Below are 48,537 nucleotides of genomic sequence, written 5' to 3'. Positions count from 1 at the left end.
TCAATTACGATTTTTTGTGCGCTTACGAGCGACGGTACACAGTAAAAAATATGCCAGCCGTCACATCTCATCGAACGAATCGACGGATTTAACTCCTTTAAGGCTACAGTTGCACTGCTCTCATACAAAAACAATTACCTGCCGTTGTGGAAAACGTTTATATAACTCATTTGCTACTGGCACACAGTTATCACCAAAAGATGCGATAAATACGATTTTATTACGCTGTGAGACACGCTCCAGAAAGAGCGCGTAAACACGTATGATAAACATATATAGTTCTTTTACGACTCCCATTTCAACACCTCTTGACAATTAAAGACGATCTCTAGAGACCGTCTTTAATGGCTTATTTATTATAAAAAGAAACAGTTTCTTTTGTCACTCTGTACTGATAATCTAGACCTTCAAAAAAGTAAGATTTATCCTTGCTATCAAAAAGCGTTTGGCTCTTCGTAATGTCAAGTGCTTCAACAGAAACATACTCTTTCGTTTCAATTTGAATAGAAGTAATTAGGTCTGCCTCGTCATAATGATATTTTAATTGACCGTCATAGAGTGAAATCACCTTATCTTCTGGAATATCTTTTGAGTTCATTTCAGTGATCACATCGGTTTTATTACGACCAAGATAGGCGGTAAAGTACTCAATCGAAGTAGCAATTTGACCATTGAAATAGTCAACAAAATCGGTCTTTTCAACATTATCTTGAACAATACTATCTGATTTATATTGAAAATTACCTTTTTCAACATAGTATTTACCGTCTTCAAACGAAATTTCAACAATTTTATCACTTTGACGTTTAACAGCTAGTTGCTGACCGATAATGACTTTTGTTGATGCTTTTGTTTTTAAAGTTTCATCGGTGTACAGTTCCACATTATTTTTGTTGAAACGGGCATTCTCAGAGACGTTTTCCCAAACGAGTTTGACTGGTGTCTTCGTTTTAGCGTCTTCCTCTGTTTTGACACTAGAAAAAAACATGCTTGCTAAGCTTTTGTTTGAAGCTATTGCAATCCCACTCGTGATAATAACAAAAGCAAGTAAGACGAGAATAACAGGTGTCCAAAGACTCCCTTTTTTCTGTAATTTTTCATAAGTCGCTTGATTTCGTACGAGGCGCGAGTCTTTATCCGCTGGATTTTGAACTTCCAATGGTATATAGGGACGTTTCTGTTTCGCTTTACATTCTTGTTGATATGCCGTTTTTTCGGCTGGTTTTAAACCGTTGAACCATTTAACATAGGCATCATACTCTTTTGCTACCTCTGCGGCAGGTCCATCCATCCGCAATTCGCCATAATGCATCCATACAATCCGATCACAAAGCGATTTAACTTGTGCTAATGAATGCGACACAAAGAAGATTGTTTTTCCTTGTGCTTTAAAGTCCATGATTTTATCGACACATTTTTGATAGAAGGTTTTATCACCCACACTCAATGCCTCATCAATCACTAAAATATCAGGATCGATATGAACCGCAATCGCAAAACCTAGTCGTGATTTCATCCCGCTTGAATAGCTTTTAACCGGTTGATTAATAAAGTCCCCTAAATCTGAAAACGCGATGATTTCAGGCATTAATTGATTAATTTTTTTCATGCTATAGCCAAGCATTAAACATTTCATACGAATGTTTTCAACACCCGTCAGTGGGCCTTTAAGGCCTGCTCCGATTGCAATCATCGATACTTCACCATTGATTTCAATTTCACCTTTTGTCGCTGGTGAGATACCTGCAATCACACTTGAAACGGTGGACTTACCTGATCCGTTCACACCGATTAAGCCAACTGTTTCACCTTCATGAACATCGAATGAAATATGACGTAAGGCCCAAAAATGTTGGGGTTTCTTTCGTTTGTCAACGAGTGCTTTAATACGATCCGACTTATTTTGATACAAATCATATTCTTTAGACACATCTTTGACGGATACTTTAATTGTCATAATGCATATACCTCTCTCTTAAACATAGTCAATAAAGTTTTCTTTGAATTTATCGTGTAACACACTACCTGCTACTAATAAGAACAGTGTAATCGCCCAAAAATAAATACCTAATGCAGGTGATTCCCAAAACCACGCGCGCGATAAGAAAACATCTCTAAAACCATCGACTAAATATAACATTGGATTTAGCTTAAATACATTTTGAATAGTTTCAGGCATACGATCAATGCTCCAGATTGCACCTGACACATAAAATAGCAGACGCATGACTGATTGAATGATAAATTGCATATCGCGAAACAGTACGGTTAGAGTTGATGTAAACAATGTTAAAGCATACAGAAAAACCATCATGCAAATAAAGTAGTAAATAAACTGTATCCACATAACAGTTGGAAAAACGCCTTTATTAAATAATAATACTAGGGCTACAGCTAACATCACAACATATCCTGTTAAACCAGAGGCAATATTAATCGATGGTAAGATATTAAGAGGGAATTTCATTTTACTAACGAGTTGCACCTTGTTCACAATTACCTTACTGCCACGTGTAATCACTTGGCTAATAAAGAGCCAGGTGACCATTCCTAATACAAGCCAAACAAAGAATGGCACACCACCTGAATCGCCTCGTGAGCCTTTTAAAGCCACACCGAAGATTAGATAGTACGTTCCGACTTGAATAAGTGGATTAATAATTTCCCACAACAACCCTAAATAGTGACTTTGATAACTTGCTCGGTCTTCATAACGGGCAATTCTAAAAATCATTCCTAAATGAGTAAACTGATCTCTTATCGTTCTAAATGTAACTTTCAAGCATACACACTTCTTTCTCTCGTTTTAATTCACTAATTAGCAGCCGCCTAATTTTGCTCTTATGTATTTTAACATAAAATAATTAACAACGGTAACATTTACCGGTTACACGTGTTGTCTTATTAATTGGGGCTAATTTCCAACGAGTTTAGTTTGCAATAACTTTAATAAATTCACGTAAATAATCAGGCAGATCTGGCGGACGTCGACTTGACACAATATGACCATCAACGACAACAGGCTCATCATGCCAAATCGCGCCGGCATTTGTCATATCGTCCTTAATACCAGGTGTACTTGTGACGTTAACCCCTTGTAAAATATTGGCTGAGATGAGTACCCAGCCCGCGTGACAAATTTGACCGATTGGTTTTTTAGCCTCATCAAATTCACGTGTTAATCGTAAAACATCCTCAAAGCGACGCAATTTATCAGGTGACCAACCACCAGGTACTAACAAGGCATCATAATCCGCACTGTTAACATCCGCAAACGCAGCATCTGATACAGCAGGCACACCATATTTACCTATGTATGTTTTGTTTTTTTCTTCAGCAATTAAATGGACTTCTGCCCCTTCTTCTCTTAACCGTAATATCGGATACCACAGTTCTAAATCTTCAAAGTCGGTGCTTACAAATGACAATATTTTTTTACCTTTAAGTTTCATTAGTTATTTAACCTCCTATAATTTATAATCCCTCTAAATTATAGCATATTCTCGCACGATTACGGTAATACAACAAAAAAAGCATGCCCTTTTTGGCATGCTCGAAACTGAAGATAAACGCTAGTCTAGATTGTGCCGACTCGCTCACTCGGGATTACGCATCATTAGTACGCGCACCGTCGCTACCAGTTATCTGAATGTTGACAGCTTCTACTTATCCTTAGTAGGCCGATTATCTTTTTCACGACGGCTAATTTGGTTGCAATGACTTTACCGGTTGAATCACTCGTACACGAATACTGCCAGCGATACTACTTAAGTCGCTAATTAATTGATTACAGTGCGTTAACGTACTTGTTTTATCTAAATCAATTAAAGTATAAGCAATTTTGCCGCGGCTGCGATTGATCATATCACCGATGTTCAACTGATGCTCTGCTAATTTAGTCGTAAATTGACCGACCATGTTCGGAACATTTTGATGGGCAATCGCAATCCGAATCGTCTCGCGATAAGGTAATTCAACCCGCGGAAAATTAACGGAATTACGGATGTTGCCTGTCTCTAAAAAGTGACTCAACTCTTTGGCTGCCATTATGGCACAGTTTTCTTCCGCCTCTATCGTAGAAGCACCTAAATGTGGTAAAATCCGCACGCCTGCTTGTCCAAATAAATGTTCATCGGCAAAATCCGCCACATAATGTGCCAGCTGTCCGTTTTTCAGGGCAGCAACGACAGCTGTCGTTTGAACCAATTCCCCACGAGCAAAATTGAGCAAGACAGCACCTGGCTTAATTGCCTTTATGCTGTCTGCATTGATCATTTCAGCGGTAGAATCCAACAACGGCACATGTAAGGTAACGTAATCACTCATCGCAAGCAATTGTTTCAATTCATCGACACGTTCAACCTCACGCGACACTTGCCACGCGGCCTCGACTGAAACATAAGGATCATAGATAACGACCTTCATCCCTAACGCAATCGCATCGTTCGCAATCAGGCGGCCGATATGGCCGAGTCCGACGATTCCTAACGTTTTGCCGTAAATTTCGGTGCCAACAAATCGTTTTTTACCTGCTTCAACACGGGTAGCGATATCCTCATTCGGTAATTGCTCAACCCAATTTGCACCATCAATCATTGGGCGGGCAATCGTGAGTAGGTTAGCTAACACAAGCTCTTTCACGGCATTAGCGTTTGCACCTGGTGTGTTCATCACAACGATGCCTGCATCATCACAGCGCTCAAGCGGGATGTTATTGACACCGGCACCGGCTCGCGCAATGGCAAGTACACTGTCAGGGAGTATTTCTTCCTGTAGATTATAGCTTCGTAATAAAATGGCATCGCTCGGTGTTTGATCATTTAGACGATATTTTGTCGGCGAGAGCAACCCTAAACCTTGTGGGGCAATTTCATTATAGGTCTTAATGTTATATGTGTGAGTCATCCGCGCGACACCTCCATCAATTGATTTTTTTTTTGCGAACACGCTCATAAAGTCAATCAAAGCATCGACTCCTGCGAGCGGCATCGCATTGTAAAGACTGGCACGCATCCCCCCCACTGATCGATGTCCTTCTAAATTGACTAAACCGGCGGCAGCTGCTTCTTGCGTAAATTGCTTATCTAGCGTTGGTGAGGCTGTCAAGAAGGGAATATTAGTTAACGAGCGACTCGTTGGTGCGACTGGTGATGTATAAAAATCAGATTCATCGATGAAGCGATACAAACGTTCTGCTTTGGCGCGGTTACGCTCTTCCATTAAGGCTACCCCACCTTCTGCTTCAAGCCATTCCAACACGAGTTTGGCCATATAAATCGCAAATGTTGGCGGGGTATTATACATTGAATTTGCGGTTGCATACGTGTCGTAACTTAACATCGTGGGTAATAATGGTTGTGTTTGAATTAAATCATCACGAACAATCACGATTGTGACACCGGCCGGGCCGATATTTTTTTGTGCTCCAGCATAAATGAGCCCAAAGTCCGTCACATTATACGTACTAGAAAGAATGTTCGATGACATATCGGCAACTAAGATGGTTTTATCATTCATCCGCGGTAATTCTAAAAAGGCTGTGCCCTCTATCGTATTGTTCGTCGTGATGTGGACGTAATCATAAGTATCTTCCACTATGTTGACCTGTGGTAGTTCGCTATAATTCACATCAGCCGATGAGGCCAACACAGTTACTTCGACGTGTTTTTTCGCTTCAGCAATCGCTTTTTGGGACCACGACCCCGAGTCAATATAAGCAACACGGTTTGTATGTGCTAAATTGAGCGGAACCATTGAGAACTGTAAACTTGCCCCACCTTGTACAAATAAAACTTTATAATTATCAGGAATCGCCATTAAGCGTCGTAAGCTTGCCTCGGCATCTGCTAAAATCTGTTCAAATAATGCTGAGCGATGGCTTAATTCCATCACAGACATCCCTGACTGTTGATAATTCAAAAAATGCGCGTGTGCTTCTTTTAAAACAGCTTGTGGCATCACCGCCGGTCCTGCTGAAAAATTATAAATCGGATGTGTCATCGTAACACCTCTTTCTTTGTATTTTTAACATAAACCTAGTATATATTTAAATAACTAACTTTACAATGTTCGTATTTACCTCAAACCTTTTAATAGTAATTTTGTTTCCGTTTTCCCTTTAATTAAAATGAAATACGCTCTTATCATTTAATTTAGAGTGTCATACAGCCGATATTTATTTGAAAATAATATCTGAATTTTCATAAAATCGTGCTAAAAACGGCCCTTTACAGCATTTGTTCAAATTGACAAACCAAAAGACCCGACGATAAATTCGTCGGGTCCCCGTTTGTAGACAAAATCTAAAAAGACGTCATTTCTTCTTTAATTGTTGCTTTTTCACTTATCGTTACCGATGCCTATTTATACGTCACTATTTGCTAGGCGACACCTTTATTTCTGATAAATAATAGCTTCATATGGTCGTAGCCCTTGCAAGTTAGCGAAGTCAGGTGTTTGCTCATAATTACCTAACAAAGTTTCGAACGGGCCTTCAACAGCCAACGAAGGGCGTTCAGTCACTGCCGTATCACTCATATTAGCAATAACTAACAGTGTCGCAGTAGCTGTCGTCCTTGTATAGACAAAGAGGGCTCTGTCTGCCGGCAACAACAGTTCAAATTTACCCTCACGGAAAACGGGCTCACTTTTACGCAACGCAATGAGGCGTTGATAGTAATGATAAATCGAGTTTTGTTGATTCAATGCAGCCGCGACATTGATTTCTTGATAGCGCGGATTGACGTTTAACCACGGTGTACCCGTTGTAAAGCCAGCATGTGTGCTCGCATCCCATTGCATCGGTGTACGCGCATGGTCACGGGCTTTAAGATGAACAGCAGTCATAAATTCCTCTGCTGATAACAACTGTCGTTGCTCAACCAAATCACGGTAGGCATTATGTATCTCGACGTCATCGTAGTCACGCAATTCAAACTGATTGTTGACCATGCCAATTTCTTCACCTTGATAAATAAACGGCGTCCCTTTTAAGCCGTGAAGTACCGTTGCAAAGGCAGTTGCACTCGCTTCGCGATAAGTCGTATCATTGCCCCAACGCGAAACAACACGGGCTTGGTCATGATTTTCAAAGTAGAGTGTGTTCCAACCGTTATCATTCAGCCCATCTTGCCATAAGGCCAAATCTTGTTTCAGCGCGACCAGGTCGAACGGTTTAACAGCCCACTTTCCGAGTTGCTCCGTCGGTTGTGTATCAATATCCATATGTGAAAAAGTGAAAATCATATTTAATTCCGCCCGCTTTGGATCGGTAAACAGTTTCGCAGCTTCGACATCAGAACCGTTGCCTTCACCGACCGTCATCGCCCCAAACGGTTGTAACACTTCACGATGCATCTCTCTTAAATACTCATGCAAGCGCGGACCATTGGAATGATATTCACCGACAACGTAGTGTTCATCACTATCATAAGACGGAAAAGTCTGGTCTTTTGAAATTGAGCCAATCACATCCATCCGCCAACCATCAACCCCTTTTGCCATCCAAAAACGCATTAAATCATAAATTTCTTCACGTAATTGCGGGTTTTCCCAATTGAGATCGGGTTGTTCTTTCAAGAAATAATGAAGGTAATATTGTTCAGTCACATCGTCCCATTGCCAAGCACTACCCGAAAACATTGAGCCCCAATTATTCGGTGGCGAGCCATCCGCTTGTGCATCTTTCCATATATAGTAATCACGATATGGATTATCCTTCGCTTTTTTGCTCTCAAGAAACCAACGGTGTTGATCCGAAGAATGATTGGCAACTAAGTCCATAATAATTTTCAAACCACGGGCATGGGCCTCATCGATCAGCTGATACATATCGGCATTCGTTCCAAACCGTGGATCAATCATGCGATAATCACTAACATCATAGCCGTTATCTTTTTGTGGCGACATAAAAATCGGACTCAACCACAGGGCATCTACACCTAACTTAGCCAAATAGTCTAACTTTTGAATGACCCCTTGTAAATCACCAAAGCCATCACCGTTGCTATCTTTAAAACTACGGGGGTAAATTTGATACACCACGGCATCCTTCCACCATTCCATCGAATTCCCTCCTTTAAATTGTATCGAACGTATAAACACTCTGATATTGTTTCGTTTCGCCTGCCTCGATCACAATATTACCAAAGTCGGGGTGATGAATCGCATCAGGTAACATTTGTGGTTCAATCGCCAAACCGAGTTGTGAACACATCGGTCGTGTGTCATTCACCACATAGGCTTCGTTCATTCCAGTCGTCGAAAACAGCACAACCGCAGCCGCTGTCGTCGCGATTTGCAGGCGACGACCACTGCTATCATCCGTAACAGTTACCGCAGAAGGTGCCTGTGGTTGCAGCAAAAAGGGCGTGTCTAAACCAGCCGCTTCTGCCTGACAAAATTGCGTAATTGTTTGACCTGAACGAAAATCAAAGGCCGTTCCGGCAACTGGCAACAAACGGCCAGTCGGACATTTCGTCTCATCGACTTCGGCCATCTTATCAGCCGCAACCTTTACCTGATGTTCACTCACGGTCGCCTTCAAGCCACCACTCAAATTAAAATAACTATGATTGGTCGGATTAAATAATGTGCGTGTGTCGCTGTGTCCCGTTGTCGTAATCGTCATTCGGTTATCGGCTTGCAATTCATACGTTACTCGCATCGTCAACGTTCCCGGATAACCTTGATCACCCGCTGGCAGAACGATACACATAGTGACGGCTGAATCAGTCACACTTTCAATCACCCACACACGATGACTAACATTATTTATGCCACCATGAATATGCTGATTGCCTTCGTTTTGACTTAATTGAATAGTGTCCCAGCGACCATCGCGAATACGACCGGCCACGCGTCCAATCGTTGCCCCAAAGTAAGGCGAGTCGTTAACATAGCTCGCCAAATCGCCAAACCCTAACACGACGTTTTCTAATACGCCATGGCGGTCTGGCACATCTAGCGCTAACAAGGTCGCACCATAATTCATCACCGCGAGACGTAGCCCTTGTGCATTCGTCAGTTCGACTTTTTCGACCAATTCACCGGCGACTGTGCCAAAAGCTGAACGTTGCATCGCACTCATAACTGAGCCGCTTCCCATACTGATTTAACCGTCGCTAATTTGAGACCTGCTGTGCTGGCAAAAATATGATTGGCTGGCGCCAGTTCAGTCTCATCTCCTACAGCAATCGACACCATCTTGGCCGCGTTAATCGCTTCAACACCGGCAAGGGCATCTTCGACACCGACACAGTCACTTGGCGCTACGTTTAACTGGGCAGCAGCAGTAAGGTAAATATCCGGTGCCGGTTTACCTGCGGCTAACTGAGCAGGATCAACAATCGTATCAAAGCGCTCACTTAACCCTAACTTACTCAGAATAAATGGCCCGTTGCGACTAGCTGATGCCAGTGCCACCGACAAACCTGCAGCTGCAATCTCATCTAAGAATGCTACAATTCCTGGTAAAATATCGTTAGCATCTAAACGGCTAATTAACTGTAAGTAGTTGTCGTTCTTACGCTCGGCAAACTGGTCTAATTGAACTTGACTATAAAGACCAGTTTTACCACCGTGCGCTAAAATACGCGCTAACGATTCGGTGCGACTAATGCCCTTTAACTGCTCGTTGAATTGTCCATCAATTGTAATCCCTAACTCCGTCGCTAGCTGTTGCCACGCCACAAAGTGAAAACGGGCTGTATCAGCAATCACGCCATCTAAATCAAAAATAACGGCTTTCATCTTTACGCCTCCTTTGTTAAAGCGACAGTTTGTTCGTCCACTTTAATTGTAATTGACTCACCTGAAATGAGCGTCACCTTTGTACCAGTCTCATCGACACTAATAAGTAACAGACGGCCACGGAAGTTAATATGGAAGCTATAATTATCCCATTTTTGCGGAAGAAAGGCCTTAAATGACAGTTCATCATTGCTGACACGCATGCCCGCAAACCCTTGGACAATCGCTAACCAACTCCCTGTCATCGAAGTGATGTGTAAGCCATCTTCTGTATCGTTGTTGTAGTTATCTAGATCAAGGCGAGCGGTGCGTTCATACATTTCAACCGCCTTATCCTCATAGCGGATTTCCGCTGCTAAAATTGCATGCACACTTGGCGATAAACTTGACTCATGTACGGTTAACGGCTCATAGAAATCAAAGTTTTGTTGTTTTTGGGCGCGCGTGAATCGTTCAGGGAAGTAGTAGATACCTTGCAAAACATCGGCTTGTTTAATATAAGGCGAACGTAAAATGCGGTCCCATGACCAGTTTTGATTTAGCGGTAACGCCGTTGGATCAAGCTCAGCTACCGGTGTCAAATCCTTATCTAAGAACGTATCATGTTGTAAAAAGATCCCTTCTGTTTCATCTGTTGGCAAATACATTTTAGCTGCAATGTCGCCCCACTGTTTTAATTCAGCCACCGATATGTTCAAGGCTGCTCGCTTTGCTTGACTCAGTTTCGGTAACGTTTCAATCGCGTAGTTCAAGGTCCATTGTGCCATGAAATTGGTGTACCAGTTATTGTTGACGTTGTTTTCGTATTCATTCGGACCTGTGACACCGTGAATCATATACGTATCATTTCGTTTTGAGTAATGCACGCGGTCGGCCCAGAAGCGCGCGACTTCAACAATCACATCAATACCTTTGTCGAGTAAGTACGTTTCATCGCCAGTATAGTTCGCATGGTTATAAATAGCGTACACCATCGAGCCGTTACGATGAATTTCTTCAAAGGTAATTTCCCATTCGTTATGACATTCCACACCCGTAAAAGTTACCATCGGATAAAGTGCACCCGCAAGCCCTTGTTGACGAGCATTATGTTGTGCCTGTGGCAATTGTTGGTGACGGTAAGCAAGGAGGTTTTCAGTTACCTCAGGCGCTGCTAATGCCAAGTAAAACGGAATTGCAAACGCTTCGGTATCCCAGTAAGTGGCACCACCATATTTTTCGCCCGTAAAACCTTTTGGCCCGATGTTGAGGCGTGAATCTTCGCCGTAATAAGTCGCGAATAATTGGAAGATATTAAAACGAATGCCCTGTTGTGCTGATGCATCGCCTCCGATAACAACGTCAGCCAGTTCCCAGCGTTGATGCCATAAGCGTTCATGTGCCGCTTTTGTATCGTCATATGACTGTGGTGCTAACGCAGTCACTAACCGTTCAATTTCAGTCTTAATCGCTGTGACGGTTTCAAAATCACGTGATGTTACAACGAGCACTCGTTTGCCAATCGTTGCAACCGCGGCTTCAGCTAAGTTTGCTTCATACGCAACTGCAACAGCCGCGGCTTTAACGGCTGGTGTTAATGCCTCAAATCCGGTTTGGCTATGAGTCATTTTAAATCCCACAGTAAAACGTGGAATATTAAAATCGTTCGCTATCGTACGGCCAATCAATAAGCAGGACTCACTCGTCGCTTCTTTTTCAACCACTTCCCAAAACTTATCATCATAGTTGGCATCTTCATTGCTGACATCCGCATCAATCGCAGAAACGACTTTAACACTAGCAGGTGCACCCTTATTTTCAAAGCTGACTTGAACCTCGCATAATTCTTTTGTCGCAATGCTCACAAACCGCTCAACCGTAATCTTAACGCGTTTTTCGCCTTTATGAACAACAAATGAACGGGTCAGAACACCATTGTACATATCTAATGCTTGTTCATAGTCGCTTACCTCATCAACGTATAAGTCGACTTCCTCACCATCAATGAAAAACTGCATTTTTAAAAAGTTAACCGTATTAATGACTTTACCAAAATAATCGGGGTAACCATTCTTCCACCAACCAACGCGTGTTTTATCTGGGTACCATACACCAGCTAAGTAGATACCTTCGTGTTTGTCACCTGAATAGGTCTCTTCGAACATGCCACGCATGCCCATATAACCATTACCGATACTCGTTAAACTCTCTTGCAGACGTTTCTCTGCTTTATTTAAGGTCGTTGTTGTTACCTTCCAACTATCAATAATTGTTTGTGTCTCTGTCATTTTAATTCCTCCTATGGTTACGGTCCGAAATAAACCGTTTTCATTTCTATGATTCCATAATACTACGCAAACGTTTGCACTGTCAATTGTTTACTTACCCTCCTTTAATCTAAAAACATCTTTTAAAATCCGCTTGACATTTGTAAGCGATAACAATTATACTTTAAGCAAACGTTTGCATAAGCGTTACTAAGGAGGAATTTCAATGAAACAATTACTATCTTTTGAGTTTTGGCAAAAGTTCGGCAAAACCTTACTGGTTGTTGTCGCCGTTATGCCAGCAGCTGGTTTAATGATCAGCCTCGGTAAAATCTTCGCCATGTTCGACATTACCTTTTTCACTCGTGTTGGCGCTGTCACCGAACAAATCGGTTGGGGCATCATTACCAACTTAGCCATTTTATTCGCAATTGCGATTGGTGGCTCTTGGGCCAAAGAAAAAGCCGGCGGTGCCTTTGCCGCGCTAATCGCCTTTATTCTTATTAATACGATCACAGGCGCAATCTTCGGTGTTTCTTCCGACATGTTAACAACGGACGGAGCAACAACGACGACCTTATTCGGCACTAAGATTTTAGTGAACGGTTACTTTACTTCTATTCTAGGTGCACCCGCCTTAAACATGGGTGTATTCGTCGGTATCATTGCCGGCTTCCTCGGTGGTAACTTATACAATAAGTATTACAACTACCGCAAACTGCCAGATGCCCTTGCTTTTTTCAACGGCAAACGCTTCGTACCGTTCATGGTTATCTTCTGGTCAATTATTATTGCCTTAATTATGGCAATTGTTTGGCCATTCATCCAAACAGGCATTAACAAGTTTGGGATTTGGATTGCGATGTCATCTGCCTCGGCACCCTTTATCGCACCATTTATTTACGGAACACTCGAACGTCTGTTGCTACCCTTTGGTTTACACCACATGTTAACGATTCCGATTAACTACACGTCATTGGGCGGTACCTATACCATTATGTCAGGCGCCAATGCCGGGCAACAAGTATTCGGGCAAGATCCTTTATGGCTCGCTTGGGCAAGTGATTTATCTCAGTTCAAAAGCATTGGTGATATGGCGTCATATAACAATTTAGTTGATACTATCACTCCCGCCCGTTTTAAAGTCGGACAAATGATTGGTGCGACAGGAACATTAATGGGGATTGCATTAGCAATGTATCGTCGTGTTGATAGCGACAAACGCAAGAAATACAAATCAGTGTTCTTCTCTGCTGCAATTGCTGTCTTTTTAACTGGGGTTACGGAGCCACTTGAATTTATGTTCATGTTCTGCGCACCATTACTGTATGTAGTGTATGCCTTCATCCAAGGCTTAAGCTTCGGTTTAGCAGATATCATTTCACTGCGGTTACATTCCTTTGGTAACCTTGAGTTATTAACACGTTTACCACTTTCACTCAAAGCCGGCTTAGGACTTGATATTATTAATTACATCATCTCATGTATTGTCTTCTTCGCCATCGCTTACTTCGTGGCCTACTTCTTAATCGGCCGTTTTAAATTTGCGACACCAGGTCGTTTAGGCAACTACATCGATGATATTCCTAGTGATGATTCAGCTGAGACATCAGCTAGTAAAATTGCAACAGCTGATAAGCAAGTGCAAGGCATCATCGCTTGTCTCGGTGGCGCCGATAACATTATTGACGTCGATGCCTGTATGACTCGTCTGCGCGTCAGTGTAAAAGACGCCAACATTGTCGGTGATGAAGCTGAATGGAAAATGCTTGGCGCCTTAGGTTTAGTGAAAAAAGACACTGGTATCCAAGCGATATACGGACCAAAAGCAGATGTTTTAAAATCCGATATTAACGATACGTTAGGTTTATAAGATGAACTGTTTAACCTTAAATAGTCATAGTTTAATGGGCGAGTACGCTCGATTCAAGTTGCTACCTTAGCAGACTTCATTGCAGCCGAAGCAATTGATGTGATTGCCTTACAAGAGGTTAACCAAACGATGACCGCCGCACCATTAAAATCTAACGACCGTTACCTAGCTGTGACAAGAACGCAACTACGGGCTGATAACTTCGCGGTCGAGCTTATTGCTGCCTTGGCAGAACGCGAACTCAATTATTATTTCAGCTGGCTCCCTTGCCATATCGGTTACGATCGTTACGACGAAGGTGTTGCAATGCTAACCAAAACAGCACCGATTGCTACCAAAACGATACACTTCTCAGAAACGAGCGCTTATGATGATTACCATACACGCCAGGCGGTTGGTGTCCAGCTTGCCAACAACGATTGGTTCTTCAGCATTCATAGTGGTTGGTGGCAAAGTGACGGTTCCGAATTCAGCTATCAATGGCAGAAACTGACATCCGCATTGGCTACGCTGGCTGGTCGGCAGTTTTTACTCGGCGACTTTAATAATCCAGCCCACCTTCCAAAGCAAGGCTATGCGCGTATTTTAGCTGACGGCTGGTATGATACGTACAACCTCGCGACTCATAAAGATGACGGTGTGACAGTTAGTGGCGCAATTGATGGTTGGCGTGAGAACCAGGCTAACGACAAGCGGATTGACTTTATCTTTTGCAATCAAAAAGTTGACGTCTACGAAGCGCGTAGCGTCTTTAACGGACGCAACGAACCTGTTATCTCTGATCATTATGGGGTCTATGTTCGCATAAAAAACTAATAAAAAACCAGTTACAACGATTAACACAATCGCTGTAACTGGTTTTTTTATTGCTTGCAAATCGCATATTCAGCGCACAACTAACTTATGTGGCACAATGATTTTCGATACGAGCGCATCCTTTGACTCAATGTATTTCATCATTAACACAACGGCCTCAATCCCCAGTTGTTTCGCATGAATATCAATCGAACTAAAGGCCGGGCTACTCATCTGTGAAAAGAGCGAGTTATTAAAGCTGACGATTTGTCGTGTCGTGTGCGTACTGCCGTTAATCGCTTGTTGAACCATCAAACCAATGATGTCATCTGAGGTGACGAAGGCGCTCACTTGCGGATGTTCTTTTAGCCAGGCATCAAAACTTGCTCGCCCATCGGCTAACAAGCCCTCAGCGACGTTAAACGTATATTCATTTGTAAGTCCAGCCAGACGCAATGCTCGGCGAAAGCCTGTAAAACGATCGAGATTGAATAACTGTTCTTCATTGTTATACACAAAGGCGATTTGGTCATGTCCAGCCGCAATTAAATGTTCCGTCGCATCTTTCGCTGCTAAAATATTATCATTATCAACATAAGGCGTTTCATTTTCATACACAACTGGTTTCCCGACTACGGTATAGCCGATTTTTTGCTCATGTAAATAATCAACGACAGGATCATTCATCTTTGAATAAAGCAAGATGAAATTTTGAATCCGACCGCGTTTGACCATCGTCGCGACATTTTCAACCAATTCCTCATTTGTATCACCAGTCGCAATCGTCACCATATACTGGCGTTCATTGCATTCTTGATTAATACCACGTAAGATTTCCATAAAAAAAGGATTTTGAAAAATTGCCGGCCCGGCCACCGGTAAAATCACGCCAATTGTATTACTCGTTTTGTTCGCTAAATTGCGGGCCGCATAGTTGGGTTCATAACCGAGTTCTTTCATTGCGTTAAAAACGAGCTGTTTTGTTTCATCACTAATGACTTTGTTATGATGCATCGCTCGCGAAGCAGTTGATGTTGAAACACCTGCTAACGCTGCAACGTCTTTAATTGTTACCATCGTCTTAGCCCCATTCATTATAATCTACTACTAGTATACAATAAAGCGGCGCTAATCGCTTGCAAAGTGGTACTTAATATTTAACAATTCCATCTGGGTATTTCATCGCGTATTCTTCATATGTTAAGCCGCTGTCAAATACTTTTTTGGCCAACGATTGGCCGATGTAGCGAAAATGCCATGATTCATATTCGTAACCGGTAATCGCGTCTTTGCCTTCGGGAAAACGTAAAATATAGCCATATTTATAAGACTCTTTTGCGAGCCACTTGCCTTCGGCCGTTGTTTCAAACCCTTGTTCGGCTGCAAATTCTCCCGCCGCATTGCTAATATCGATCGCCAAGCCGCTTTGATGTTCACTGGTGCCTGGCAACGCACTATATGTTAAGGCCTTTTCTTTACCATCTTGTTGCACGTAACCATCAAATATACTAACCTGAGTATCATACGAACGGAAGGCTGAAACGCCTGATAAATGGATAGCTTGTTTCTTCGCTGCAGCAAACATCGTTTCTAGATGAGTTGCCGCTTCTTGCCGTAACATACTACGCTCAACCACTTGCTCACCAAACACAAACGGTACATCAGGATGGACCAAATCGGTCGGCGTATAACCATCAGGAAACTTATTATGCTTATTCACGAGTGCATTAATACGCTCTGGCTCTTTTATCGTCACTACACCTTCTGTATTAAGGACAACTGTCGCTTCGACCTTCTTTTTTTTCGGTTGAATCGGTTGTGCTTTTCTCCTCAGATACTGCGACATTATTTGTTGTTGGTTTGGCGGTCTCTGTCTTAGCTGCTGAACAACCGCCCAACGCTAATAAAAGCAGTGTTGTTCCTACAATGATACGTTTTTCTGTTTTCAACGTAAAAATCCTCCTTGAAATAGCAACAATCGTTACTTTTCATTTCGTACAGTTGTACTTTATCTATTTTAAACACTTTCACCCTTTTTTTCCATTAATTATCTAAAAAAAAGACCTTTTTTAACATAATTCACCTCAGAAACGTTTAAGACAAAAAACAGGATGGCTAATTGCCATCCTGCTTGTTAAACCCCATTAATTACTTCGGCTTGACGTAATTAACCCCGTTTGCCTTCGGTCCTTCAGCCTTACCGATTAAACCAGCAAGCGCAAAAATCGTTAGGACATACGGTAAAATTTGCATAATAATCGTTGGCCAATGGCTGAAGAATGGCAATGAACCACCAATAACAGCGAGCGACTGAGCGAAACCAAAGAATAAACCAGCACCTAAGGCGCCGAGTGGGTTCCACTTCCCGAAGATTAACGCAGCTAACGCCATAAAACCTTGACCAGCAATCGTTGTCGCATTGAAGTTATTAGTAAATGACTGTGCGTATATTGCACCACCAATCCCACCTAACATTCCTGACATAATGACTGCCATATAACGCATACGATTGACTTTAATCCCCATTGTATCCGCCGCTAATGGGTTTTCACCAACTGAGCGTAAACGGAGACCAAAAACAGTTTTGTTCAAAACAAACCAGATTACAATCGCAACAATAATCGCGATGTATGAATAGTATGAGATACGTTGAAAGAAGATTTCACCGATAATTGGAATATCTTTTAATAATGGGATATTACTATAATCGACATTTTGAGAAATCGTTTCTGTTTGGCCTTTGCCATAAATAATTTTAGTTAAAAAGACAGTTAAACCGAGGGCCAAGAAGTTCAACGCCGTACCGCTGATAATATGGTCCGCTCTAAACGTAATCGTTGCAACCGCATGAAAGAGGGCAAATACACCACTACAAACCATCGCAAATAAAGTCGCAATTAACGTTGTCCATACACCAAATGTATCAGCAAACGTTAAGTTAAAAACAATCCCTGAAAAGGCACCCATAATCATTAAGCCTTCTAGCCCGATGTTGACGACACCAGCACGTTCTGACAACAAACCACCTAACGATGTAAAAATAAGCGGCGCTGCCATTAATAAAGTTGACGAAACAATTAATGATAATGTATCCATCGTTTAGCGCCCTCCTTTCTTAGACAGTTTTTCCATTGCCCATTGGATGATATAGCTTGCAGCTACAAAGAAAATAATGAGCGCAATCACAATATTAACCAATTCATTCGGAATACCGGCCTCAACTGAAATCGTTGTTTTACCGATGTTTAAGGCCGCAAATAGGAATGAAGAAAAGAGAATCCCAATTGGAGATAATGCTCCTAGTAAGGCAACCGCAATCCCATCAAACCCAATGCCGGATACTGATCCTTGCGTGAAGGCAAAACCAAAGGTACCGAGACCTTCCATCGCGCCTGCCATCCCTGCCAAAAAGCCAGAAATAAGCATTGCTAATATAATATTACGACGCACATTCATACCAGCGTAATGCGCCGCATTTTCGTTGTAACCAATCGCTTCAAATTCATAACCGGTTGTCGTTTTCTTCATAAAGATCCAGATAATAACAACGAAGACAAGCGAGATAATTAAGCCCCAATGCAAGGTTGAAAACTGGGTAATATCTTCTAAAAACGGCGATTTTAATGATGCCGTCTCTTTAATCACGTCAGTTTGATCTTTACCATCTGAGAAAACACCATGAATCAGCCAGTTAAACACATAAAGCGCGATGTAGTTCATCATAATCGTGATGATAACTTCATTAACTTTTAGATAAGCTTTTAGTAAACCGGGTACAAACGCCCATAAGGCACCACACAGACCACCAATTAAAATAGCAAGTGGCAAGTGGATGAACTTAGGTAAATCAAACAACGTACCTGCCCAAACAGCACCAATCCAACCCATTAACAGTTGACCTTGTGCCCCAATATTGAACATGTTCATTTTGTAGGCAACGGCAATCGCTAGACCAACTAAAATATAGGGTGTCGTTAAACGCAGGGTTTCGCCTAAGTAATAACTATTACCAAAGGCGCCGTACGCTAACGCACTGTACCCCGCAATTGGATCATAGCCAAATGCTAGCATGATGATTGCGCCAATGAGTAAGCCAAGTACAATCGAAGAGACTGAAATAATTAAGCCTTGCCACCGATTAGTCATGCATTCCCACCTCGCTCATCTTTTTATGTCCCGCCATATATAAGCCGAGTTCTTGTTCGTTCGTTTCGTTTGCATTCAGCACCGCGACGATTTCTCCTTCATAAATAACCGCAATTCGGTCACTCACATTTAAAATTTCTTCGAGTTCATAAGACATTAGCATAACTGCCCGTCCTAAATCTCGTTGCTCAATGAGGCGCTTATGAATAAATTCAATCGCACCGACATCGAGTCCACGCGTTGGTTGCGCTGCAATTAACAACTTAGGCGATCGTGTAATTTCACGGGCAATGATAGCCTTCTGTTGATTACCACCCGATAATTTACCAGCTGGTACATGTTCACTGCTTGTACGCACGTCATATTCTGCAATTAGACGATTTGCAAACTGATCAATTTCTTTTTGATTAAGAAATCCATGCTTGCTTAATGGTGTTTTGTAATACGTTTGGAGTGCTATATTGTTAGCTAGAGACATTTCCAACACAAGTCCGTGTTTATGACGGTCTTCTGGAATATGACCTAGACCTTTTTCCGTAATTTGACGAGGTTTTAAATTGTGTATCTTTTCCCCCGATAATTGAATACTGCCCTTTTTCACCTTGCGCAAGCCAGTAATCGCTTCAATCAATTCAGTTTGTCCATTGCCATCGATGCCTGCGATGCCTAAAACTTCGCCGGCCTTCACTTCGAGACTTAAATGTGATACTTTCTCAATCTTATGTTTTTCCTCGGTAACAACCAAATCATTAATTGCTAATACGACTTCCTGCGGATTTGCTGCTTTTTTTGCGGTTGAGAACAACACCGTACGACCGACCATCATATTTGCTAAGTTCTGAGGTGACGTATCTGAGACGTTAACGGTACCAATCCCTTCACCTTTACGAATAACTGTCACGCGATCACAAACGGTCATAATTTCTTTTAATTTATGTGTAATTAAAATAATTGACTTACCTTCTTTAACAAGACGCTTCATAATCGCCATTAAATCAATGATTTCTTGCGGTGTTAAGACGGCGGTCGGTTCATCAAAAATCAAAATATCGGCGCCACGGTATAACGTTTTTAAAATTTCAACCCGTTGTTGCATTCCAACACCAATTTGATCGATGCGCTTATACGGATCAATTTGCAAGCCATATTTATCTGATAAAGCAACAATTTCAGCAATTGCTTCTTTTTTCTTAATTAAACCTAAACGTGACGGTTCATGTCCTAAAATGATATTTTCGGCCACAGTAAATTTATCAATGAGCATAAAATGTTGATGCACCATTCCGATACCAAGATCATTTGCTTTATTCGGACTTGAGATCCGTTCTGTTTTACCTTTGACTTTAATTTCACCGCCATCGAGTTCATACAAACCAAATAAGACGTTCATTAACGTCGATTTACCTGCGCCATTTTCGCCTAATAACGCATGAATTTCACCAGGTTTAACCTGTAAATTTATGTTGTTATTTGCTACAAAGTCGCCAAACTGTTTGCGAATATTTAACATCTCAACCACATATTCCAAAAAGGCGTCCTCCTACATTCAATTTTTTAATTAAAAAAGCTGGACATCGAAATGACCAGCCATTACTCATATCATTACTTGTTTTGTTTACCTATGGTTTTTCTGGCACTTTAATATCGCCAGCTGTAATTTTTTCTTTGTATTCTTTTACTTTGTCTAACACTTTTGCGTCAATGTTATCTGTTGAATCTGCAATCCCAACAGCATCATCTTCTAAGCCGTAAACAGTTGTTTTTCCACCAGGGAATTTACCATCTTTAGCTAATTTAGATGTTTCTTGGACTGCGATATCCACACGTTTGATTTGTGACGCTAAAGCAACATTGTATGTTTTGTCACCTGTTTTAACTTCACCTTGATCGGCTTGGTCACGGTCAACACCCATGAACCAAATTTCACGTGATGGATCTTCTTTTTTCAAGTTACGCGCTTCAGTGAAAGCACCGTTACCTGATGCACCAGCTGCAGAAAGAATAATATCTGCATCGTCATTGTACATTGTTGCTGCAATTTGTTGTCCTTTATCAGCTGCGACAAATGAACCAACATATTTCACATCAACTTTAGCTTTAGGGTTTGATTCCTTAACACCAGCAGTGAAACCAGCTTCGAAACGACCGACAACTTCACCTTCCATACCGCCGATAAAGCCAACATGGTTTGTTTTAGTTGTTAATCCGGCAATTACGCCCATTAAGTATGCACCTTCGTTATCCGCAAAACGAATACTTGCAATGTTATCAACGCCTTCTACCACGTCATCAATCAATGCGAAATGTGCCTCTTTTTGTTGTTTAGCTGTTTCAGTTACGGCTTTTGTTAATTGGAAACCAACACCGAAAACAAGGTCGAAATTACTACGAACAGCGCTGTTTAAGTTTGTTTTGTAATCTGCTTCATTGGCAGATTGGAAGTAGTCATAGCCTGACTTACCTTTTTCTAAGCCATTATCTTTCCCAAACTGTTTCATACCTTCCCAAGCTGATTGGTTAAATGAACGATCATCTACCCCACCTTGGTCAGTTACCATTGCAACTGTAAATTTGTCATCTTTTTTGTCCTCAGCTTTTTTCGTTTCTTTATTACCACATGCTGCTAAAAATGAAGATAAAACGACAACCATAATTAATACAACTGCTAACGAGCGTTTTTTCATCAGTTGTTCCTCCCCTTAATCCTTTTTTGTAAAAACACGATTGTTGTAATTGCTTACACAATATAACTTACGTGTTTAGTTTACTCTATAGAATATATCATGTTAAAGCTAATAAATAAACAGAAAATTAGTTTTTTTTGAAATGATTAAATTTTCTGACTATTGACCGTTAAAAAAACTCACAAATAACAAGTGGTTTAAAATGCCACCGTTTATTTGTGATTCTTTTTTTAGATTGTTTCAATCGCTTCAAGGAATACATCACTAATATGCTCCGCAATTTGAATACGACGTGTAATGAGCGGCTCATCATCATCACTACCGATTGGCAACGGGAACTGATACAATGTTGGGTCTTCATCATCTAATTTAATATAATAGTTATCGCCAGTACCTGCAGGTTCACTTCCAATACAAATATAATTCAAGTGTACTAAATCAATGCCCGGAAATTCTTCCATTGTTTCTTCAATAATATACTGTGGTTCAAAAAATTCAATCGCTGTTTCACCACTGTAGTTTTCATTGGTGGTTTCAACATTCCAACGCAATTCCAAGTTGATAATCGGATAGTCCCCGATCAGCTCACGATACCATTTCGGCAATTTAACGGGTAGTTCTTTCGCTAACATTTTCAATTCTTCTTTTGAGGCTTTACGACCCGTTAACTTGACCTCTGCATCATCTGCTGCTTCGAAAAATTTTTCTATAGCATTTCCTAATTTAGGCTGCAATTATCTCTCACTCTTTTCAATTGATTTTATAATTAAGAAGCGACTTCTTACTCTCTCTATAACACAAATTGTGTATTCATCTCTATTATAATATGTTTTGTCTGCTTTTAAAAGGGTTTCCTTTAAACTGATAGCGATCAAGATGACTTTCCATCTTTAAGTAGGAGTAAACCGTGGAACACTTGCAAATCATCATCGCATTCTTCACAAAAACTCTTTTCTTCCTCGCACCAGAAGGCCGCCTGCTGTTCTTTCACCTGATGATACGGGTATGTTGTGGCTAACCTCTCAAACGCTGACTGATAGGCCGTAAGTGCGAGCGATTCAGTCGCTAACTGTCGTTCTGAGATGATGTCTTCTCGCCAATCTTCAAAGAACCACCACGGCTCATTAAAACTTTCTGTTTCGATAACAGTCCAATGCATCGGTGTCACACCCTTTCGTACAAAGTTAATTATTTGAGCAAGGCTACTACTTCTATAGTAAGGTTCCTTCTCCCATATTTCAATTAAAACGTGTTAAACTAATAAAAAAAGGAGTGATTACCATCGCATCGCGACACAGTTGTCGTATTCAAGCATTCGGTACCGTCCAGGGGGTTGGCTTTCGTTATGGTACCTTATTTTTAGCGAAAAAGCTAGATATTACAGGAACGGTTGAAAACTTACCCGATGAAAGTGTCTTAATACTGGCCCAAGGTTCTGAAGATGCTTTACTCACCTTTATTGCGCGCTTAGAAAAAGGACCGACGCGAGCAGCAAACGTCACTCATTTAGTAATCAGTTGGGAAAACGGCTCAGTTTCTACAACCGATTTCACCATCATCTAATTAAAAAAGCTAACGACCTTTCCGCACGTTTGCGTGATTGGACGTTAGCTTTTTGTTAACTCTTTTTAAGGTTTTGTTTTTTTTGCTGTTTTTTTTTCGAGCGGTTTGAATAACTTCTTCTTCCATTAACGGTAAACTAATGGTAACAGTCGTTCCGATGCCCACTTCACTCGTTGCAGTTATCTCTCCACGATAGCTAACGACCAATTGTTTTGCAATCGCTAATCCAAGTCCGTTACCACCCACTTCACGCGTTCGTGCTTTATCGACACGATAAAAACGATTAAACACTTTATCAACTTCGGTTGGGTCGATGCCGACTCCATAATCAATCACATTAATGACTGCTTTATTAGCGACCTCTGTCAAGGTGATTTTAATCTCCTTGCGTTCGCTCGAATATTTTACGGCATTGTCAAACAGGATAATTAAGATTTGTTCCAGATGATTCCGTAAAATGAGCGAGCGTAATACCAAATGTGGATTATGTTCATACGTGATTTCAAAGCCCTCATGCAAAATTTCAAAATTGCGCTTTACTTGTTCCACAGCCTCATTTAAATTAGTAATTTGTAACTCAGCTGTATTTGATACTTGTTCAGCACGTGATAAATCAAGCATTTCCTGCACTAACTTTTTCATCCGTTTCACCTCAAACAGCGAGGCATTGAGTGATTCTTCTAACACGGACGGATCATCCTTGCCCCAGCGATTGAGAAGGTTCAGGTGCCCTTCAATGATTTGAACAGGTGTTCGCAGCTCATGCGAGGCATCTTCGACAAAGTGTTTTTGTTGTTCATAGGTAACTTCCATCCGATGCATCATATCATTATAAATCATCAATAGTTCACTAATTTCATCCTCGGCATCAATGTTTTTCACCCGCGCCTTAAAACCACTTTCACGACTGTTAATCATCGAGCGTGCTAAATCTTTAATTGGCTGTAGTAAATGCAACGCCATTACATAACCTAGTAAGGCACTAAAGATTAAGGCGATAAAATCTAAGATAAGCAAGGTCCAAAACAAGTATTTCATCAATGAATTGACGCTCGTTAACGGATTAATCACCTGCACATAGCCAATAATATCGGCATTATTTTGCAATATCGGTTTATAACCTACAATCATGCGACTGCCTTTAATCGTTTTTTCACTGACCGTTAAAGCCTCAACTTTTTCGAGTGGAATATCGTATTTTTCTTCACCACCGTATTGCGCCGGATACCATGTACTGCCATCCGCCTTCAATATACGGACAATGAGGCCTCGATTATAAATATTTTCATTGAGGCTCTCATTATCAATCGGAAACTCTGTTGCACTCACATCGAGCCACTTTTTTCCGACCAGTGAAAAAGCAACATTATTCAAGGCTGTTTGCACCTTTGTTTTTTCTTCATTTAATAACATCGTCGCAACGCCTTGATAGATGGCGACCGCAAAAACAGAGAACGTTAAAAAAAATCGCGACGCTTGTACCGAGCATCCACTTATATTTTAAAGACCTGTTTTTAACATTGAGCATTTTATGAACTCTCATGTACGCATCACATAACCTGTTCCGCGCACGGTTTGGATATAACTTTCTTCACCCGGACGATCGATTTTATTACGCAGATAGCGGATGTAAACATCAACAACATTCGTTTCAACTTCTGTTTCATAGCCCCAAACCTTATTAAGTAAGACTTCTCGTGTTAAGACGATGTTAATATTACCCATTAATGTTAACAACAAATCGTATTCACGTTTCGTTAAATCGATGACTTCGTCACCCACTAACACAATCCGACTCTCTTTTTCAACCGTTAAATCACGGTAAGTAAAGGTCGTTTGTTTTTTAGTCGTTTCCGTATGTTCAACTCGACGCAACAACGAGCGAAGGCGCGCTAATAGTTCTTCAATCGCAAACGGCTTCACGATGTAATCATCGGCCCCGTGGTCAAGACCTGACACGCGGTCCATCACACTATCACGTGCGGTTAGCATAATAATCGGTGTCTGTTTACCATTTTGGCGAATGCGACGGCAAATTTCAATGCCATTTAAACTCGGTAACATTAAATCAAGTAAGATGGCATCCCACTCGCTGGTTAGCGCCAACTCTAAGCCTTCTCGTCCATCGTTAGCAATTGTCACTTTATAATTTTCATGTTGTAATTCAAGTTCAACAAAACGTGCTAAGTTTTTTTCATCTTCGATTAATAGTATATTACTCATGTTCGAACCTCCACCTTCAATTTATCCTATGTCTTGTTATTATAGCGATAATTAGCCGTTATTTAAAGTTTAAAGGTTTTTTGCAACAAAAAACAGGTGAAAACAGAAAACTGCTTTTACCTGTCGACCTGCGACGGAATACGGTCGCTCTCATTTTTCTTCCAAGTCGGGCGCTTCTAACGGTTAAAATCACTTTTAATCTATCCAGTTCTTTTAACCAGAAGGCTTCAACTTTCAGATAAACGCTTGCGATGGAATATAGTCGCGCTCATTTTTCTTCCAAGTCGAGCGCTTCTAACAGTTAAAATCACTTTTAATCTTATAAACATCATAAGAACCGAGTACTTTAACCTTGCCACCAAGCAAACCAATTTCACTTAAGGCATTGGCCAATAGGCGGTTGTCTGCTCCGACATCCAAATCAATGTGAAAAAAGTATTGACCGAGGCGTGTTTTAGTTGGACGTGATTCAATTTTGCTCATATTGATATTGCGCCAAGCAAAGGTTGAAAGCATACTATGTAACGTTCCCGAGTCATTATCTGGCAACTTCAACAAAATCGTTGTTTTCGTTTCAATTGCGTCAGCTTCATTCGGAATAACGGTGTCACTCATCGCGATAAAACGCGTCTCATTTTGGCTATTGCCTTGGGCGTTCGGGCATACAACGTTCAGTTGATAATGCTCCGCTGCAAACAACGGTGCAATTGCTAATATATTTTCATCTGGATGCTGTGCGACATACTCAGCCGCAAAAGCTGTACTCGAAACGGCCACCCGTTCAATATACGGAAAATGATTCGTTAAATAATCATGACACTGCGCCAACCCTTGCGGATGCGACAACACCTTCGTTGCCTGATGCCAATCATGTTTACCATCTTGATTAATCATGATGTTTTGTGAAATCGGCAAAATATACTCACCTCGAATTAGCGGCACATCATTTTGATATAAATAATCCAATGTAACGTTTACGGTTCCTTCAATCGCATTTTCAAATGGGACGAGACAGGCATCAACTTGTTTTGCAACAACTGCATCAAGGCATTCTGAAATAGTTGCAAATGCGGTATGCTGCTCTGTGGGAAATGCACGATGGACTGCCTGAAACGAAAAAGTTCCAATCGGTCCTAAATAGCCAATATTCACTCAATTCACTCTCCTTAAATAAAAAGCAAAGTCAAAAATGACTTTGCTTTGATTATTTCCTTGCTTAATCCATGAACTCGAATTCAAATTCAATAATACGAACTAAATCGCCATCTTTAGCGCCACGGTCACGCAACGCTTGATCGACACCAAGCGAACGTAATTGACGTGTGAAACGTGTCACTGACACTTCACGATCGAAGTTTGTCATTGCGAACAGACGCTCAATTTCAGAGCCACTTAAGACCCAAACAGCATCTGATCCACGCGTGATTTCAAAGTCTGGTGAATCAGCCTTATGTTTGTACATCACGACTTGTTCTTCAGTCGGTTCATTGTTCATTGGGAAGTACTCTGTTGTTTCTAATTTGTTAGCAATTTCTAATAACAGATTGTTTAAACCTGTTTTAGTTAAAGCCGAAATCGGGAAGACAGGATACAAACTATCAATTTGTTTTTTGAATGTTTCTAAGTTTTCTTCTGCACCAGGCATATCCATTTTATTGGCTACAATAATTTGGGGACGCTCTAACAAGCGGAAGTTGTATTGTGATAATTCATCGTTGATTTTGTTGAAGTCATCGAACGGATCGCGACCTTCAGTTCCTGCCATATCGATAACATGCACAATAACACGCGTACGTTCGATGTGTTTCAAGAACTGGTGGCCTAAACCAACACCCAATGAAGCACCTTCAATTAAACCAGGTAAGTCGGCCATTGCGAAACTACGATGATCGGGTGTATCAACCATTCCGAGGTTTGGTGTCAGCGTTGTAAAGTGATAATCGGCAATCTTAGGGCGCGCTGATGTAACAACCGATAATAATGTTGATTTCCCAACACTTGGAAAACCTACTAAACCAACATCGGCAAGCACTTTTAATTCAAGTTCTAAGTTACGTTCTTCGCCTGGTTCACCGTTTTCACTAATTTCTGGTGCTGGGTTGGCAGGTGTCGCAAAACGACGATTACCACGGCCATGACGACCCCCTTTAGCAACAACAGCACGTTGACCGTGTGTCACTAAATCGGCAATTAATTCGCCAGTATCGGCATCTTTAACGATTGTACCTGGTGGAACTGGTACAACATAATCAGGGGCACCATGTCCGTGCATCCCTTTACTCATCCCGTTTTCACCTGGGTTTCCTTTAAAGTGACGCTTGTAACGAAAATCAACAAGGGTTCTTAAGCCTTCTTCAACTTCGAAAACGACTGATCCACCTTTACCACCATCGCCACCGGCAGGTCCACCATTCGCTACAAACTTTTCACGACGGAAAGCAACCATACCATCGCCACCATCGCCACCTTTTACATATATCTTAACTCCATCTACAAACATCATATTCGGTTTCCTCAATTCTTTACTTCATTACTTATCATTATATCTTAAGTCCTGCGATAAGTAAAACAACGATTCTTCAAAATCAGCCTTATTTAACTGTTTATTGCTTCGTTGCTTGAATTAAGCTACCAATTGGGGCCGATTCTCCCGCTTCGAGGAGGTCGACAATCCGACTTCCGACAATGACACCATCACAATGAGGCAATAGCGCCTTGACTTGTTCTGTTGAGGCAATGCCAAATCCTGCCATTACAGGTACCGTTGTCTTTGTTCTCAACTCCGCCAAAAAGTCATAAATGGCCGGATTAAAGGCCCGTCTTTCACCGGTGACACCTTTAACTGTCACCGCATAAATAAAACCACGCGCTTTTTTTAACATTTGCGTTAAGCGTTCGCCAGTTGATGTTGCTGTTACTAACGTAATCAATAAGACATCATGCGCTTCGAGCAATTGCCGTAACTGATGACTCTCTTCAAACGGCATATCGGGTACAATCACGCCCGACACGCCATTTCGTTGACATTGCTGGGCAAACGATTCATAACCAATCGCAAAGAGCGGATTTAAGTAAGTCATTAAGACGATTGGTGCCGGTTTAGCCGTTATCGTTCCAATCGTCGTTAGTAAGCCTTGCAAAGTAACACCTGCGCGTAATGCCTTCAAACCTGCGGCTTGAATGACAGGTCCATCTGCTACGGGGTCAGTAAAAGGAACACCGATTTCAACAATTGTCGCCCCTTGAGCAACCAGTGTTTGATAGTCTTTGACTAATGTTTGGTTGCCCATCATGTAAGCGATAAAGGCTTTGTTTGTCGTTGCTAATGTCGTCTCAATTGCATTCATCAGTGGTTCCTCCTTTTTCAAACCGTTCTTTTAGCTGGGCGACATCTTTATCACCACGACCAGATACGGTGATTACCATGATTTCTTCCGGTGACATATCGGCGGCGATTTTTAGCGCGAGCGCAATTGCATGGGCGCTTTCAAGTGCTGGAATAATCCCTTCTTGGCGACACATCACACTAAAGGCAGCAACCGCCTCGTCATCGGTGACCGCATGGTACTCGGCCCGCTTCAAATCATGCAACAAACTATGCTCAGGCCCTACACCAGGATAATCCAACCCGGCCGAAATCGAGAAAACTTCGCTCACTTGACCGGCCTGATCTTGCAATAAGTACATGAGTGAGCCATGCAGTGCGCCCACACTGCCTTTCGTTAAGGTCGCTGCATGTTTGCCTGTTTCAATACCCGACCCACCCGCTTCGGCACCATATAATTTAACGGTGGTATCTTCAATGAAGGGATAAAACGTCCCAATTGCATTCGATCCGCCACCGACACAGGCCACTAAGGCATCGGGTAAACGTCCTTCTTTTTCGTGGAGTTGTTGCTTGATTTCAGTCCCAATCACACTTTGAAAATCACGAACCATTTGTGGAAAGGGATGTGGCCCTAAGACGGAACCCATTAAATAATGGGTGTCATCAACATGAGCAACCCAATAGCGGAGTGCATCATTGACCGCATCTTTGAGTAAACCTTCACCGCTTGAGACAGATACCACTTTTGCCCCTAATAGTTCCATTCGAAAGACATTCAATGCTTGACGAGCGACATCTTCCTCCCCCATGAAAATAGTACACTCCATATCAAACAAGGCACAGACGGTCGCTGTTGCAACGCCGTGTTGACCTGCCCCTGTTTCAGCGACAATTTTACGTTTGCCCATCCGCTTCGCGAGCAAGGCTTGACCGAGGGCATTATTAATTTTATGTGCGCCAGTATGATTTAGATCCTCACGTTTCAGATAAATTTTCGCACCACCAACATACTTTGTTAAGCGTTCTGCCAAGTAAAGTGGTGTTTGTCGACCGACATAGTCTTTTAAATAATAGGCCAATTCTGCCTTGAAGTCTGGATCCTCTTTATAGCGGTTATAAGCCTCATTGAGCTCGAGCACTGATTGCATTAATACTTCGGGCACATAGCGACCGCCGTAGCGACCAAAATGGCCATCTTCATCTGGATAAGTGTAAGTCATTATTGTTCCTCCTTCGTTAGTTGCTGCACAGTTGTGATGAATTGAATGATTTTATTGCTGTCTTTGCTGCCGTTTGTTTCAACACCACTGCTAACATCAACGACAGCTGGTTTTACAATCCGAATCGCCTCGCTTACATTGGCAGCGGTTAAGCCACCTGCAAGCCATAGCGGGTGAGCTCCAGCTGTAATCGCTGACCAATCAACGACCTTGCCACTACCCGGTGTCGGAGCATCGATGAGTTCTGCGTACACAGCGTTGGAGACAGGCGGTTCCATTAGGGAACGTGCTTTAATGAGTGGTCGCTCCAGTAATAAGTCAGACGGAAGTGCGCCATGAATTTGCACAAAGTCTAAACCGATGACCGCTATTGCCTCTTGAATAAAGACCGCTGTTGGTTCAAGAAACACCCCCACAACCTTCGCGTTGCCAGCCATTTTGCGCAGGTTTGCCGCCTGTGCAAGACTCACTTGGCGTTTGCTCGGGGTTAACACAAAACCAATGTAATCGGCACCAGCCTTCGCTGCCGCTGTCACTGCTGCTACGGTCATCAAGCCACAAATTTTAACAGCCGTCATCGAAACATCACCTGCAGTGCATCGGCATCACGCATCATCCCTTCACCGATTAAGACGCCATCAACCCCAGTCGCTTTAATGGTGGCGATATCTGGCACATTTAACATGCCACTTTCTGAAATAACAGTAATCGTCGGCGGAATTAAGGCACGTAAACGGGCAGTAGTCGCTAAATCAACGGCAAAGGTTTCGAGGTTACGATTATTTATGCCAATTAAACGCGGATTGAGCTTGAGAGCCACTGCGAGTTCGCCCTCATCATGAACCTCAATTAACACATCCAATTCCAACGCTCTTGCAAAGCGATAAAGCGTCGCAAGTTCAGTTGGAGTTAGTGCCGCCACAATTAAGAGCACTATGTTTGCCCCAGCACTTTTGGCTTTTAAGAGATGCGCTGTCGTTGTGATAAAGTCTTTACATAGAATAGGCAGTTGCACTGCCGCGCGAATCGCCTCTAAATCGCTAAAATCACCCTTGAAATAATACGGTTCACATAGCACGGAAATCGCGCTTGCGCCTAAGGCCTCATAACGCTTTGCCTGTGCCACAACATCGACCGTGGCATCAATTATTCCCTTTGAGGGTGATGCCCGTTTGATTTCAGCAATCAGACGAAAGTCCGGGGCAGTTGGTGTCAAAAAAGGGGCTTTGTTAGCCATGCTCAAGTGCAATTGTTCCGATTGATAGCCTTTGACGCGGTCGCTATTTTTGGCAATAATTTCGGTTAAAATACTCATCATCCAATCGCCTCCGTTGTCGTTTGTAAGTAATGTAATTGTTCGGCGGCGCGCTGTGAATCAATCGCTTCTTCTGCAAGTTTCACTCCTGCAGCAAAAGTGTCCGCCAGTTCAGCTGCCACTAATCCGATTGCACTGTTTAAGACAACCGCATCACGATAAGGGCCTTTTTTACCCGCCAACACCTCGGTCAAAATCGTCGCATTCGTAGCGACGTCTTTACCTTTCAACGTCTCGTTGCCCTGTTGTCTAAAGCCGAGTCGTTGCGGATTTAAGGTTGTTAATTGATAGCTGTTGTTTGCAATGATGGCTAACTGATTGTCACCCGCAAGCGAGGCTTCATCTAGCCCACCATAGCCATGAACGACAATGGCTTTTTTTCGACCTAGCGCAACGAGCACTTTTGCCATCGGTTCGACTAAATCTGCACGATACACACCAACGACTTGATAATCGAGGGCATAAGGATTTGTTAATGGTCCGATAATATTAAACACTGTCGGAATACCCAATGCTTGGCGTACACGCATTACTTGTCCGAGGTGTGGATGAACATGAGGTGCGAATAAAAAGGTCATCCCTGTCGTTGCTAATTGATGGTCAATCACGGCTGGCGTCGCGTTCAATGACACATTTAAGGCCTCAAGCACATCGGCGCTGCCACTCTTGCTTGAGATGGAACGATTGCCGTGTTTCGCTACTTTAACACCTGCACCTGCTAGTACGAACGCCGCGGTTGTCGAGATGTTAAAGGTGCCTGAGCGATCACCGCCTGTGCCACAGTTACACATTAATTGACGATGTCGTTGCGGTAACGGCAAGGCATGAGCTCGCATCGCTTCGACAATACCCGCGATTTCAGCGGCTGTTTCACCCTTCATTTTTAAAGCCATTAAGAAGGCTGCGATTTCACTATCTGTCAATGACTGATCGAACAATCGATTGGCCGCTAACCGCGCTTCTTGCTGTGAAAGATGCTCGCCAGCGCTTAATTTATTTAAATATTCAGTAAACGATATGTGGGAGCGGGCCCGTTGCACAAAATTATCAATTAAACGTTGGCCGGCTGGGGTGCCGATCGATTCAGGATGGAACTGGATGCCATAGAGCGGCAGGCTGCGATGTTGAATCGCCATAATTTCACGATCATCATTGGCGCGAGCACAATCTCAAACGTGTCTTCAATCTTGGTTTCATCGACTACGAGTGAATGATAACGCATCGCTTCAAAGTCAGCGGGCAGTTGTTTAAAGATGCCAACTTGCTGATGACTAATCGTACTTGTTTTTCCGTGCTTGATTTGCTCAGCTTGATTCACCTGATAACCAAAGGCTTGAGCTAATGCCTGATGGCCTAAACAAATCCCTAACATCGGTATTTTAGCACCTAATTGTTGAATTAGTGGCAAACAGATGCCCGCATCTTCTGGACGTCCTGGTCCTGGTGATAAGACAATCCCACTCGGTTGGAGCGCTTCAATCGCTGCAACCGTCAAGGCATCGTTGCGAACAACCTTGACTTCTTCACCGCTTAACAGCAGTTGATGATACACATTATATGTAAATGAATCGTAGTTATCAATTAGTAAAATCATTTCGTTACCTCCATTAAGGCCTTTTGCCTTGTTGAGCGTTTCTTCATATTCGGTTTGTGGCACTGAATCTAAGACGACTCCAGCACCGGCTTGCACGTGTAAGACCTTATTCGTCGCCACCATTGTGCGGATTGCAAGTGCAAAATCCATCGCGCCATTATACGAAAAGTAGCCGACACCACCGCTGTAGATGCCACGTTTGACCTGTTCCATTTGGTTGATTAAGCGCATCGCGGCAATCTTGGGCGCACCACTTACAGTGCCCGCTGGCAAACTCATGCGCAGCGCATCAAACGAATTATACTCGGGCGCAATCACCGCTTCAACCGTCGAAACAATATGCATCACATCGCTGTATTTCTCAACTTTTTTAAAAGAAGTAACGGCCACCGTTCCTTTCGCGGCAATCCGACCAATATCGTTACGGGCGAGATCGACCAACATCGTATGTTCCGCTACCTCTTTTTGATCCGCCAGTAAGTCAGCCGCAAGGATATCATCTTCTGCTGCGGTTTGACCACGACGACGAGTACCTGCTATCGGCTTCATCGTCACTTGCTCACCATGTAAGGCCACAACACTTTCAGGTGATGAACCGATAATGAGACAGTCATCCATTTCTAAATAATATAAATACGGTGACGGATTCCGTCGTTTTAAACGCCGATACAGTTCAAACGCATCACCTTCATAAGGCGCACTTAGCCGTTGCGAGGGCACCACTTGAAAAATATCACCTCGCTTAATTGCCGCTTGCGCCTGTTCGACCATTGCCTCAAAGGCTGTTTGACCAACATTACTCGTAAAGTCACCGACACTAACTTCCCCTTGGGTGACACGTGACTCTGCTTTTAATAAGCGTGCGAGCTTTGCACTGTTTTCTGCAGACCGAACACTCGTAACAAATACTTTTTGTTCAATATGATCAAAAATAATGACTTCTTCATAAAAATACAACTGTGCTTCAGGTAAATTTAATGGGTCCGGTAGATAGTTCCCGATTTCTTCGTATTGATGAATCGTTTCATAACCAACGTAGCCCAGGGCACCACCGATGAACGGAAAATGCTCATTTTTAACTTTTGTTTGTGCCATCACAGCTTCAACTACTTCTAAAAACGGCTCTGAGGCTGTCACACCATTATGGGTGACGGTCCCATTCATTAAGGTCGTCTTCGCCACCGGATTTTGACAGATGAATGAGTAGCGACTATTAAGACCAAAGCGGAGCGAACTTTCGAGCAAACATTTATTTGACCCGTTTAACTGTTTAAAAATACGGACTGGTGTAAGTTCATCCGCTTCAATTTCATTGATGAATAATGACATGTTGACGCCTCCTTTTCGTTAGTAGTTAAAACAAAAAAACGTCCTCTTACAAAAAATCATACTGATTTCTTGTAAGAGGACGTTTAATCGCGGTGCCACCTCTTTTAGTAAACAACAAAAGATAGCTTTTGTTGTTTACTCACTCTTCGGATACTACCATATCCTATCTCTGTAACGGGAGAGCCCGTATTCGCTTACTACTTTCAGCGAATCTCTCGAAAGTCCATTCAACCGGCGTATATTGATCGGCTCTCACTGTCCCGACTCGCTCATCAATATATCATTCCGACCTACTACTCTTTCTCAACGATTTTTTCTGCTTAACTAACTTAGTTATTATCTTACCTTGCTTTCACTTTAAAAGCAAGCCTTTTAATCTATAAAAATAATTTCTTCCATCACTTCGATGTCTTCATTCAATGATTGAATGACCGGGCAGTTGCCATGAATCAGACGTAAAGCTTTTTTAATTTTAACCTGTTGCTCACTCGCTGCACGCATTGTAAACGTCACTTCAATCGCATTAATTGGCATAGCTTTATGAGCTTGATCACGCTCATATTCGACTTCTGTTTTAATGAATTCGTAAGCTATTTGTTGTTTCGTTAAAATACTTTCTAAAACATAATTGGCACAGCTTGCCACTGCTAAAACGGTAACTTCGACGGGTGAATAACCGACTTCTTTTTTCAATACGAGTTTTCCATCAGGTAACGCAATTTCAAGCCCGTCTTGACCAGGTACTATTTCCATCATCTGTTGTCATCTCCTCTAACTGCTCTGTATGTTAGCTTTAATTATAGGCTATTTGCCAGAAATAACAACTGAGATGTTCTGTTGTTGTTAAAAGACAGAAAGATTATACTTTTTGACGAGTGCCATTAGGAAGTGAACACCTGCAACACTGTTTCCAACTTCGTCAATCGCCGGCCCATATAAACCGATGCCAATCGGACCTTCGAGTATTTCAATCGCACCGCTTTTAACGACCGCAATAATGGCACCAGATACACCACTTTTAGCGGGCAAACCCACAAAGGCAGCAAACTTACCGGATGAATTATACATCCCACAGGTTAACATCAATGCCTTCGATACTTTTAAAATCGCACCGTCAATACAAATCCGTTCATTTTGACCATCTTCCGCAAAGAAAAGGGCAATTTGAGCGAGGTCACTCACTGTTACCTCAATCGAGCATAATTGCAAGTAAGTTTGAATCGCATTTTCAACACCTGCTTCTAAATAACCATTGGCCTTTAAAATATAAGCAATTGCTCGGTTATGATCGGCGGAATCATATTCTGACTGGTAGGTTTTTTGGTTAATTGTCACTTCTTTTTGCAAAAGTGTTTCTAAAAAAGTCAGCACAGTGGCGACTTTGTCGGTCGGCGTGTCACCCGGTAACATCGATGCCACCGTAATCGCACCGGCGTTTATCATCGGATTAAACGGTTTCGTGTTGGCGCTCTCGAGTCGAACAATCGAGTTAAACGAATCGCCCGTTGGCTCGACATCAACATAGTCCATCATCCGTGTCAGCCCATGATAATCAGCCGCCAACATAAAACTAATCACTTTCACGACACTTTGCAACGTAAATAAGGTGTCGGTTTCTCCATAGGCGTAGCTTTGCCCTTTATCTGTCAGACAGACTGAAAAATGCGCGGCATCTGCCTCAGCTAAGGCCGGGATATAGGTCGCAACCTTTCCTTGAATGGTCGTTTTACGACTTGTTTCAACCAATTGTTCGAGTAGTTGTTGCATCAGACACCTCTTTCATCAGGTACGAGCGAAACGTACGGTTCACCGTTAAGCCTCGTTTTAAGTTCAGCTTTGGCAGCCGGTATAATCGCCGAATCTGTAAGCGACGCAATCGCGGTATTGACCATTAATTCAGCCGCTTGCATCATCCCTTTGTGACCGACTGTGGTATTGCCATGGGAGACAACTTGCCACGTATGAGGTGGCGTCCCCATTGTCCAACATGCTGTGGCGACTTGAACTGTCGGCACCTTCCAACTGACATCTCCCACATCGGTCGATGCCATCATCGTACTTTCGGGTAATAGTGGTAGCGGGTAGTGATTTAGTTTTTTATCAGCTAACGCCTGCACCAACACATCGGGGAACAACGCAGTCGCTTCAGCCTGCGTCTGCGGATCAAATGTTTCAAAAATCGCTGACGCATATGCATATTCCTCCGCTGTATACGTTACTGGCGTAATCTTTTCAAGTTGTGCTTGCATGACATTGGCTAAGACAGTATTCGGAATTAAGTTTGATGCAGCTCCTTTAAAGTGGTAGTTCATTGAGGTTTCGGTCATTAATGCCGCACCTTCCGCAATTTTTTTAACCCGTTCAAACACTGACATCACCTGCGCTTTTTTGGGCGCTCGAATTAAATAAGAAACCTCTGCCTGTGCTTGCACGACATTAGCAGACAGTCCGCCTGCATTGGTAATCGCATAATGCATCCGCACATCACTCTCAACATGTTCTCGCAAGAAATTGACACCGACATTCATTAATTCAACCGCATCTAACGCGCTCCGACCAAGATGTGGCGCAGCCGCCGCATGGGCACTCTTCCCCTCAAAACTAAAATCAACGGCATAGTTCGCTAGGCTCGAAATGTTCATGACCGCGTTGACGGTATTTGGATGCCATGATATCGCTAAATCAACATCGTCAAAGACGCCCGCTTTTGTCATCACTGCTTTACCAGAACCCGCTTCTTCTGCGGGACAACCATAAAAACGCACAGTAATCGGTGCATTGGTCGCTTCGATATAAGCTTTCAAAGTAATTGCTGCCGCAAAAGAGCCAACACCTAATAAGTTATGACCGCAGCCATGACCATTTCCCGCTTGTTCAAGTGGTTGGTAGGCAGTTGCACCACCTGCTTGACTGAGATTAGATAACGCATCGTATTCGCCTAAAAAGGCGATTACTGTTGGTCCCGTTCCAAACTCACCTTTAACGGCTGTTTCAAGTCCAGCAACGTTACGTTCAACAGAGAAGCCTTCGTCATCCAATGCCTTTGCCATCAACGAAACCGCGTGTTTTTCGTAATAATAAACTTCCGGTACTTCCCAAATCGCATCGCTTAATTGCGTAAATTCCGTTTTCTTGCCATCTAAAAACGCCTGTGTATTAAACATTATAGAACCCCTTTTCATTATCTTATATACATATACTTTATTCAAAACTGCCTCTCAAAGCAAAACCAACAACCAGGATTAATTAACCAACTAACTTCCGTTTATAATACCATATTAGTAGTAAACTATTAAATCATTCCTCCTTATTTAACACTATATTAAATTCCCTTAAAATAAAGCAAAATTGACGATTTTAAGAGCAATATCATTTTTTATCGCAGAAAAGGGTTGGCAAGTTTATGTTACAGTCTTATACTAGTAGAGAATGGAGTGAGAAACGTGTCAGAATTTAATTTAACAAAACAATACATTGAAGAAACTTGCAGTTACGAGCCTGATTTTTTCCATCAAATAAGAGATAGCATTATCGCTGCCGGCATTAATGAAATGAGTATTGATGCTGATTCAGCCCAACTGTTGCGAGTACTTATTAAAACAGCGGGCGTAAAAAAAGTATTAGAACTTGGAACCTTAGGTGGTTATAGTGCTATTTTATTTGCCTCTATTTTACCGCACGATGGTCATGTTACAACGATTGATAACGACATTCGCTACCAACCACTCTCCAAAGGAAACGCTGAAAAAACCGGTTATAAAGACAAAATCACCTTTATTTGTAACGATGGTTTAAAAGCGATGGAAGCCTTAGCTGCTGAAGGCGAAACATTCGACTTCTTCTTTATCGATGCGGCTAAAAACAGCTATATTAACTACTATGAATGGGCTTTGGCAATGGCAAAACCAGGTTCGTTAATTGTAGCGGACAACACCCTTTGGAAAGATGAAGTACCTGACCCTGATAAAACATCAAATCCGATTCGGGCGATGCGCCGTTTCAATGAGTATGTCGGCAAAGACGATCGTGTTGATGCGATTATTACAACGACAGGTGACGGTATGACTATTGCCCGTGTGAAATAAATCCCATCAATGTTCAGCATATATTTTAAACAGGTTTAACTATTAAAGAACAGCCTCTAACTTCAGTCTCACCCCACCACAAGCGCTTGTGGTGGGTTTTTCATTACGATTGATCACTTGAATGAGTGTCAACCGACGTACTCAATAACAACATGTTCGGGACACAGATAGCCGCACAGGCCATTAACAAATAACAGACACTCACATAAGAACCATCCGTATAATCAATCAGAAACCCGATTACGACAGGGGTCGCAAACCCGGCCAGTTGCCCACCTGTATTCGCAATCCCCATCGCTGTTCCGACGACCGCCTGTGGCAGAGCTTTCAGCAAAATACTTGGTAATAACACAACGATATACGTAATAAAGACCATAATCAACGATTGGTAAACAATGAAACCCACGATTGTTTCGGCAAAAAACATCAAATAGAGGCAAATGACAATCCCGGTTGCAAATAAAGCCGCCACTTGTTTGTTGGCTTGGAGCGATAATTTATCAATGAGTACCCCATAACAAAACATACAAACAAGCATGATAAGTCCAGGCACTAATTGCAACAGGCCAACCTCAATTAACGCTAAACCTCTTATATCTGTTAAATATTTTGGCAACCATGAAGTCAGTCCCCAATTCACTGCATAGATAGCAAAAAAAGTCCCTAACAAGAGCCACATTAGCGGACGGTGGAGCAACGATTTAAACACCTTTGCAACGCTAGTCTTTCCCGCCTTTTTCAACGGGGGCACGTCGATGTATCGTCGATAAAGCAGTGTCACAACCAAACCAACTAAACCAGCACAAACAAATACTAACCGCCACCCAATGCTAACAATTAAATAGGAGCCTATCAGCGGAACAAGCACTAATGTTATCGCTGCTGACGCTAATAAGAGCGACATCGCCTTACTCTGATGTTTTTTGGGAAACACTGATGCAATAACCTTTGCGGCGGCTGGTTGAAAACCACCTTCACCAATGCCAAATAAAAAACGGATAATAACCAATAACACGAACGATCCCGCAATTGCGGTTAAACCCGTGAAAATTGACCACATTAATACCGCTGCTACTAAAACAACTTTGGCACCGATCTTATCGGCTAAGATTCCGCCTGGAATTTGCATCAAGGCATAGCCCAAAAAGAAAGCGCTCAAAACCCAGCCTGTTTGCGTCGCGGATAATGTCAGTTCGTCAGCCATATGAATAATCGCGTAATTAATCACCGTTCGGTCTAAGTTACCTAACCCCCAACCAATACACAATAATAGCAACATCGTTTGGCGTGTTTTTTTTTAAAGTTGTTGCCGCCATTGTAACCCTCCTCTCCTTCTTTACATAGCGGATACAGATACTGTTACTCGAGCCGTTAGTTATAACTAGTTTATTTTAAAAATCAGCAATACGTCAATTAATAACCGCACACAAAAAAACTTATCTCGCTTCAATGTCGAGATAAGTTTAATGCAGCTGTATTTAGTCCTAACAGTACTGTCGTCTGTTATTTTTCACGATGTTTCCTAATTGTTGCCACTGAATAAATCAAGAGACCGAGCCAGATTAACGCAAAGCTAATCGCATGCGTCCGAGTAAAAGCCTCATTGTAAATAAACACTCCGAGCAGTAAACTGATGGTTGGTGCAATGTATTGCATAAACCCAAGCATGCTCAACGTCACTTTACGGGCGGTAAAGGCAAATAACAATAACGGAACAGCTGTTACAAGCCCTGAACAAATGACGAGCAACCACGAGACGACTGTTGCATTGTTCGTCACGAAGCTTTGATCACTGAAAATATAATACCCCCATAAAAGTAAAGCAAATGGGGAAACAAACAAGGTCTCAATCGTTAAGCCTTCGATGGCTGGAATATCCATTTTTTTCTTGAGTAAGCCATAAAATCCAAATGAAAAAGCAAGAATAAGCGATAAAGAGGGAAACACACCTAAACTCAAGGTCATCACCATCACACCAGCAAACGCTAAAATAACAGCCACAACTTGCGCACGGCTCAAGCGCTCTTTTAAGAAGATGACACCCAGCACAATACTTACAATCGGATTAATATAGTACCCGAGGCTTGTTTGTAAAATATGATTATGGTTAATCGCCCAAATAAAAACAAACCAGTTCGTCGAAATGAGTAAGGCCACTAATAACATTAGCAGAAACTGTTTCGGGCTGCGAAAAATCGCTTTAATAATAACAGAAAAAGATTGCCATTTTTTCGTGAAAATGACGGCTAACACCATAAATACAGCAGCCCAGATAATTCGTTGTGCTAAAATTTCAAGTGGCAAGACATCCGATAGTAATTTAAAAAAGAGTGGGATAAACCCCCACATCACGTATGTTAATAAACCAGCAAAGATACCGACATTACTTTTTCGCTCCAATTTCTTTCATTCTCCCTTTAATAAAAAAAAGAACAAAACCATAGCGGTCTTGTTCTTTTATTTGTGTTATTTATGCTTCTTGAGCTACAGGATAGACAGAAACTTTCTTCTTGTCACGACCTACGCGTTCGAATTTGACAACACCATCAACTTTTGCGAATAAAGTATCATCGCCACCACGACCAACGTTTGTTCCTGGGAAAATACGAGTTCCACGTTGACGATATAAAATCGAACCCCCGCTTACGAATTGTCCATCAGCACTTTTAGCGCCTAAACGTTTTGATTGTGAATCACGACCATTGGCAGTAGAACCACCACCCTTTTTATGGGCAAAGTATTGAATATTTAATTGTAATAACATATGTTTCACCTCCAGCTATTTTTTATCTGAATAAATTCAGCATAACTTGCTTCTAAGGTAGTGAACTGTGTTAATAGAGCTTCCGCTAACAATTGAACATCCTTTTGAATCTCATCGCTTAAATCAACCGGTAATGAATAATAAAGGTAACCTCCACCATCCTTTTCTTCAATATGTGGGGCCTGGTCGACATGCAAACTAATTGCATTAATCATTCCAAATATCACTGTTGAAGCACCTGCACACACTAAATCTTTACCAGACTCAGCATAGTCAGCGTGACCTGTCATTTCAATTGCAACGATTTTCTCAGTCTCTTTCAATCGGTTTACATTTACTTTTATCACACGTCATCAGTCCTTAATCGTCTTTTACTTAAGCGTTGATTTTACCAATCACGACTTTTGTATAAGGTTGACGGTGACCTTGTGTTTTGTGATAGTTTTTCTTAGGTTTGAATTTGAAAACGATAACTTTCTTTTGGCGACCGTGTTTTTCAACAGTACCAGTTACAGTTGCGCCTTCAATCAAAGGAGCACCAACTTTTACTGATTCACCACCAACGAATAATACCTCGTTGAATGTCACTTCAGCGCCAGCTTCAGCATCCAGTTTTTCAACGTAGATTACTTGGCCTTCTTCAACTTTTAATTGTTTACCACCTGTTTTAATAATTGCGTACATTCTATGCACCTCCTCTTAGTTTACTTAGACTCGCCACTAGCAGGCGACACTGGGTTCTTAATACCTGTAATGCGCGGTTACAGCAGCACGGGTGCTACATACATAACATGTTAAAATATACCATAGATTAACCGAGTCGTCAACGCTATTCTCTTTATTTTTTTATTTCTGCGATGATTTCAATTTCAACGAGGGCCTTTTTCGGCAATGCCGCTACCTCGACACAACTACGAGCGGGACGCACATCACCTAAGGCTGCTGCATATGCCTCGTTAAGTGCCGTAAATTGACTTAAATCGGTCGTAAAGATCGTTGCCTTTACAATATCATTATAGCTGCCACCACAGCTTGCTAGTAGGGCTTTAATGTTTTTCATAACCTGGTCTGTTTGAGCAGTGATAGTTTCACCAACCATTTCACCAGTCTGTGGGTCTAATGGGATTTGTCCCGAAAAGAAGTGAAGATCGCCAACGATTTGCCCCTGTGAATAAGGACCAATTGCCTGTGGTGCATCAAGTGTTTGAATTTTTTTTCATGCTAATTCCTCCTTATCTATTATACGCATTAGTGTATCATAACTTTCATCTGTTTCACCACTGATGCCCATCTAAAAAAATACCCATCCGAAATTATATTCAGATGGATAACCAACACTATTTATTTCTTCCCAAACAGGCGTTTAAAAAAGCCGACTTTATGCTCTTTAATTTGCATTAATGGCACTGACTCTCCCATAATACGACGCGCAATATTGCGGTAACCGAGTGATGCCTTCGATGTATTCGACAACACAACCGGTTGCCCGTTATTTGACGACTCAATCACAGCCTCATCATCCAAAATAATGCCTAATAAATCAATCGCTAAATGCGACGTAATGTCTTCTACCGCCATTGAACGCCCATCTTCAACCATATTGACACGAATACGATTAATAATCAGTTTCGGGGCAGGGAATTCCTTTTGCTCCAAAAGGCCGATGATACGATCTGCATCACGAACAGACGAAATTTCTGGCGTTGCAACAACAATCGCACGATCAGCTCCGGCAATTGCATTTTTAAATCCTTGTTCAATTCCTGCTGGGCAATCTAAAATAATATAATCATAATCGTCGCGGATACTATCCACTAACGATTTCATCTCTTCACCTGTAATTGCATCTTTATCTGAATTTTGTGCGGCTGGTAGCAAAAAGAGCTTACCATCAAATCGTTTATCCTTCACTAATGCTTGGTGTAACTTACAGCGTCCTGTGACAACATCAACGATATCATACACAATTCGGTTCTCTAAACCTAGAATAACGTCTAAATTCCGCAGACCGATATCCATATCAATTAGACAGACCTTTTTACCCTGTAATGCCAGTGCTGTTCCTATATTAGCGGAGGTTGTTGATTTACCGACGCCACCTTTACCAGATGTAATTACTATAGCCTCTCCCACAATTAGCGTCCCCCTTTTTCAGCTGCAAAAATCGACTTTGTATCAGCGTATTGATCCAATGCTTCGATTGTTATATTATTCTCTTTATCTAAGTATGCAATCGATAAGCGTGTAGCAATTGTTAGTGCTTCTTCCTTATCGATTGTTCGTACACTAGAAGCAATTCTTAACTGCGCAGGATATTGGAAACACCCGATGATAACAGCCTTCATGTTACCATTTTTACCCGCATGTATCGTTCCTTTGACTTGCCCCATCACAAACGCGTGTTCAACGACTTCTACATGACCGCCAGGATTTATTTCTCCGACAATAAGCATATGCGCTCCTGATTCAACCAGTTGTCCTGATCGGATTAAGCGCGATAATGGCAATACCTCATCTTCATGTTTCCATTTTTCCGCGGCATTATTAGTCATCACGTTCGTTCGTATTTTACTCACAATCAAATCACTTTTATCATGGATAACGCGAATGATTTTTTCTTGGAATTCTTTTGATAAAATGCGATAGCCTGTTTCAACAGTCACCGGTGTCCGTTTGACTGTCTCGTTGATTTGTTTATTCGGTCTCTTTTCTAACAGGTCATTCAATTCTTTGAAAAGTGTATTATAGCCTGATTCATCCGATAATTGTATGACAATGCCATCCTTAGTCCCTTTTAACTGAACTGCTTTTTTTTTCCATCTTTTGACCCCCTAGAAATTTATGAGTGAATTACAATTTAACCTGTGTCGCTGAAATCCCCTTGTTTTCTCGTTGCCATCGTTTGAGTAGCATTGTAAACGGAAAATAAACAATTAAAAAATATGCCATATTGAATAATAAGGTTGTTGTTAATCGTGATGTAACATACGGTAAAAAGGCAATTGAGACACTTTTCAAACTTGAGAATATCAAGTAAGCTCCAAATTCACTAACGGCAACGCCAAAAATAGACACAAGTAACACCATTAGAAAGGATCCTTGTAAATAGTGTAACAATTTCCCACTGATGTAGACAACTACCGGAAATACTGCAAAGTACACGCCGATAATGCCAATGTTATAAACATCATAAATCAATCCAAGAATTAACGCGTATACAAGCACTTGGTTACGAGGTATATACGCCACCATCATAATAAGCATGACAATAATAAAATGAGGAATGTATTTCGTTGCCCCATAAAAAAGCGTGTGCGCAAAATAAAAGCTGACTGTATTTTCTAAAATAAAACACAGTCCCATTATGATGGGAAGTAGTATTCTTGCAGGTATTTTTTTCATACTAAGCACTCCTCACCTATGACTCAGTATCAATCGTTCTTTTTGCAACGAGTACTGTATCAAAGTCATATAAATCTGCCTCAGTTTTTATATTTGCTGTTTGTGATAAACCAAACTGATCATTTTCGACACTTTCAATTTCACCGACAAGTAGACCACCTGGAAAACGACCACCGTAACCTGTTGTCACTACTTTTTGACCTTTTTTGAATTTTTGATCAATCGGTAATTGTGTCAATTGTATCGTGTTTTCTTCTTTATTATAGCCACTAACAATACCATACGCCTTTTTATTCTCACCTAACTGCACCGCCGCACTAATGCGTGTGCGCGAGTCTGATGAGCTTAACAATTCAACAGACGATGATTTTGCGCTGACTGATTTAATTTTACCGACCAATCCTTTGCCAGTTGTAACAGCCATATTAGGCTTAATACCATCTAAAGAACCCTTATTGATTGTTACTTGATCGAACCAACCATCAGGGTCACGCGAAATAACTAAACCGGAAATCGGTTCAAATTCTGATAGTGTTTTTTTGACATCAGACTGGTTTTTCAAGTCCTTATTTTCTCGTTTTAACGTTACCACATCACTTTGAAGTTGGCCCAACTGTTCGACTTGCTCTTTTAGTGATTTGTTTTCTTCATAGGTTGAAGTTAAATCTCTTACACCATCAAAGAGACCAACAACAAAATTGACCGGTTTAGAGATGATATTCGAGGCAAACCCCACAACATCATACACAAACAATTCTGGTAAAGAGGCATTCTCACGGTCGCGTGAGGTAAAACCAACCAGACTTACAAATAACACTACTGCTACAAGTAGTATTAATAAACGTTTATTTAAGAAAAAACGTGGCATAGTACCAACACCTCAACATATTTAATTTTATCGCGTTATAAAGAATGAATAAGACAGTCATGTACACTGTCTTATTCATTCTGACTATCTACCTTTTTTTGCGTTTTTGAACAAGTTAATGTTATCTAATGATTTACCTGTCCCAACTGCTACACAGTCTAATGGGTCTTCAGCAATCACAACAGGCATGTTTGTTTCTTCGGAAATCAAACGGTCGATATTGTGTAATAAAGCACCCCCACCTGTCAAGACAATACCTCGATCCATAATATCGGCAGCCAATTCTGGCGGAGTACTCTCTAAAGTTGTTTTAACAGCATCAATTACTTGCATCACTGAATCGTGTAAAGCCGTGCAAATTTCTTGAGCAGTAATCTCGATTGTTTTAGGCAGCCCTGTTACAAGGTCTCGTCCGCGAATATCAGTTGTTTGTTTTTCTAAACCTTCTGGATTTGCTGAACCAATTTCCATTTTAATTGCTTCGGCAGTACGTTCACCAATGAGGAGATTATATGTTTTACGGATGTAGTTGACGATTGCTTCATCGAGCTTATCACCAGCGGTACGTTCTGAGACAGCAGTTACAATACCTCCAAGTGAAATAATTGCCACTTCTGTCGTACCACCACCAATGTCTACTACCATACTACCTGTTGGTTCCCAAACTGGTAAGCCCGCACCAATCGCTGCCGCAAACGGTTCCTCGATTGTATAAGCATCACGTGCTCCCGCTTGACGCGTTGCATCTATGACAGCTCGTTCCTCAACGCCTGTTACACCAACGGGAATACAAATCATCACGTGTGGTTTGCCAAGACCCATGCCTTTATTCAATTTATCAATGTAATATTTCATCATCGCCGCGGTAATATCGTAATCAGCAATAACACCATCTTTCATTGGACGAATCGCGACAATATTTCCTGGTGTACGACCAATCATATTGCGAGCATCACTACCGACCGCTACGATTTGACCTGAATCTTTATTGATTGCTACGACAGATGGTTCGCGTAAAACAATCCCTTTTCCTTTTGCATAGACTAATGTATTCGCGGTTCCTAAATCGATACCGATATCTTTACTCCCAAAACTAAACATTTTCCAGACTCCTTTTTTAATGGTAATTTTTATAGTTATCTAATTTACATTTATGAAATGATTAACGTGCTCATTGTTACCGTCACTACTTAATTCATTATATCATACCTTCAGCCAATGACTGTGGCAGACCATGTATAGCGCCTCTTTTCTGATGAAATAGACAGACTGCTGAGACATTTAAAGATAGGACAATTATCAATCATTAAGACAACCTCCGCGCTATCTTAATTATTTTAACATAGCCTTAACTCTTTTTAAATGAATTGTGTGTTAAAAGCTGAATAAATAACCGCATAACCCTCGTTTCAGCTTATTTTCAACAAAATTAGAACACTCGTTCCTTTAATTGCTACTGTTACTATCTTCATTCGCAATCAGTTAATAGTCACCGCGACTAAAACTATAAAAATCACCATCACCAATAATGATATGATCGACTAATCGCACGCCAAGCAGTTCACCACTCTCACGCAAGCGTTTTGTTGCGCTTATATCGGCCTTAGACGGCCTAATATCACCCGATGGATGGTTATGAAAGCAAATAACATTAGCCGCATTATAGTGCAACGCTTTTAAAAACACTTCACGTGGTGAAATTAATACCTCATTTAAACCACCGATATAGAGCGTTTCGCTGTGAATAAACTGATGTTTACTATCTAAATACATACAAATGAAATGTTCTTGCGTCAAATAGCGCATTTTTGGCAAGACGATTCCGACTGCTTCTTCTGGCGATTCAATCGATTGCTTATGCACAAACGATTCAACTGCTAAACGTTTGCCCATTTCGAGCATTGCTAGTATTTGGGTCGCTTTAACTGGACCGATACCTTCTATGGTCATCAATTCTTTATGAGAGGCCTGTTGTAAGTGACTGAGCGTTTCATACTGCCGTAGAACATTTGTTGCTAATTGATAAACCGAATGTTTAACTGTACCTGTCTGCAAGATAATCGCTAATAATTCTTGCGTGGATAATTGTTCTGCCCCATACGCGATTAAACGCTCACGTGGTTGTTCAACTAGCGAATCCACCATCAAAAACACCTCCTGTCATAATAAAATAAGCCATGCTAATAAACGGCACAAAGGGAATCGGCTGACGTTGGCGTTTGAGCATTGTCCACACGAGACCAAGTGCTGCTGCTAAGCCGATTAACCAAATAAATTGTAATGGTGGCACTCCCCACCCTAAGGCTAAAAACAAACAAATATCACCACTACCAATCGCACGGTTAGCACTCAGCCACAGCAACAAACAAACTGCCCCATTAATAACGAAAACTGCTATTACAGCTGTACCATGTAAACTAACCAATAATAACGCCAAAAAAATCACCATTGGGAGCGGAACATGGTAACTCTGCCAATCGACAAACGAGAGCCAAATTAACACAAGATAGACACTGCCTTGAACAATTGCACTGACACTCATATCAAAACCAATTGGAACCAGAACAGCAACAACAACCAATTCACTCAATGGGTAAACCCATTTTAGTGGTTGCTGACAACAAACAGAGCGTCCGCGTAAAGCGCAGAAACTAACGATTGGTATGAGTTGCCACCACTGTAGGATTGAACCACAGTCATCACAGCGTGAACGTCGACGCCATAAGGTATTTTCCGTTGCATAAGCCGTGGCACTCCAATAAATAAACGAACTCAACACATAACCGAGAATAATCATGGCGACTCCTTTTTTCTTTTAAGTATAGCAACAATCAGTGCCTGTGTTATAACTGATTCTCGCGCTTTGACACTGCTAGACTGGCCATAATGCACGCATATTCGTTAAGCACTCCGTCTCTTTAAGCCAAACTAAAAAACCCTCCAAAAAAGAACCTTTTTGGAGGGTTAACAATTATTTCGGTTCTATAATTTATGGTGTTGGTGAATTTTCACTGATGCGAAAAAATATGAAATCATTGATATCCTCCCATCTAGAAGATTACATCATCTCAGAGATTACTTTTCAAATTATTCATCTGAAGCGAGAGCTTCTGTAAAAACGATTGTCATCGATATGAACGCCCCTTACGGGTCTTTAATTAAAGAGGTGTTCTCAAATGCAGATACCATCATCGATCGTTTTCATTTGTCCCAATTAGTAACACGTTCCCTTAATCAAACACGCATTAAACTCATGAACCGTTATGATACTTCAAACTCAGAAGATAAAAAGATTTATCGTAAACTCAAAGCGTATTGGAAATTACTTCTCAAAAACAAAACAGACTTAAGC

Annotated in this window: 48 protein-coding genes, 3 pseudogenes and 2 other annotated features; of the genes and pseudogenes, 5 read left to right on the top strand and 46 right to left on the bottom strand. The window is 41.7% G+C overall.

Going from position 1 to position 48,537, the window contains the following annotated elements:
• Positions 1-120: 120 nt before the first annotated feature.
• The 10 genes and pseudogenes from BCAMP_RS13545 to BCAMP_RS07345 all read right to left on the bottom strand — a co-directional run bounded on the left by BCAMP_RS13545 (position 121) and on the right by BCAMP_RS07345 (position 12,017).
• Positions 121-297, bottom strand: coding sequence for a hypothetical protein (locus BCAMP_RS13545; RefSeq protein ID WP_156921184.1), 177 nt, complete (start codon positions 295-297; stop codon positions 121-123).
• Between the two features lie 622 nt (positions 298-919).
• Positions 920-1,957: pseudogene (gene tagH / locus BCAMP_RS14355) on the bottom strand (teichoic acids export ABC transporter ATP-binding subunit TagH); the annotation flags it as partial.
• 18 nt (positions 1,958-1,975) lie between these two features.
• A complete protein-coding gene (locus BCAMP_RS07380; protein ID WP_035314810.1) occupies positions 1,976-2,782 on the bottom strand; it encodes an ABC transporter permease in 807 nt (268 codons plus the stop codon).
• 148 nt (positions 2,783-2,930) lie between these two features.
• The gene (locus tag BCAMP_RS07375) at positions 2,931-3,452 is read right to left on the bottom strand and encodes a type 1 glutamine amidotransferase domain-containing protein (RefSeq protein WP_035314808.1); all 522 of its coding nucleotides are present in this window, start codon (positions 3,450-3,452) and stop codon (positions 2,931-2,933) included.
• 250 nt (positions 3,453-3,702) lie between these two features.
• Positions 3,703-4,905, bottom strand: a complete 1,203-nt coding sequence (locus tag BCAMP_RS07370) for a phosphoglycerate dehydrogenase (protein WP_035314824.1) — start codon at positions 4,903-4,905, stop codon at positions 3,703-3,705.
• Positions 4,903-6,000, bottom strand: a pseudogene (gene serC, locus BCAMP_RS13540) (3-phosphoserine/phosphohydroxythreonine transaminase); the annotation flags it as partial. The pseudogene serC and the gene BCAMP_RS07370, both read right to left, overlap by 3 nt.
• A gap of 393 nt (positions 6,001-6,393) precedes the next feature.
• Positions 6,394-8,064: a glycoside hydrolase family 13 protein gene (locus BCAMP_RS07360; RefSeq protein WP_035314807.1), complete on the bottom strand. Its 1,671-nt coding sequence runs from the start codon at positions 8,062-8,064 to the stop codon at positions 6,394-6,396.
• 13 nt (positions 8,065-8,077) lie between these two features.
• Complete coding sequence (locus tag BCAMP_RS07355; protein WP_035314806.1) at positions 8,078-9,088, bottom strand: aldose epimerase family protein; 1,011 nt, start codon at positions 9,086-9,088, stop codon at positions 8,078-8,080.
• Entirely contained in the window at positions 9,085-9,750 is a 666-nt protein-coding gene (pgmB, locus tag BCAMP_RS07350) for a beta-phosphoglucomutase (protein ID WP_035314805.1), read from the bottom strand. Before pgmB ends, BCAMP_RS07355 begins: the two co-directional genes overlap by 4 nt.
• Positions 9,751-9,752: 2 nt before the next feature.
• On the bottom strand, positions 9,753-12,017 hold the full coding sequence (locus BCAMP_RS07345; RefSeq protein ID WP_035314804.1) for a glycoside hydrolase family 65 protein: 2,265 nt from the start codon (positions 12,015-12,017) through the stop codon (positions 9,753-9,755).
• 205 nt (positions 12,018-12,222) lie between these two features.
• Here BCAMP_RS07345 and BCAMP_RS07340 point away from each other — a divergent pair, with 205 nt between their 5' ends.
• Entirely contained in the window at positions 12,223-13,869 is a 1,647-nt protein-coding gene (locus BCAMP_RS07340; protein WP_035314803.1) for a PTS transporter subunit IIBC, read from the top strand.
• A gap of 51 nt (positions 13,870-13,920) precedes the next feature.
• Positions 13,921-14,685 (top strand): endonuclease/exonuclease/phosphatase family protein, encoded by a 765-nt coding sequence (locus BCAMP_RS07335; protein ID WP_084038670.1) that lies wholly within the window; start codon positions 13,921-13,923, stop codon positions 14,683-14,685.
• Between the two features lie 69 nt (positions 14,686-14,754).
• Here BCAMP_RS07335 and BCAMP_RS07330 read toward each other — a convergent pair whose 3' ends face one another.
• From BCAMP_RS07330 to BCAMP_RS07290, 9 genes are all read right to left on the bottom strand, one after another.
• Positions 14,755-15,741, bottom strand: a complete 987-nt coding sequence (locus tag BCAMP_RS07330; protein ID WP_035314801.1) for a LacI family DNA-binding transcriptional regulator — start codon at positions 15,739-15,741, stop codon at positions 14,755-14,757.
• A 73-nt stretch (positions 15,742-15,814) separates the two neighbouring features.
• Positions 15,815-16,420, bottom strand: coding sequence for a M15 family metallopeptidase (locus BCAMP_RS07325; protein WP_232217943.1), 606 nt, complete (start codon positions 16,418-16,420; stop codon positions 15,815-15,817).
• Positions 16,421-16,433: 13 nt separating this feature from the next.
• The gene (locus BCAMP_RS13535; protein WP_035314800.1) at positions 16,434-16,613 is read right to left on the bottom strand and encodes a hypothetical protein; all 180 of its coding nucleotides are present in this window, start codon (positions 16,611-16,613) and stop codon (positions 16,434-16,436) included.
• A 199-nt stretch (positions 16,614-16,812) separates the two neighbouring features.
• On the bottom strand, positions 16,813-17,760 hold the full coding sequence (locus BCAMP_RS07315; RefSeq protein ID WP_035314799.1) for an ABC transporter permease: 948 nt from the start codon (positions 17,758-17,760) through the stop codon (positions 16,813-16,815).
• A 3-nt stretch (positions 17,761-17,763) separates the two neighbouring features.
• Positions 17,764-18,810 (bottom strand): ABC transporter permease, encoded by a 1,047-nt coding sequence (locus BCAMP_RS07310; RefSeq protein WP_035314796.1) that lies wholly within the window; start codon positions 18,808-18,810, stop codon positions 17,764-17,766.
• Positions 18,803-20,338: an ABC transporter ATP-binding protein gene (locus tag BCAMP_RS07305; protein ID WP_035314795.1), complete on the bottom strand. Its 1,536-nt coding sequence runs from the start codon at positions 20,336-20,338 to the stop codon at positions 18,803-18,805. The genes BCAMP_RS07310 and BCAMP_RS07305 overlap by 8 nt, the downstream gene beginning before the upstream one ends.
• A 91-nt stretch (positions 20,339-20,429) precedes the next feature.
• On the bottom strand, positions 20,430-21,494 hold the full coding sequence (locus BCAMP_RS07300) for a BMP family lipoprotein (protein WP_035314794.1): 1,065 nt from the start codon (positions 21,492-21,494) through the stop codon (positions 20,430-20,432).
• A 230-nt stretch (positions 21,495-21,724) separates the two neighbouring features.
• On the bottom strand, positions 21,725-22,228 hold the full coding sequence (locus BCAMP_RS07295) for an SMI1/KNR4 family protein (RefSeq protein WP_035314793.1): 504 nt from the start codon (positions 22,226-22,228) through the stop codon (positions 21,725-21,727).
• Positions 22,229-22,365: 137 nt separating this feature from the next.
• Positions 22,366-22,653, bottom strand: coding sequence for a DUF1033 family protein (locus BCAMP_RS07290; RefSeq protein WP_035314791.1), 288 nt, complete (start codon positions 22,651-22,653; stop codon positions 22,366-22,368).
• Positions 22,654-22,766: 113 nt separating this feature from the next.
• Here BCAMP_RS07290 and BCAMP_RS07285 point away from each other — a divergent pair, with 113 nt between their 5' ends.
• Positions 22,767-23,057, top strand: coding sequence for an acylphosphatase (locus BCAMP_RS07285; protein WP_232217942.1), 291 nt, complete (start codon positions 22,767-22,769; stop codon positions 23,055-23,057).
• A 9-nt stretch (positions 23,058-23,066) separates the two neighbouring features.
• On the opposite strand, the gene BCAMP_RS07280 is transcribed toward BCAMP_RS07285, so the two are convergent.
• The 13 genes from BCAMP_RS07280 to BCAMP_RS07220 all read right to left on the bottom strand — a co-directional run bounded on the left by BCAMP_RS07280 (position 23,067) and on the right by BCAMP_RS07220 (position 37,230).
• Entirely contained in the window at positions 23,067-24,470 is a 1,404-nt protein-coding gene (locus BCAMP_RS07280) for a HAMP domain-containing sensor histidine kinase (protein ID WP_232217941.1), read from the bottom strand.
• 126 nt (positions 24,471-24,596) lie between these two features.
• A complete protein-coding gene (locus BCAMP_RS07275) occupies positions 24,597-25,280 on the bottom strand; it encodes a response regulator transcription factor (RefSeq protein ID WP_035314790.1) in 684 nt (227 codons plus the stop codon).
• Positions 25,281-25,574: 294 nt separating this feature from the next.
• The gene (gene pheA / locus BCAMP_RS07270; RefSeq protein WP_035314789.1) at positions 25,575-26,432 is read right to left on the bottom strand and encodes a prephenate dehydratase; all 858 of its coding nucleotides are present in this window, start codon (positions 26,430-26,432) and stop codon (positions 25,575-25,577) included.
• A gap of 64 nt (positions 26,433-26,496) precedes the next feature.
• Positions 26,497-27,780, bottom strand: a complete 1,284-nt coding sequence (obgE, locus tag BCAMP_RS07265) for a GTPase ObgE (RefSeq protein ID WP_035314820.1) — start codon at positions 27,778-27,780, stop codon at positions 26,497-26,499.
• A gap of 103 nt (positions 27,781-27,883) precedes the next feature.
• Positions 27,884-28,627, bottom strand: coding sequence for a tryptophan synthase subunit alpha (trpA, locus tag BCAMP_RS07260; RefSeq protein ID WP_035314788.1), 744 nt, complete (start codon positions 28,625-28,627; stop codon positions 27,884-27,886).
• A complete protein-coding gene (gene trpB / locus BCAMP_RS07255) occupies positions 28,614-29,828 on the bottom strand; it encodes a tryptophan synthase subunit beta (protein ID WP_035314787.1) in 1,215 nt (404 codons plus the stop codon). The genes trpA and trpB overlap by 14 nt, the downstream gene beginning before the upstream one ends.
• Positions 29,828-30,406 carry a phosphoribosylanthranilate isomerase gene (locus tag BCAMP_RS07250; RefSeq protein ID WP_035314786.1) on the bottom strand — a complete coding sequence of 193 codons (579 nt, stop codon included), beginning with the start codon at positions 30,404-30,406 and terminating at the stop codon, positions 29,828-29,830. Before BCAMP_RS07250 ends, trpB begins: the two co-directional genes overlap by 1 nt.
• On the bottom strand, positions 30,403-31,146 hold the full coding sequence (gene trpC / locus BCAMP_RS07245; protein WP_051456954.1) for an indole-3-glycerol phosphate synthase TrpC: 744 nt from the start codon (positions 31,144-31,146) through the stop codon (positions 30,403-30,405). The genes BCAMP_RS07250 and trpC overlap by 4 nt, the downstream gene beginning before the upstream one ends.
• The gene (gene trpD, locus BCAMP_RS07240; RefSeq protein WP_084038664.1) at positions 31,143-32,279 is read right to left on the bottom strand and encodes an anthranilate phosphoribosyltransferase; all 1,137 of its coding nucleotides are present in this window, start codon (positions 32,277-32,279) and stop codon (positions 31,143-31,145) included. The genes trpC and trpD overlap by 4 nt, the downstream gene beginning before the upstream one ends.
• Positions 32,195-34,066: an anthranilate synthase component I gene (trpE, locus tag BCAMP_RS07235; RefSeq protein ID WP_051456953.1), complete on the bottom strand. Its 1,872-nt coding sequence runs from the start codon at positions 34,064-34,066 to the stop codon at positions 32,195-32,197. The genes trpD and trpE overlap by 85 nt, the downstream gene beginning before the upstream one ends.
• Positions 34,067-34,138: 72 nt before the next feature.
• Positions 34,139-34,382 (bottom strand) — a binding site (T-box leader).
• A 56-nt stretch (positions 34,383-34,438) separates the two neighbouring features.
• A complete protein-coding gene (locus BCAMP_RS07230; protein WP_051456952.1) occupies positions 34,439-34,822 on the bottom strand; it encodes an OsmC family protein in 384 nt (127 codons plus the stop codon).
• 87 nt (positions 34,823-34,909) lie between these two features.
• Positions 34,910-35,833, bottom strand: coding sequence for a glutaminase A (glsA, locus tag BCAMP_RS07225; protein ID WP_035314784.1), 924 nt, complete (start codon positions 35,831-35,833; stop codon positions 34,910-34,912).
• Positions 35,833-37,230 carry an amidohydrolase gene (locus BCAMP_RS07220; RefSeq protein ID WP_035314783.1) on the bottom strand — a complete coding sequence of 466 codons (1,398 nt, stop codon included), beginning with the start codon at positions 37,228-37,230 and terminating at the stop codon, positions 35,833-35,835. Before BCAMP_RS07220 ends, glsA begins: the two co-directional genes overlap by 1 nt.
• A gap of 279 nt (positions 37,231-37,509) precedes the next feature.
• Between BCAMP_RS07220 and BCAMP_RS07215 the strand changes: the two genes are divergently transcribed.
• Entirely contained in the window at positions 37,510-38,151 is a 642-nt protein-coding gene (locus BCAMP_RS07215; RefSeq protein WP_051456950.1) for an O-methyltransferase, read from the top strand.
• Between the two features lie 103 nt (positions 38,152-38,254).
• Here BCAMP_RS07215 and BCAMP_RS07210 read toward each other — a convergent pair whose 3' ends face one another.
• The 14 genes and pseudogenes from BCAMP_RS07210 to BCAMP_RS07150 form a co-directional block, all read right to left on the bottom strand.
• A complete protein-coding gene (locus BCAMP_RS07210; protein ID WP_035314782.1) occupies positions 38,255-39,430 on the bottom strand; it encodes an MFS transporter in 1,176 nt (391 codons plus the stop codon).
• 224 nt (positions 39,431-39,654) lie between these two features.
• Positions 39,655-40,551: an EamA family transporter RarD gene (rarD, locus tag BCAMP_RS07205; protein WP_035314781.1), complete on the bottom strand. Its 897-nt coding sequence runs from the start codon at positions 40,549-40,551 to the stop codon at positions 39,655-39,657.
• 70 nt (positions 40,552-40,621) lie between these two features.
• On the bottom strand, positions 40,622-40,915 hold the full coding sequence (rpmA, locus tag BCAMP_RS07200) for a 50S ribosomal protein L27 (RefSeq protein WP_035314780.1): 294 nt from the start codon (positions 40,913-40,915) through the stop codon (positions 40,622-40,624).
• 5 nt (positions 40,916-40,920) lie between these two features.
• A complete protein-coding gene (locus tag BCAMP_RS07195; protein WP_035314778.1) occupies positions 40,921-41,262 on the bottom strand; it encodes a ribosomal-processing cysteine protease Prp in 342 nt (113 codons plus the stop codon).
• A gap of 28 nt (positions 41,263-41,290) precedes the next feature.
• A complete protein-coding gene (gene rplU, locus BCAMP_RS07190; RefSeq protein ID WP_035314776.1) occupies positions 41,291-41,599 on the bottom strand; it encodes a 50S ribosomal protein L21 in 309 nt (102 codons plus the stop codon).
• Positions 41,600-41,615: 16 nt separating this feature from the next.
• Positions 41,616-41,688, bottom strand: a sequence feature (ribosomal protein L21 leader region).
• A 65-nt stretch (positions 41,689-41,753) separates the two neighbouring features.
• Entirely contained in the window at positions 41,754-42,125 is a 372-nt protein-coding gene (locus BCAMP_RS07185; protein ID WP_035314775.1) for a Rid family detoxifying hydrolase, read from the bottom strand.
• Between the two features lie 131 nt (positions 42,126-42,256).
• Positions 42,257-43,048 carry a septum site-determining protein MinD gene (gene minD / locus BCAMP_RS07180; RefSeq protein ID WP_035314774.1) on the bottom strand — a complete coding sequence of 264 codons (792 nt, stop codon included), beginning with the start codon at positions 43,046-43,048 and terminating at the stop codon, positions 42,257-42,259.
• 2 nt (positions 43,049-43,050) lie between these two features.
• Positions 43,051-43,515: a septum site-determining protein MinC gene (locus BCAMP_RS07175; protein ID WP_408605186.1), complete on the bottom strand. Its 465-nt coding sequence runs from the start codon at positions 43,513-43,515 to the stop codon at positions 43,051-43,053.
• Positions 43,492-43,707: pseudogene (locus BCAMP_RS15055) on the bottom strand (hypothetical protein); the annotation flags it as partial. The gene BCAMP_RS07175 and the pseudogene BCAMP_RS15055, both read right to left, overlap by 24 nt.
• Before the next feature lie 58 nt (positions 43,708-43,765).
• A complete protein-coding gene (gene mreD, locus BCAMP_RS07170) occupies positions 43,766-44,317 on the bottom strand; it encodes a rod shape-determining protein MreD (protein ID WP_051456948.1) in 552 nt (183 codons plus the stop codon).
• A 16-nt stretch (positions 44,318-44,333) separates the two neighbouring features.
• Positions 44,334-45,185 carry a rod shape-determining protein MreC gene (gene mreC / locus BCAMP_RS07165; RefSeq protein WP_035314773.1) on the bottom strand — a complete coding sequence of 284 codons (852 nt, stop codon included), beginning with the start codon at positions 45,183-45,185 and terminating at the stop codon, positions 44,334-44,336.
• A gap of 84 nt (positions 45,186-45,269) precedes the next feature.
• A complete protein-coding gene (locus BCAMP_RS07160; protein ID WP_035314771.1) occupies positions 45,270-46,286 on the bottom strand; it encodes a rod shape-determining protein in 1,017 nt (338 codons plus the stop codon).
• Between the two features lie 381 nt (positions 46,287-46,667).
• Positions 46,668-47,330, bottom strand: coding sequence for a RadC family protein (gene radC / locus BCAMP_RS07155; RefSeq protein WP_035314770.1), 663 nt, complete (start codon positions 47,328-47,330; stop codon positions 46,668-46,670).
• Complete coding sequence (locus tag BCAMP_RS07150; protein WP_035314769.1) at positions 47,311-47,982, bottom strand: prepilin peptidase; 672 nt, start codon at positions 47,980-47,982, stop codon at positions 47,311-47,313. Before BCAMP_RS07150 ends, radC begins: the two co-directional genes overlap by 20 nt.
• 207 nt (positions 47,983-48,189) lie before the next feature.
• Here BCAMP_RS07150 and BCAMP_RS13530 point away from each other — a divergent pair.
• A partial coding sequence (locus BCAMP_RS13530; RefSeq protein WP_198015739.1) for a transposase occupies positions 48,190-48,537 on the top strand: 348 nt, incomplete at its 3' end.

It is taken from the genome of Brochothrix campestris FSL F6-1037 (assembly GCF_000525915.1).
GTDB lineage: Bacteria > Bacillota > Bacilli > Lactobacillales > Listeriaceae > Brochothrix > Brochothrix campestris.
The sequence above is the reverse complement of the archived record's forward strand: the minus strand, read 5'-3'. Positions and strand labels throughout refer to the sequence as shown.

Excerpts from the sequence above, each read along its gene's own strand:
- BCAMP_RS13545 (WP_156921184.1), bottom strand. The coding sequence starts at position 297 with ATGGGAGTCGTAAAAGAACTATATATGTTTATCATACGTGTTTACGCG.
- BCAMP_RS07375 (WP_035314808.1), bottom strand. The coding sequence starts at position 3,452 with ATGAAACTTAAAGGTAAAAAAATATTGTCATTTGTAAGCACCGACTTT.
- BCAMP_RS07370 (WP_035314824.1), bottom strand. The coding sequence starts at position 4,905 with ATGACTCACACATATAACATTAAGACCTATAATGAAATTGCCCCACAA.
- BCAMP_RS07360 (WP_035314807.1), bottom strand. The coding sequence starts at position 8,064 with ATGGAATGGTGGAAGGATGCCGTGGTGTATCAAATTTACCCCCGTAGT.
- BCAMP_RS07355 (WP_035314806.1), bottom strand. The coding sequence starts at position 9,088 with ATGAGTGCGATGCAACGTTCAGCTTTTGGCACAGTCGCCGGTGAATTG.
- pgmB (WP_035314805.1), bottom strand. The coding sequence starts at position 9,750 with ATGAAAGCCGTTATTTTTGATTTAGATGGCGTGATTGCTGATACAGCC.
- BCAMP_RS07345 (WP_035314804.1), bottom strand. The coding sequence starts at position 12,017 with ATGACAGAGACACAAACAATTATTGATAGTTGGAAGGTAACAACAACG.
- BCAMP_RS07340 (WP_035314803.1), top strand. The coding sequence starts at position 12,223 with ATGAAACAATTACTATCTTTTGAGTTTTGGCAAAAGTTCGGCAAAACC.
- BCAMP_RS07330 (WP_035314801.1), bottom strand. The coding sequence starts at position 15,741 with ATGGTAACAATTAAAGACGTTGCAGCGTTAGCAGGTGTTTCAACATCA.
- BCAMP_RS07315 (WP_035314799.1), bottom strand. The coding sequence starts at position 17,760 with ATGGATACATTATCATTAATTGTTTCGTCAACTTTATTAATGGCAGCG.
- BCAMP_RS07310 (WP_035314796.1), bottom strand. The coding sequence starts at position 18,810 with ATGACTAATCGGTGGCAAGGCTTAATTATTTCAGTCTCTTCGATTGTA.
- BCAMP_RS07300 (WP_035314794.1), bottom strand. The coding sequence starts at position 21,494 with ATGAAAAAACGCTCGTTAGCAGTTGTATTAATTATGGTTGTCGTTTTA.
- BCAMP_RS07290 (WP_035314791.1), bottom strand. The coding sequence starts at position 22,653 with ATGCATTGGACTGTTATCGAAACAGAAAGTTTTAATGAGCCGTGGTGG.
- BCAMP_RS07280 (WP_232217941.1), bottom strand. The coding sequence starts at position 24,470 with ATGTTATTAAATGAAGAAAAAACAAAGGTGCAAACAGCCTTGAATAAT.
- BCAMP_RS07275 (WP_035314790.1), bottom strand. The coding sequence starts at position 25,280 with ATGAGTAATATACTATTAATCGAAGATGAAAAAAACTTAGCACGTTTT.
- obgE (WP_035314820.1), bottom strand. The coding sequence starts at position 27,780 with ATGTTTGTAGATGGAGTTAAGATATATGTAAAAGGTGGCGATGGTGGC.
- trpA (WP_035314788.1), bottom strand. The coding sequence starts at position 28,627 with ATGAATGCAATTGAGACGACATTAGCAACGACAAACAAAGCCTTTATC.
- trpB (WP_035314787.1), bottom strand. The coding sequence starts at position 29,828 with ATGACTTACACTTATCCAGATGAAGATGGCCATTTTGGTCGCTACGGC.
- BCAMP_RS07250 (WP_035314786.1), bottom strand. The coding sequence starts at position 30,406 with ATGACGGCTGTTAAAATTTGTGGCTTGATGACCGTAGCAGCAGTGACA.
- trpC (WP_051456954.1), bottom strand. The coding sequence starts at position 31,146 with ATGATGAGTATTTTAACCGAAATTATTGCCAAAAATAGCGACCGCGTC.
- trpD (WP_084038664.1), bottom strand. The coding sequence starts at position 32,279 with ATGGCGATTCAACATCGCAGCCTGCCGCTCTATGGCATCCAGTTCCAT.
- trpE (WP_051456953.1), bottom strand. The coding sequence starts at position 34,066 with ATGTCATTATTCATCAATGAAATTGAAGCGGATGAACTTACACCAGTC.
- BCAMP_RS07230 (WP_051456952.1), bottom strand. The coding sequence starts at position 34,822 with ATGATGGAAATAGTACCTGGTCAAGACGGGCTTGAAATTGCGTTACCT.
- glsA (WP_035314784.1), bottom strand. The coding sequence starts at position 35,833 with ATGCAACAACTACTCGAACAATTGGTTGAAACAAGTCGTAAAACGACC.
- BCAMP_RS07220 (WP_035314783.1), bottom strand. The coding sequence starts at position 37,230 with ATGTTTAATACACAGGCGTTTTTAGATGGCAAGAAAACGGAATTTACG.
- BCAMP_RS07210 (WP_035314782.1), bottom strand. The coding sequence starts at position 39,430 with ATGTTGCTATTATTGTGTATTGGTTGGGGGTTAGGTAACTTAGACCGA.
- rpmA (WP_035314780.1), bottom strand. The coding sequence starts at position 40,915 with ATGTTATTACAATTAAATATTCAATACTTTGCCCATAAAAAGGGTGGT.
- rplU (WP_035314776.1), bottom strand. The coding sequence starts at position 41,599 with ATGTACGCAATTATTAAAACAGGTGGTAAACAATTAAAAGTTGAAGAA.
- mreD (WP_051456948.1), bottom strand. The coding sequence starts at position 44,317 with ATGAAAAAAATACCTGCAAGAATACTACTTCCCATCATAATGGGACTG.
- mreC (WP_035314773.1), bottom strand. The coding sequence starts at position 45,185 with ATGCCACGTTTTTTCTTAAATAAACGTTTATTAATACTACTTGTAGCA.
- BCAMP_RS07160 (WP_035314771.1), bottom strand. The coding sequence starts at position 46,286 with ATGTTTAGTTTTGGGAGTAAAGATATCGGTATCGATTTAGGAACCGCG.
- radC (WP_035314770.1), bottom strand. The coding sequence starts at position 47,330 with ATGGTGGATTCGCTAGTTGAACAACCACGTGAGCGTTTAATCGCGTAT.
- BCAMP_RS07150 (WP_035314769.1), bottom strand. The coding sequence starts at position 47,982 with ATGATTATTCTCGGTTATGTGTTGAGTTCGTTTATTTATTGGAGTGCC.